We start from the raw sequence: 42,313 nt of genomic DNA, 5'->3' as shown, positions 1-42,313 counted from the left end.
CTTCAAGCAATCCAGCCTTGACCATATCGCGCGGGTCTCGCACCGCCACGCCGTGAGCGCCTGCGGGCGCGCGGTACTTTCCCGACATGCTACTTCCCCTTTCACTTTCATGTCCAGGTAGGTCGGGTGACCCAGGAATTTCCCTTCGAATTCCTCCCAACTGAATTGGGGATGCTACAGAGCGCCACGTGGCGCAACGCCGTCGAAGACGTAGCTGCAGACGGGGACGGGATACTCGGTCCCGGCCTGCTCGTGGACGACGGCGACCAGGCGCCGGCGGGCGACGACCTCGGGGTTCTCCTCGGCGAGGTCGAGGCCCAGTTCCTCCTCGGCCTCGATCAGCGCGGTGGCGAAGGGCGTGCTGCCGTGCTCGACGTTGCCGCCGGGGAAGTTCCACACGGCCGGGTTGATGGCCGAGCGCAGGCCGAGGATGCGGCCCTGCGGGTCGGTGACCAGGAGGCTGCCGTAGGCGCTGGGGCGGGCGATGGTGGTGAGGTAGCCGCCGACCGGCCGCCAGCCGGGGACGGCCAGGCGCAGGGCGAGCCATTCGACGACCTCCCGCTGTCCGTCGCCGGTCGCCGGCAGGGCGTCCGCGCCCGCCCATCGGTGGTCGTCGTGGTCGCGGGAGAGGGTGACCGGGGTGCCGTCCGGGACGACGGTGGTGAAGACGAACTGCCGCACCCGGTTGCCGTACTGGCTGGTGAAGTCGAGGTGGCGGACGTACTCCAGCGGCCACCCGGTGAGCCCGGTCTCCTCCGCCAGCTCGCGGGCCGCGCCGGCGGGCACGTCCTCACCGTCCTCCCGGCCGCCGCCCGGGTACTCCCACAGGCCCGGCAGGAGGTCGTGCGCAGCCCGGCGGATCATCAGGATCCGGCCCGAGGTGTCGCGGACCACGACGCCGACGCCGATCCGCTGGATGCCTTCGCGGGCGGCCAGGTCCGTGAGCGTTCCGAAGTCGATCACTGGCAGGGCTCCTCGGTGTCGTGGGCGGGCACGGTCGGCAGGCCGGGAGGCCGGAACCGGGTGCGGAAGGTTGGGCTGTTCACGGGCACCTCCGGGCGCGGCTGCGTTCGGTCGTGCGAAGCGGGCCAATAGCCCCCGGGTGCGGCAATTGCGTTCCCCGGTGGTCGAGTTGAGCTACTTCGTGGATCGGGAGGGGGTCGATGATGGTGCTGTTCGAGCGCGGCGTTCAAGTGGATTTCCTCCCGGCGAGCCCTGGTCGAACGGGGACATTTCGAGCACCTTCCCGGCGCGGTCCACGGCTTCCTCCAGCCGGTCCCGAAGGGCGCCGGGCAGGACCCCGCGGTCCAGTGCGCAGGCGGCGAGCGCCCGTTCGAGAGCCGCCCGACGGCCCGGCCGCAGGCGGCTGCGGGCGGCCTCATGGGTGAGGAGGTCGCGCAGGGCGTAGCCGTCGCCGGATTCACCCGTTCGGCTGGTCAGCTGTGCGAGGAGGTTTCGGGCGGCGGGGGTGTCGGGGCCGGCCGTGTCGATGGCGGTCAGAGCGAGGCGGGTGGTGAAGACGGTCAGGCCCTCGTCCGGTTCGAGGGCGAGGCAGTGTTCGACCGCGTGGTCGCCGGTTCGGCGGTCCCCGGGCCGGCACAGCGCGATCAGCACGGCGGTGACGGCGTCCTCCCACGGGTCGCCGGGTTCGGTGTCCTCCAGCAGGGCGAGGGCTGCGGGCAGGTCGCCGGTGGTGGCGTGGGCGAGGACGGCGACCTGGCGGCCGTCGAGGATGCGCAGCCCGATGCCCCGGTGCTCCTCGATGTGCCGGAGCGCCTCGCTCCAGCGGCCGGCGCTGGTGAGGGCGCGGGTGGCGTCGGCGAGGACGACCCGCCACAGCCATGCCCGGACCTCGGCGCGCTGCTGGTCGGTCTCGGTCAGTTCGGCCGGGACGGTGATGCCGTCGAGGACGGCTTCGGTGGCGGTGGTGACGGCGCGGTGGAGGTCGAGGAGGAGTCGGTGGCCGCGCTGGTGGCGGCCGGCGCGGATGTGGAGTCGGGCGAGGTTGACGACCGGCTCCAGACCGCGGACGGCGCTCATCGCCGGGAGCGGGCAGCGGGGCAGGTAGAGGTCGGCGTGGCGGCGGCAGAGGGTGCGGGCGTAGTCAGGCATGGCGAGGTCGGAGGCGAGAAGGGCCGCCTGGTTGAAGACGGTGGATGCCAGGCCCGGATCGGCCTGCCGGGAGGCCGTGTCGGCCAGCTCGCAGAGCCGGCCGACACGGGCGTCCAGGGGCAGGCACGCGGGCCGGATCCTGGCGACCAGCGGGAAGCGCCGGGCGACGGGTCCGGTCGGGTGCACGGCTACTCCCAGGTGACGGTGATCGGGTGGTTCGGGCGCGCCAGGACGAACCGGCCCGCCATGCGGTCCGCGACCGCGGGGGTGTCGGGGAGTTCGATGCGCAGGGTCCGGTCGCGGTAGCCGGCGTTCCAGATGCGGATCTCCTCGGCGACGAGGTCGGCGAGTGCGGCGCCGGAGGGGCCGTGGCCGATCACGCCGGTCTCGTAGGTCTTGCGGCCCTCGGGGGTGGGCTCGCCGGGGCGCAGGGTGAGGTAGGCGAGGGACCCGTCCTGGACGGTGGCCATCGCTCCCCAGCCGAACAGCGGCGTGACCCCGCGCTCGCGGGCGGTGCCGGTGACACTCATCCGCATGATCGAGTTCGGGAGGGTGAGGGCCAGCCACAGGTCCTGGTACTCGTAGGTGGTCCCGCCCGGGACGGTCACTCCGGTCCACGTCTCGTGGCGCCCGCTGTCCAGGACTCCGGCCAGCAGCTCGGCGTCGACCGCCGCGTCCTGGTCCTTGTGGACCTGGAGGGTGACGTCACCCTCGGCAGTGAGGTGGACGGTGCGGCGGGCGTCGTCCATGCTGCCGCGCAGCGGCATGAACACCGCGAGCCGGTCGTCGACCGACACCCAGCCGCCCTCCTCGCGTTCGAAGGCGACGGTGCGCGAGGCGGTGCCGCGCAGCCGCAGCGGCAGCACGATCCGCCCGGTCGGCCTGACCTGCCCCAGCCACGGGGTGGGCATCTCGCTGGTGCTCACGGTGGCGATGATCCGGTCGAACGGCGCCCCGGCCGGGTGGCCGAGCGCTCCGTCGCAGAGGACCGCCTCGACGTTGGTGATCCCGGCGGCGGCGAGGTGCTTGCGGGCGCCGTCGACGAGGTCCTCGTCCACGTCCACCGCCACGACGTGCCCGTCAGGGCCGACGATGTGGCCCATGTAAGCGGCGTTGACGCCGGTGCCGGCGCCGGCCTCGAAGATCCGCTCGCCGGGCTGCGCGGCGAGCTGCTCCAGCATCAGCGCGACGATTCCCGGCTGGGAGGCGGCGCTGATCTGCGTGCCGGACCCGTCGGCCTTGGTGTAGGTGGGGTTGTCCGCGTACGCGGTCTCCAGCGGGAAGCCGGGCAGGAAGTGCTCGCGGGCGACGGTGCGGAAGGCGCCCTCGACCGCGGCCGTGCGGATGTCGCCCTGGGCGAGGAGGCGGTCGGTGAGGTCGTCGCGAAGCTGGTCGGCGGTCGGGGTGGCGGAGGCACTGTCGCTGCTGAGCGTAGTCATATGGGTGACCTTGGTAGTCGTGGGGATGGTGGGTTTCGAGGACGCGGGGCCCTCGTCGACGTGGAAGACGGCGTCCAACGCCCGTGCGGCCATGGAGGCTTGGTGGTCGACCGGCAGGCCGGCGCGGTTGGCGTGGAAGAGGAGGTGGTGGGCGAGGACCGCCCGGGGCCCGCGGGTGAGGCGCCCGTCGCGGGCGAGGCGGGCGATGCCCTGGCCGGCCTGCTCGAAGGCGTGCACCCAGCCGCCGTGGTGGGCGAGCGGGGTGGTGTCGCGGGTGAGCGCCCAGGTGTCCAGGCGCATCAGCTGCTGCATGGCTGCGGTCAGGGTGACGGCCCGCTGGTGTTCGACGGGCGCGGGCGCGTCGCGGAGCGCGGCGAACTGGGCCCAGACCGCGCCCTGTTCGTACCAGTCGAGTCCGGCGGCCCGGAGCATGGCGGAGACGAGGACGACCACGGTCTCGCTGCGGCCGAGGGCGGGCGGGTCGGGTTCGGCGGTTCGGGCCAGCAGATGGCGGCTGTCGGCGTGGAAGAGTCGGTGGGCGATCTCCATGGCCTCGGGGCCGCCGAACGCCTCGGTCTCGGGCTCGTAGATCACGGTGGCCCAGCCCGAGAGGATGCCTTCCTCGGCGAGGTTGTCCAGGAGGTGGGTGAGGACGGGCACGGGGGCCCCGGCCCGGTAGCGCAGTCGCAGGCCCCGCTTGCGCATGTACCACCAGCCGTCCAGGTCGCCGTTGTCCTGGGCGAAGGCGAGGACGGGGGCGAGGTGGTGGGCGGCGGTCTGTTCGACGGCGGCGGTGTCGGTGAAGGTGAGGTCGTGCTGGATCCAGCCGGTGGTCATCGGGTCGGTCCTCGGTCAGGCGGTCAGGAAGCAGGTGTCCCAGCGGGTCGCGGGGGTGCTGCCGGTGGCGGGGGCGAGCAGGGCGAGTGCGGTGCCGGCGGCGCCTTCCAGGAAGGCCGGGCCCACGGTCGCGAGGAGGCGGTGGGCCTGCTCGCCGGGGTCGGCGTGCGGGGGGTGGGTGGTGTCCAGGAGCAGGGCGGCGGCCGAGCGCAGCCGGGCGGCGCCCGGCGCGGTGGCGTCGGCTGCGGCACGGTGGGCGATGTGGGCGAGCCCGGCGTAGCCGTGGCAGGCGGACAGGTCGGTGGTCGCGGCGAGGGCCTTCGGGTCCACGAGCGCGGTGGCGAGCGCGCTCTCGGCGTCGTGGCGGACGCGCTGGTCGCCGAGGGCGAGGGCGGCGAGCTGCTGGGCGCGGGCGATTCCGGCGGTGCCGTAGCACCAGCTCGGCCGCTGTGGCGGGTACGGCCTGCGGTCGGGGCCGCTCAGGTGCGCGGGGGTGGTCCAGTACGGCCAGGCGTGGTCGTCGCGCCAACGCTCCAGCCAGGCCAGGATCCTGCGGATCGCCTCGCGTTGGCCGTCGACCTCGACACCGCGCCGCAGCCCGAGGGCCATGAGGGCGAGAGGCCCGGCGATCCCGTGGGCGAGTCCGTTGTTGGCGTGCCCATCCGGGAACCGCTCGTCCCGTTCGCCGGACGGACCGTCCAGCGTCCACCAGCCCGGCAGAAGTTCCCCGTCGTGCTTGACCTCGTCGGTCAGACGGACGAGGCAGCCCAGGACCCGCCGGACAGCGGTTCCGCCGGGGGCACGGCGCAGCAGGACCGCGCCGAGGCCGGCCAGGCCGCGGATGGTGTCGAACTCGGCGAGCTTCGGCAGGTCGCCGCGTTCGAGCCGGGCCTCGGCCCGCTCGCAGCGGCGTACCGTGTCGGCCGCCACGACCCGGTCGAGGCGGTCCATGGCCCTCTGGTAGGAGCCGGGGTGCGCCTGGGCGGCGCAGTCGAGCACGAGCGCGAGAGCGGGTGCGCCGTAGTAGAGGTAGCTGTCCGCTCCGCTGGTGAGCGGGCCGTCGGCGGCCACCGACAGCCAGGCGCGCACCGGTTCCCACGGGCCGCGGCCGGCGGCGGCGCGTTCGATGTGGAGCAGTGCGATGCCCGGGGCGCCGTGGGCCAGGGACTGGCGCCACTGCGGGCGCGACGACCAGCCGGTCGGCGTCCTCTCGGGGTCGGAGAGGAGCTCGGCGATCCGATCGGACAGCAGCAGGGCGGGGTGCGCGGTGTTCACCGGTCACCGTCCCGGGCCAGGCGGGCGAGGGCTGTGGCGCGGGCCAGGTAGAGGACCTGGGCCTCGTCGTCGAAGTCGATGCGGTGCGCGCGGACGTAGCCGCAGTGCAGCAGGGAGCCGAGCACGTCGTCCGCGTCCACCCCTTCCGTGCGGGGCCCGGGGAAGAACCGGCGGTAGGCGTCCAGGGCCCGGTGGCGCGCGGCCCAGGCGTCGACGACCGCAGCGCCGCCGGGCTCGGCGCGCAGCGCGGCCCAGCCGCCGTGCGGGTCGGCGAGGCGGACGGCCTCGGCGAACACCGGCCGGGGAACGGGCACCGGGGGCTTGGCGGGGACGTTGGCGACAAGCCAGCGCAGCCCGGCCGAGGCCGAGCCGGTGAATCCGGCCGCGATGGCGACGGCGTGGGCGGCGAGCAGCGCGAGGCGGCCGGGCAGGACGGGCTGGGACAGCTGGGCCAGGACGGCGGCGGAGTCGGTGCGGAAGACCTCTTCGGCGCTCGCCCAGGCCGGGCCCTCGCCCCACCGGCCGGTCTCCGTGTAGGAGGTCGGGTACACGACCTCCGCGAGCAGACCGGCCCGGTGGAGCTCGGCGGCCCAGGTGCTGATCACGGTGGCGGCCGGGCCGAAGCCGCCCGGGTCGGCGAGCGCGAAGCGCAGCCGCAGGTGCCGGCGCGGGTCACGGAAACGGACGAACCACCACCGCGGGTTGCCGAGCCGCTCCAGCAGGCCGGGCAGATGCCGGGCCAGGACAGTGTCCTGGCGTTCCGGGTCGCCGTAGAGCGAGGCGAGGAGCACCGGGGAGGTGCCGGGGGCGTCGCCGTGGCCGCGGTGCAGGATCCGGGCCGGGGTGGGGCGGGGCAGGCGCGGCCAGGCGGGCGCCCGGGTGGCGGTGACCGGGACGGCGACCTCGTGGGCCCGGCCGCCGGCCCAGCCGAGGTCGGCCGGCTCGGGCGCCTCGACGAGGACGGCGTGCGGCGCGGATCGCAGGTGCTCGCGCAGCAGGACACGGTGACCCGGATCGTCGAGGTCCATCGGCAGGCCCTGGCTGTCGGCGGCCAGCGTGACGTACCGGGCGACCCGGCGGCGCACCAACCAGCCCGACAGCGCCTCGTCCCACTCGGCGGAACCGGCACTGCGCGCGGGGAGTTCGGCGGCGGCCAAGCGCCACGAGGCCGCGGAGACGATGACGCGGCCGTGCCGCAGCCGGGGCAGGAACGGCAGGTGGCCGAGGCCGCCCCAGGAGAAGCGGGTGACCTGGGCGCCCTGGGCGCGCGGCAGCTCAGTGATGAACCGGGCCAGCGGCGGGGTGTGGGTGCGCAGGTTCAGCGCGTGCGTGGCCGCGGCCTCGATCCGCACCCCGAGCGTCGGCGCGACCAGGTACATGCGGCGCCCGTCGCAGCCCACCGCCAGATCCCCGGGGCAGAGGACGCCGTCGGCGGCCGGGCGGTGCTCTCCCAGGCTGATCGTCAGTTGGCCGGTGGCGACGCTGCGGGCGACGTGTCCGCTCGCCCCGTCCAGCGGCGGGAAGGAGAGTTGCGCGGTGACGGCGCGCTCGTCCAGCGTCGGCAGGCAGGTGAGCAGGTCGGTGAACGCCTTCCGGTGCTCTGGCTCGAGGAGGTGCAGGAAGCGGCCGACCGAGACACCGGCCGCCCGGGAGGCGGAGACGACCTCCAACCGGAAGTCGCCCTGGTCGAGGTTCTCACGGGTGCGGGCGTGGATGCGGGCGAGGATCTCCAGGTGCGGGGGCAGGCGCGGCTCGTCGGGGCCGAGATCGAGCGAGGCCAGCACGGCGTCGTCGAGCACGACCTCGTGCTCGCCGTCGAGCGCCGCCCGCTGGGCCAGCGCGGCGAGCACCTCGTCGCGCTCGTTGAAGCGCGGCCGGTCGGCGGCCCAGGCACCGGGGTAGCCGTCCGGCCAGCCGATCCCGCTGTCCGCGACCACGTCGAGCAGCGGCACCAGCGCGCCGCGGCCGTACCGCTCGTAGAAGGCCATGTGGTACGCCCGCCAGGCGGCGGTGCCGTTGGGGTGGGCGCTGAGCCGGGTCAGCAGGCCGGCGGCGCGGGCGGCCTCGTCGGCCACCGACTGCGGGAGGACGAGGTCGGCGTCCAGCCGCAGGTCGACGGCGGCGTCCGAGAACGCCGGGGCCCGCAGGTCCGCCAGGACCTCGGCAACGGCCGGCAGCGAGTTCGCGCCCGCTCGGTCCAGGGCAACGAGCAGGTGCCGGAGGGGGTCGGGCTCGGTAGCCGGTGCGCGCAGGTTCGACACGAGTGCTCGGTGCGCGACGAGTTCGGACAGAGCACCCGTGACCTGCTCGGCGGACGCGGTGGGGAACTCGGCGCGGACCGTGTCGGCGAGCGTCTGGACGCGGATCGGGCGGTGGGCGGCGGCCAGGGCGAGGGCGACCGGCCGGGTGCAGCGCAGGGTGGTCTCGGCGGCAGCCGTGCCGCCGCCGGGCCGGGTGAGCGGGCAGTGGGGAACGGCAAGGCGCTCGCCCCGCCGGTGGGTGGTGTTGTTCGCCGTCACGTCCAGGCGGGCCAGCAGGTCCGGGAGAGCCTCCAGCCGGCCGATCGCCTCGGCCAGCCGGGCCGCCGAGACCCGGCTCACGGCACGGTGCTCGATACCCCACCGAAGGTCCGAGACCGGCGCGAAGGACGCTGCCTGCACCCCCGCGAAGGAACCGAACGGGGTGGGCCGTCCTGCGCGCAGGAGGTAGCGGGCGGAGGCGAGGGCGGCACGCCGAACCTCGCGGGGTACGGGGTCCGGGTCGGCGGCGAGGTGCCGGACGCGCTCGGCCAGCGCGGGGCTGGCCTGGGCGAGGGCCTCGGAAAGAGGGCCACCGGTCCACACTTCCCGCAGCCACAGCACCTGCCGCCCGGTCAGGCCCGACGCGTTGTCGAGGTCCGGCCAGTCCGGCACCGCGAGGGTGGGGTGGGCGACGGCGCGCACGAGGGCCACGCCAGCGGCGCGGTAGGGAGCGGGTGGGCGCATGGGCGGCAGACCTCGGAGTCGGAGTTGGAGCGGGACGGGTGGCGGGCCGGTGCCCCGGGGTGAGCCCCCGGGGCACCGGCCGGGCGGGTCAGTGCAGGCCGGTGGTGCACGCGCCGCAGGTGGCGCCGCAGCCGTCGTCGGTCAGGACCTGCAGGCTGGCCGCGTCGGTCTGCTCGACGGTGCGCACGTCGAGGTCGAACTCGTCGCCGACGGTGGCCGTGGTGGCCTTGGTCTCCGCCGTGATCTTCTGGACCATGTGTTCCTCCTGTTGGATTTCCCTTGCGGGACCTGGCGGCGGGGCACGGGGTGCGCCCTCGCGTCACCAGGAGTCGATGGGCGGCGTTGTCAGCCGGTCCCGGCGCGTGCGGTTCCGGCCGTGCCGGGCGTGGGCCACGGGGCGGGGAACCCCTCTGCCATGCCGAGGGCGGGGTGCGGCTGCCCGAGGGCTCGCAGCAGCAGCCGCTCCCCGGTGAATCGGGTGCGGCCGTGCAGGACGCGGTGGTTGTCCAGCACGAGGCCCTGCCCGCAGGCCAGGCGCAGGCGGGTGGTGTGGCGCTCGACGGCGCGGCGCAGGGCAGGGAGATGTGCCTCGGCCTCGGGCGAGAACCGGGCCAGCTCGTCCTGGCGCAGCCGCAGCCGCCATCGCCCGTCGGGCCGGTGCTCCAGGACGGGGGCGAAGTGGCCGTCCGACCCGCCGAAGTACGCGGCCCGCGGCGCCGAGAGGGCCTCCAGCGCGGTCGGGTGGGAGGCGGCCAGTTCGGTGAGGACACTTCGGCCGTCCACCAGCAGGCTCTCGCCGCCGTCCTCGGCCGCCCGCGCACAGGCCAGCAGCATCAGCCGCGGCGGTCGGGGCAACTGGGCGCACTCGGTGTGCAGCGCGAGGCCGCCGCGCCCCAGGCCGGCGAAGCCCGTCCGGCCCTCGTGCCGGCCGGTGTCGCGAATGACGGTCAACCCGTCCGGATCGGCATCCCGGTGTTGCCACCGCGCGGACATCAGCAGAGCCACCGTTTCGAGCACATCGCTGCGACCGCCGAGGCGGGAGAACCGCACCAGGCCACGCTCGCGCAGCACGGCCGCGGCCCGCTCCAACCCGTCACCACCAAGCGCGCCGAGGGTGAACTCTTCGTCCGTGACAGGCAGTGCGGTACCGGAAGACGGCATGGAGGATCCCCCTCGTGAGAACGGGCGGACGGGAGAGGACACACTGTGGCGGGCGCACCCGCCTCCAGTGAAGTGACAAACTGTCAAAGATCGATCACTGCACTGTGAGAGCGTTCGGCAGCGGTCGGCTGCTACGTTCGACGGGCCCGTGCCCGTCCGTGCGCCGTGGAAGTAGAGATGACCGGACCCTCTGAAGAGCCCTATGTGCCGCCGACGTTCCCGATCTCCATCAAGGGTGTCGTCCTCGACCCGAACCGGCGGGTACTGCTGCTGAAGAACGAACGGGCCGAGTGGGAGCTGCCCGGCGGCAAGCTCGAAGGCCCCGAGACACCCGAACAGCGGGTGGAGACCGAGATCCGGGAGGAGAGCGGCTGGACGGCGACCGCAGGCCCGCTGCTGGACGTGTGGATGTACGAACCTGTTCCCGGCCGCAAGGTCTTCATCGTCACGTACGGCTGCAGCGCCGCCGACGCCGACCGGCCTCCGGTCGTCAGCCACGAGCACAAGGAGGCCGGCCTCTTCCACCGCGACGAGGTGCCCCACCTGGTCATGCCGCAGGGCTACAAGGACTCCGTCGCCCGCTGGTACGAACTGCAGGGCCGGGCCTGACCGGTGGCACGCCGCGACCAGCACGGCGGCATCCGCTGGCACTGGACGACCCCACGGGCCCAGGACATCCTGCGCCGCCGCAGCCTGCCCGAGATCCTCACCTTCTACCGGCAGCTCAACCAGCTCCCGCAGGAGGAACTCGGCACCCTCCTGGGCTACTCCACCTCCTACATCTCCCGCATCGAGACCGGGAGCCGCACGGTCACCGACATCGGGGCCCTGCGGCACATCGCCCAGAGCCTCGGCCTGCCACCCCACGTCTTCGGCATCACCGACGACGCCGACGGAGACCACCACGCCATGATCCAGTTCGGTGAGAGCGTCCTTCGCCTGGCCGAGATCGCCCGCCAAGCCGGACAGGCCGCCGCCGCCGTCGACGAACTCTGGCCCCTCGTCGCCCGCCTCGAAGCACGCGCCGCAGACGGCCACACCGACACCGACGTCCTGCGCCTGCTCGCCCGCGCCCGCACCGGCCTCGGCGTCGCCCTCGGCCACGTCCTGCCCGAGGAACGCCTCGCGACCGCCGCCCGCTGGACCGGCAAAGGTGTCGCCATCGCCCGCCGCCTCGGCGACCGCCCGCTGTACGCCCATGCCCTGCGCCACCACGGCAACGAACTGCGCAAGGCCGGCCTGCACCACGCCGCGCTGGAACGGCTTGGCCGCGCCCGCGACCTGTCCCGCACGCCCGACGAGCGCGCCGCGGCCGTCATCCTCCTCGCTCGCGCCGCCGGAACCGCCGGCGCCACCACGGTCTTCGACGACGCCGTCGCGGAGAGCAGGCGCCTGCTCGACACCGCTAACGTCACACCGCTGTTCTCCGAGTTCACCCTCCACGAGGTCCGGCTGCGCGGCCTGGCCGCCACCGGCCGACTGCCGGGCGCCGTCGAACTCCTCGAACGCGCACCCGCCCCCGGTTTCCGGACCAGCCCGCAATGGCGCATCATCTCCGCGATCACCGCAGGCCAGATCCTGCTGCGACGCGGCGACCGGGACGCCGCCGGCGAACGGATGCGCGTCGCTCTCGACGGCGCGGAGCTGCACCGCCTGCCGCACCAGGTCCAGCGAGTCATCCGCGCTGGCGCCCTGCTCCCGGACGTCCGCGAGCAGGCGCACGGCAGCCTCGCCCGGCTGCGGGCGGACATAGCGGCCTGACACGCAGGGTGGGGCTGCGGCGGACACGGGTGGTGCTCCTCTCCTTCGGGTGAACAGGGCCGCGGGCGGGCGCCCGGACGCTCTCAGCGGGCGCCGGGCCGCCGGTAGTCGAAGCCGGCGTGCTCCTCAAGGCCGGCGATGAACGCGTCGGCGTCCCAGACCGAGATGGTGAGCGGGTGGTCGGACAGGCCGGGCAGCGGGACGACGTGGAAGCCCGTCAGGGCCGGGAGCAGCGCGCGGGAGGCGCGCTGGAAGTCGATCCGCTGGGCGGGCCCCTGGCGCTGGTTGGTGGCGGGGTCCTGGCTGGCGGTGGGGGCGAGCGCGTCCGCCTGGCCGAGGCGGGTGGCGGCGTGGAGGGCGACGTCGTCGATGCCGGCCGCGGTGAGGATGCGGTCCGGTTCGGTGTCGGTCACGGAGCCGGCGCGGGTGCGGTGTTCCTGGTGGGTGCGGTCGGGGATGTGCGGCCAGTCGGGGAAGGGCTGCTGCTCGATGCCGGAGCCGCTGTAGGAGTTGAAGTCGCCGCCGAGCAGGACGGCCAGGTTCGGGCGTTGCCAGGTGGTCATGTTGCCCGCCTCGATCTGGCGCCGGGCAGGTGAGCGGTAGCTGAGGTGCACGGAGGCGAGCTGGAGCGGGACGCCCGCCTCCGCGTACCTGACGGAGACGGCGCACGGCGGCAGCCACCAGTCCTTCTCCTGCGGCCACACGCCAGTGACCCGGAAGGTGTCCTCGCGCACGAACAGGCCGCACGGGTTGGGGGACTCCGCGGGCGCGGAGGGGCCGAGGAAGCCGCGCATGCCGAGCATGCGCTCCGCCTCGTGCAGGAGCCGGCCGCCGTCGGCGGCGGAGTGGGTCATCTCCTGCCGGAACAGCACGTCGAACGGATAGGCGCTCAGGGCCTCGTGGGCGTCGTACCAGCGGTCGAAGTGGCCGCCGCCGCGGGGAGTGCGGGTGTAGCCGTCGTGGCCAAGGTTGAGGGAACCGACGGTGATGGTGGGCAAGACGTTCTCCTGGAGCGGGCTACCGGACGGTGGAGGTGGACGGTGTGCCGGGCGGGGTGGTCAGAACACGGCGGCGACCGGGGTGGCCTGCCGGGGCAGGACTGCGGCGGCGGCCGGGTCGGCGGTGGCGAGGGCGCGGGCGGCGTTGAGGAGTGCGAGGTGGCTGAGCCCTTGCGGAGTGTTGCCGAGGTGCTCGCCGGTGGCCGGGTCGTACTCCTCGGCGAGGATGCCGAGGTCCGGGCGCAGGGCGAGCAGGGCGTCCATGCGTTCGCGGGCCTCCCCGGTGCGGCCGGCGAGGGCGAGGGCGGTGACGAGCCAGAACGAGCATGCGAGGAAGGCGCCTTCGTCCCCGGGCAGCCCGTCGACGTTGGCGTCGGCGTCGTGGTGGGTGCGGTAGCGCAGCACGAGGCCGTCGTAGGTGGCGAGGTCGCGCTGGACCGCCTCGATCGTGCCGATGACCCGCTTGTCGTCCGGCGGCAGGAAGCCCAGCTGGGGCAGGAGCAGGAGGGAGGCGTCCAGTGCCCGGCTGCCGTACGCCTGGACGAACGTGTTGCGGTCCGGGTCGTAGCCGTTGGCGAGGACGTCGGCGTGGATCGCGGTCGCCGTGTCGCGCAGCCACTGCAGGGCGGGCCGGTCCGCGTCCGGGCGGCGTTCCAGCAGCGCGACGGTGTGGTGGAGGGCGGCCCACGCCATGGCCTTGGAGTGGGTGAAGTGCTGTTCGGGGCCGCGGATCTCCCAGATACCCCGGTCGGGCTGGTGCCAGGTGGCGGCGACGACCCCGGCCAGGCCGAGCAGGAGCTTGTCGGTGGCGGGGTTGGGTTCGAGGCCGGCGTCCTCGGCGGCCAGCAGGGTCTGCGCGACGTAGCCGAACACGTCGAGCTGGAGCTGGTCGGCGGCGCCGTTGCCGGTGCGGACCGGCAGGGAGCCCCGGTAGCCGGGCAGGTGGTCCAGCACGGTCTCGGGCAGTTCGGTGCTGCCGTCGAGGCGGTACATGATCCGCACCTCGGCGGGGTCCGTGATTGTCTCCGTCAGCCAGCGGCGCCAGGCCCGTACCTCGGGCAGGTAGTCGCCGGCGCACAGCAGCTCCATAGCGGTGAGGGCGGAGTCCCGCAGCCAGCAGTACCGGTAGTCCCAGTTGCGTTCGCCGCCGACCTCCTCCGGCAGGGAGGTGGTGGGGGCGGCGATGATTGCGCCGGTCGGGGTGTGGACGAGCGAGGCGAGGACGGCCAGCGATCCGAGGACGGCGTCGCGGTCCGGCCCGGTGTAGGTGCTGCGCGCGCTCCAGGCTTCCCACTCTTGCAGGGTTGCGGTCAGCGCCTGTTCGGCGTTGGGGACCGGCGGAACCGGTTCGCCGGGCTGTTGCCAGGTCAGGGCGTACGCGGCGTGCTGCCCTGCGGTCAGTACGGTCTCGGCGGTGGCGGTTCCGCGCCGGTTGACCCGGTGGCCGGGGCCGTCGAGGAACAGTGTGGCGCCCTGGTGGTCGGCGGCGAGGCGCCGTACGCCGCCGGGGCCGGTGGTGGCACCCAGGTGGAGCGGGGCCTTGCCGTAGTCGGCGGCGAGCAGGATCCGGGAGGTCACGCTGACCCGGCCGCGCAGGCACGTCGCGAGGCGGATCACCTGGGCGGGCCGGTCGTCGCCGGCGGCGGGCATGAACTCGGTGACCCGCAGAGTTCCCTCGGGCATCTCCCAGACCTGGTCGAGCACGAGAGTGCCGGGCCGGTAGGCGCGGCCGGTCACCGCGGTCGGCCTGGGCGAGGCGGGGGCGACGGTCCAGGAGCCGTGCCGACGGCTGCCAAGGAGGCCGGCGAGCACGGCCGGGGAGTCGAACTCCGGCAGGCACAGCCACCCCATCGTTCCGGTGCGGTCGGCAAGGGCGGTGGAGCGGCCGTTGCCGACGGGTGCGAGATCCCTGATCGGCGGCTGGTCGAGTGCGGGCATACGGGTCGTCCTGACGTGGTCGGAGTGTTCGGTCAGCGGGTGCGCGCCCGGAGGCGGGCGAGGGCGTTCTCCACGGTGGTGCCGAGCGTGGAGTGCACCGGCAGGGACGGGATGTCGGCGGCGAGGCAACGGCGGGTTGCCTGCTGCCAGGCGGGGAGCGGCGGGCAGCCGACGACGATCGGTGCGCGGAGCCTGTCGGCGGTGTGGGCGCGGTGGGCCCTGACAACCGGCCACGGGCCGAGGGGGCGCCAGGCCAGCAGCACATCGGCACAGGACTCGGCCCGCTCCAGCCATCCGGTGCGCCAAGCAAGTTCGGTGTCGCCAGGTACGAAGGGGTCGAGGACGGTGCCGGTGCAGCGCATTCGGCGAGCAGCCGAACGGCCCCGGGCCTGCCAGTGGGGACGCCCGGTCGACGCCCCGGCCAGCAGCAGGACGGGTCCGCTACCGGGAGCGGGCAAGGCGGGCGCCCGCACATGCCGCGGAGCACCGGTGGCGCGGCTCACCGGCCGGCGGGGGCGTGCTCGCCCCCGGCCGCCGGGAGGCGGGGGCGTGCAGCGCTGGTCCGGGACGGTGCGCGAGGGCGTCTGCGGGGTGCGGCACGGGGCACTGCGGGCTCCGGGACTCTGATGGGCGGTGGGAGGGGCGGGGCGACGGCGCCGGTGACCAGGGCGACGGCGACGGCGTGAATACGGCTACGGCGAGGGGAGAGCGTCCGGACGGCGCGTGTCTCGGCGGCGCGGGCCTCCCTCCAGGTCAGGCCGGCCGCACGGGCGCCGTCCGGGGTCGGGCCACCCGCGCACATCAGGGCGAGGACGGCGCGTTCCGCTTGGTCGAGGTCAGGGGGGACCAGCGGCAGTTCGGCGCGCAGGTGCCGGGTGTCGATCAGCTCGGCGGTGATCAGTCGGGCGACCAGCTCGGTGTCGTCCCCGGCTGCGAACCGCTCGCGCATCGCGGCCAGTTCGCGGTGGACCAGGTGCTCGCCGACGGCCAACTGTTCGCCGATCCGGACGGCGGGGTAGCCGCGGGCGGTGAGCTCGGCGATCTGGCGGTCCCGGCCACCGACTGCGGGCAGCGGCCGGCGCCGGGCGACCGTCCGGGCGGTGGTTGCCGCGGTCAGGACCTGCAGGGGGTTCATCGACCCCGCAACGGGAGCCTGGTCGCCCGGGCACAGCACCACACACCGGTCCGGGGCGGCACCGAGCTGGTGGGCCGCCGCCGCGTAGGCCGCCGAAGGGTTGCCTTCGCTCTGACGGACCGCGCCGGACCACGCGCAGTCCAGACCCGCCGCCGACACGACTCTGACCGCGTTGCCGGCACCTGGCGGGATCACGAGCGCGCACGGCCTTCCCAGCGCCAGTGCCCGGTACAGGAGGCGAACGACGGCGGGGGTCCGGTCGCGGCCCGGAGCACCGAGAAGGATCTGCGTCAGCGACGGCGCTGGTGCCAGCCCGGCCAGCGCCCCGAGGTGCACGATCACCCCGGCCGCGGAGCGCAGGACCTCCTCGAAGGGATCCGCCGCGGACGGTGTGCCGGTTCCGGCGTCGGCCGGTTCCTTGTCGTGGAACAGAGAGGTGCGGCCCTGACCCGAATCGGCCGCCATGGGTTCGCCGCACAGCGCGGCAAGGCTTTCGTCGCCCGGATCGATCAGCCGGTGCTCAAGGGCGCTGCGGACGGCGACCGCGCGGTTGCGGGCACCGAGCGCCGCCAGGATGCCGTGTTCCCAGCGGCTCGCGGTCCGTTCGGACAGGTGCAGGGCGCGAGCGACGTGCGCCTGGCTGCCACCGGCCGCCCAGATCAGCAGCACCCGGATCTGGTCGTCACTCAGGGCGGGAGGGCTGCCCACCGGGAGGGTGTGCGGGACCTGGCCGGACTGCCAGGCCCGCACGAACGCCGACATCCGGTCCTCCGTGCCCAGCCTGACGAGGGACTGCGCGAGCAGCCGCCGGACGGCCTGCAGGCCGAGCGGAAGGGAGACGGCGATCTCGCCGTTGGTCATCCCCGCGCCGACGCGGTCGAGGACGGCGGCCTGGTCCACGGTCAACAAGGCCAGCCCACCGCGGGCGCTCACCGGACGCCCCCATCGGTGCGGCCGGCACCGGTGAGCCCGGCTCCGATCAGCAGGAGCACCCCGGCGGTGTAGGTGGTACCGGCCAGCACCACCGGCCCGTGCACGGCGTGCTCGTACCGGAGCGCCGCCGTCGTCGCCGCCCCGGCCGCGAGCGCCAGCAACAGACAGGCCGCCCCGGCCAGTACGACCGTCATCCGACGAACGCGCGGCATCAGCTCACCCCGGTGGGCTGCAGGCCGACCGGGCCGTGGACCTCGACGAGCACGGTGTCCGGCCAGCCGCTGCCCAGGGCGTCGAGCTGTACGACACCGGTGAGCAGGGCGAGCGCCGCGGCCTGCGGGCGCGAGCGCACGCCCAGCGCCCGCAGGATGTCCTGGATGTAGACCCGCACGGTGTTCTCGGACAGGCCGAGCCGCTCGGCGGCGGTCTCCGGGGCCTCCCCCGCGACCAGCGCTTCGAGGACCTTCCTGCGGCCCTCGGGCAGCTGCCGGCCGCTGGGACCGGACACGGGGACATCCTCGGCCCGGACCCATCCCCAGCCCGCTCCGAGGGCGGCGGCGTGGTGGCGGTTGGTGGTGCCGAGCTTGGACATCAGCTCGTTGACGGCGGCGGCGACCGACTTCTCGGAGATACCGGTGGCTCGGCTGACCACCGCGTTCAGGTGGCCGCCGGCCACCTGGCGAAACAGCAGCACCTCGGCGGCCGAGAGATCCGGCCGTTCGGGCAGGGCAGCAGGCATGGCGAAGCTCCTCGTGGCGAGTTCGGGCAGAGAAGAGAGAAATGGGTGGTGGCGCTGCTACTCAGCGGGCCGGGGCCGGTCGAGCGCGGCCAGCAGCCGGGGCCCGATCCGGTGGGCGGCGTCGGGGCCGACCGTGAGGATCAGGTCGCCCCGGTGCGCGAGGGAGACCGCCAGGGTGTCGGCACCCATCTGGCACGGCCCTGGCACGGGGACCACGAGCGCGTTGGCGGAGTCGGCGTGCAGGAGGGCCTCGATGCCGTCGCCGGGCCGCGCGGATCCGGCCCGGGTCGAACGCACAGGCAGCAGCACTGTGTGGTCGGCCGCGGCCAGGGCGCCGACGATCCGGTCGGCGAGCGCCGCGGTGCGCAGGTGGCCCACCGGCTCGTACACCACGACCAGCGCGCCCTCCGTCAGCATCCGGGCACCGCCCAGGTCGGCCGCGATCTCCTCCGGGTGCTGCGCGCGGGATTCCATCACGGTGACCCCGGCGACCGTCCCCAGCCGGGTCAGCGACCGTTCCACACCGGGGAAGGCGCCGAGGCCGTCTGCAAGGTCCGCGACCGAGAGCCCGAGGGCCCAGCCGGCAGCGAACGCCGCCGCGACGGCGAGGGCTGCCGTCTTGCCCACGACGGGCACGGCAACGGTCGACTGCTCGCCACCGGCCCGGATGGTGAGGTGGTGGTCCTCGCCGCTCCACAGCAGCCCGAGGACGGCCACGTCCGAGTCCTCGCCACGTCCGACCGTCACCACCCGCGGACCCGGTGCCCGGCGCAGGCGCTCCAGCAGCTCGGCGCAGCCGGGCTGGCCGGACCACACCACCACCGTCTGGCTGCGACGGGCGAGGGCCTCGACCTGGTCGAGTGCCTCCTGGCGGGTCAGGAAGGCCGGGGGTGCCTCCTCCACCGCGGTCACCAGCGTCACGGCGGGGTGCAGCCCGGCCCCCAGCGCGCGGTGCTGCCAGTTCGGCGGGCCCGCTTCGTGGAGCGCGCTGTCGGGGCACAGGTCCACCACGAGGACCTCGCCGCTGCCGTCGTAGCCGGGCGCGTCTGCGTGCGGGGATGCGTTGAGGATCCATCCCGGGTCGCGGACCGTCAGCGCGCAGGTCAGCGCGGCGGCGGCCGTCGTGGTGGAGTGGCTTCCCGCGACGGCCACGACGGTCGGCACCGTGGCGGCCAGCAGCTCGACGGCCCGGGAGTGGCTCACCGTCGGCAGGCCCCGGCCGGTCGCGAGATCCACGATCTCCTGCAGCGCCGCGTTGTCCCCGCCCCAGAGCAGTGATGTCGTGCTGTCCGGGCCCGGGGGGCGCTGGAGCGCCCCGGTGCGGTGGAGCCGCCGGAGCAGCTCCCGGTCGTGCTCGGCGTGCGAGGGCGCCACCGTCACCTGGGCGCCTCGCCGGGCGAGGTAGAACGCGAGCCCGGCCATACCGGGGCTGTGCGGATCCGGGAAGTGGACCGCGGCCAGAACGGCGGGCAGCGGCAGCGGGCGCTGCACAGCCGATGCGGGCCGACCCGCCGGAGCCGCACTCACGCCGCCACCGCCGGAGCGAGGCCGTGGTCCGCGAGGACGATCAGCCGCGCCGCGATCTCACCCAGGTCCGCTCCCTCGGCGCCGACCACCGCGAGCATGGAGTGATCGGCCGCACCCACCAACGTCATGGTCCTGCCGGCGCGGTCCTCGATCACGCTGTGTCCCCAGGGGCGCTCTCCGGAGGTGAGGTCACCGACGATGCCGACGCTCCTGGAACTCATCGCCCCCAGGCCGGAGATCAGGGCGGCCCAGGTGTCGGCCTCGTCGCGGCCGACACCCGGTGACGTGCCGAGGACGAGTCCCTCGGAGCTGACGTGGATGGCAGCCACGGCACCGACGGTGCCGGCCACCAGGTCGCCCAGGACCGGAAGTTGCGAGTGGGAATTCACGGTTGCTCCTTGGCCGGATGGTGAGGGGCAGCGACGACGGCACCGGTGACGACCGGGCGTGACTGCCTGGGTACTGTCTGCCCCTGCAGCAGCCGCAGGCTGCCCGAAGGCGCTTCTGCGACCGCACCGGTGCCGACGGCTCCACTCTGCGGCGTGGCAGACGGCAAACCAGTGCCATGGCAGTGCCAAGTTCGTGGAATCTCACCGCACTTCGTTCCACGGATGCGCCTCGTCCGGGGCGGTATGTCATGTTCTGCTGATCGCAGCCCAGTCCCCGGCGGCGCCGGATTGGCACTGGCTTGGCACTGGTTTGCCGCCCGGGCTGCCTGATGGTGGGAGGGCGGGCAGGACCACCTGCATCCGAGGGCCACGTTGCAGGGAGGCGCCGGTGGGCTTCACCACCTCCACCACGCTTGGACAGTTCCGACTCGGTGATGTCATCGGCGAGCGCCGGACCCCACTGACCACACGCGTATCGGCGTGCGCCCAGGCCAGGGCCGTGGTGAAGCAGGTCGTCTCCGGATGGGTTTCCGCTTCGCAGCTCGACGATGCCGCTCTGGTCGCCACCGAGGTCGTGGCCAACGCGATCAACCATGCAGGCGGCGCGGAGGAACTGACCGTCCGCTGGTACCCGGGCGGGGTCACCATCTCGGTGAGGGATGCAGGGAGGGGGGCGGACACCATCGCCCGCCGGGCATCCGCCCTTCACGACCCGACCCGCTCGGACTCCACCGACCAGCTGAGCGAGGGTGGGCGCGGGCTGGCCCTGGTGGACCACTGCACGACCGCGTGGTGCGTCGACCCGGTCCCTGCAGGCACGGTCGTCACCGCGCTGTTCGGCCCGGAGAAGGACGTGGCTCGGTGACCTTGTCCAGCCCCGTTGCCCGCCACCTGAGCAGGACGATCAACGCCCACCCGCTCGGCGTAGGATGCCGCTCGACCGGCAGCGGTGGCCTGTGGCAGGACCGCGAGACGCTCGGCGCGCTCCGCACCGCCGTAGAGGCCGGCGCGACGCTATTCGTCACAGGGGACACCTACGGCCAGGGCCACGCCGAGCGGATTCTCGGTCAGCTGATCGACGAACACCGAGGCGCCGGACTCCAGATCGTCACGAAGATCCAGAATGCCGGAACCGCGCCGCACCCGTACGCGTCGCCCCACGTGCGTCACCAGCTGGAGCAGACCCTGGACAACCTCCAGGACGACCACGTCGCGCTCTACGTCCTGCCGAGTCTCGACTTCGGGCCGGAGGACCGCTACCTCCACGAAGCGGCCGAAGCCTTGGCGGCGTTCCGACGCCTGGGGGTCATCGGTGCGGTGGGCCTGCGCGGCCCCCACCCGAGCCGGACCGCCGGGGCGGACCAGACGCAACGGTTCGCCCGCGTCTTCGAGGTCGTCCAACCGGACGTCGTCCTGACCCGCTTCAATCCCCTGCAGCAGCTCGTCCCCGTGCAGGGGCAGGACGTCTTCACCTTCGCCCGGCAGCGGAAGGTCGGGCTCCTTCTTTGTGCTCCCCTGGCCGGAGGCACTCTCGCGGACACCCGCGGACCCATCGCGCCGATGCCTGACCTGCCTGCCTCGGCGTGGGCCGCCCTCCGCCAAGGACTACGGCCGCTGCGCGAGCACGTCTCGCGCCTTCCGGGCGGGGAGGCGGCAATCGCCTTGAGATACTGCATCGAGCAGAGCCCGAACGCGGTCGTGGTCGCCGGCTTCGGCACCCGCCGGCACATCGTCCAGAACTTCGCCAACCTGTACGCGTTCGACGAGTCCGACGTCGAACTCGCCGGCAGCGTCTATGCCTCGGTACGCGCAGAACTGCACCACACCCTGGACCTTGCCCGGATCCAGTGACCGGTGGAACCTCGATCGGCGTGCGAAGCCGTGTCGATGCGCCGGTTACTGGAGTTCGAGGCGGTGGAGAACCTCCCACCGGTACTCACGGGTCTCCCGGCGCAGCTCCACGAGGTCCACCCCGGTGATCTCCAACGGGACGGGCGGGATCTCCCGGAGCCGGGAGACCTGGTCGATGACCGGTTGAGCCGGCCGGACCGACGGGTTGTAGGCGATGCTCAGGTGCGGCCGGAACGAAGAGGTCCGACGGCCGCCTGGCAGCCCGGCCTCTCGCCCGCAGACGGCCAGCGCAGCGTGAAGTTCCACCAGAGGCCGCCATGGCGCCAGAGTGAAACGGACCGCCCCCTGGGAGCCGGCCAGCGGATGCGCCGCGATCTCGAAGCGCTTCAACCCGTGCTGCCCGACCCGCCGAACCAGCTCCGCCAGCAGCTCCGGGGAGGTGTCTGCGGATTCGCCAATCCGTGCCAGGGTCACGTGCAGACCGTCCGCCGGGACCAGGTCCAGGCCGAGCCCGTCGAGCCCGTCCTGGCACGCGCGGGCCGCTCCGATCAGAGCCGAGTCGTCCGGGAAGGTCAGGAACCAGTACAGCGCGCGCCGCTCCGAGCTCCAGCCCGCCCGGTCCCAGTGATTCTTCATGGTCTCGGTCGCGTCGAACACCGACTGGTCGTGGGCGGTGATCGCTTCCGGGCTGTCCAGGTCGGCGGGAGGCTCGGCCGGGAACGCCCGGCTGTCGGTCAAAAGCACGTGCCAGAACTCCTTGCTAGGTCGTCGCGCTCGCCACGAGCGGGGCCGCGAGAGGACTCGCCTCCCAGGAACGCAGCCGCTCCGCATACTCCCGTACCCCGGCTTCGCCGCGCCAGGCACCAGCCTGCCGCAGCAGTTCGCCGCCCCGCTGGTGGACCGAACGAATCGGGGGCATCCCGCCGGCTTCGATCGCGGTGGTGCCCAGCGCCATGGCCTGCTCGACGTCGGGGCGGTTGCCCTGGAGGTGCGCGGTCGCGAGGTCGAGGCCCACCAGGGCCCGCGTCCAGACCGACTCGGAGGAGGAGACCATCGGCTCGATCTCCTTGGCGAGGGTGAACACCTTCGACGTGTCGCCGAGGGACAGGTGTGCCGTGATCGCGTTCGCGAGCGTGCGGGCCGGGGAGTACGCGCCCAGTGAGATGCAGGAACTCACACCTTCCGGCAGGTCGTCCGCGCGTCCCGTGAGGGCGAGGGCGGCGCCGATCACGTACTCGGCCTCGCGCTTCACCCCGAGGCGGGCAAGTGCGCGGGCCCGCCCGTTGACGAGCGGGCGAATCGCCAGCGGGCTGGTCGGGTCCAGCTCGACCGCCATCCGCGCCGCCTCGTCCGCCTTCCTGTAGTCCTGCTGGTAGTAGAGGCTGAACGACTGCGTGCCGAGCACCCACATCTGCAGCGCGGTGTCCTCGATCTCCACCGCCACGGACATGGCTTCGGCGAGGTAGCCCTCGGCGGATCGCGGCTGACCGCAGTTGACCGACATGTACCCGAGCAGGGCCGAGACCTGCCCGCGCAGCTGCATCGTGCGCTCTCGCTGGCGCAGCGTCTGGCGTCCGCCGAGGAGCAACTGGAGCATGGACCGTAGAAGCAGCGCCTCACGCGTCAACTGCTGGGGCCCGAGCATCTCGTAGTGTTCGACGATCTCGGTGATCTGGCCCGCGGCGAGGGCCAGAAGTGCCGGATCCACGGGTGCAGGCGCCGCTCCGGTGCCCAGCAGGGCACTCGCATCGAAGGGGCTCGCAGCCGAGCCAAGCGCAACGGGCTCCACCTCTTCGAACAGGGCCATCGGCGGCTCATCGAGCATGTCGAACATGTACATCAGGACGCGCACGGTCTCCGGCCTCGGCTCATGCCGGTCGCCTTCACCCATCCACCGGTAGAAGGTCCGACGCGACACCGTCACGAACAGCAGGTCCCGGTTGTCGTCCTTCTGCGCAGCGAGCTTCCGGGCTCTACTCAGTTCGATGTCGAACGTCAGGTACCTTGTCCAACCGTGTTGCTGGCAGAGCTGGGCGATACGCAGCACTTGGACACCTCCCCGCTGAACGGCCGGCCCGCAGGCGGCGAGCAGCGGTCCAGCCTGTACGCGTTGTTACTGCTGGGAACCAGTCCGAGGCCCGTTGAGCGACCGGACTTGGGAAGAGCACGCTCGGACGCATAGCCGCAGGCTGGAGCACTGACATGCTCGCCGCCCCGGCGCTGGGTGATGCAGCCTGCGCCGTGGTCAGGGACGATCGAACCGTCCTGCCTTGGCGCCTGCCAGGAAGTCGTCCCACTCGCCTGCTGCGAAGAGAAGGGGATCTTGGTCAGGGTTCAGCGAGTCACCGGTGCTGACGAGCCCGCGGTCAAGAAACGCGACCCGGAGGCAGTTACTCCCGCCGGTACTTGCCGTCAGCCACGTCGCGCGTTCGAGTTGGTCCTTGACCCAAGCCGGATCAAGGGAGTTCTTCTCTTCTGCTGTGACGATGTCGTCGGAAGCAGGAACAGGGCGGTGGCGCGCGAGATCGTGGGTCACGAGAAGTCCTTGGCGATTTGAGCGAGGAGTTCGAGCGATTCCTTCGGCGGCAATGCGTCCGTCTTCAGGTGATCGCTGGTGGTGTGGTAGTCGGTGACGGTGTCAGGGTCGTTGAGGTGGAGGGCGGTCTTCATGCCTTCGATGGTGACGGAGTCGTGTCCGGTCGGGAACGTCCACGCCATGAACGGGCCGTCGCAGCCGGCATGCGCGCCGCGCGAGAGCGGGATCACCTGGATGGCGACGTTCCTGTACGTCTGGGCCAGCTCGATGAGGTGCAGTGCCTGGGCGCCGGCTGTGGCCCGGCCGCCGACCTCCTGGCGAAGTTGGGCTTCGGTGAGGACCGCCCGGATCCGAAGCGGGGTCCTGCGGGAGAGAGCGGCGTGCCGACTGTTGCGCCGTACCGTGATGAAGCGCTCGATATCCTCGTCGCCCTTCCAAGCACGGCCGGCGACGATCACAGCCAACTCGTAGGCGTCGCACTGGAGCAGGCCGTGGACGGCCACGGGGGACCAGATGAACAGGCTGGATGCGATCTCCAGATTGGCGAGGTAGTCGCCGAGTGGATCGTCGGCGACACCGGGGTAGCGCTGGTGCCAGTCCTGATCGCGGGCGTTCCGGACCATGTCGCGCCAAGCTTCCTGCACCGCAGGATCGGTGATCCCAAGAACCGCGAAGAAGTGCGGGAGTTGTTGCGGCTTGATCCCCTGAGTGCCGTTCTCGATCTTCGAGATGGTGGACGCGGATCCGTATCCGAGTTCGACGGCGGCTTGTTCAACACTCCAGCCGAGGCGCTTGCGGGCAAGCCGGACCTCGCTGGCGAGACGGCGTCGCCTGGGTGTCGGCTCGACGGGCACTGCAGCACCTCCCCTTCTTTAGGAAAGGCTAGCGCTTGGACAGCTGCTCGCATATGCCGGTTCGGCGAAAAGGACAGGGTTTCCTTTCCGACCCTCTTGCCCTTGGTCTGACGTAGCGTCATCATCGGTTCACGGTCGGAAACGGGGCCGCGCGCCAGCCTACGCGGAGAGGCGCCCCCCTTCGGCCCATCGAACCTCGTTACACCACAGCCTGGTTGTTGCTCGCGGGCTCGACCCTGGTGCTACGACGTCGGTTCAACGACGCGGCCGGGGCGGCTCTTCGCGGACTTCCGGGCGGACGGGAGTACACATGGATCAGACAACCGTCTTGGCGGCACTTACTGCTGGTCCGGAGCGGGAGGCCGCGCTCGCGGCGCTGGGCGACGGCCCTCGGGCCATCGACTGTCCGGAGCTCGGCAGCGGACGGCTCGTCTTCACCCGCTACCGGGAGGTGCGCCACCTACTCAGGCATCCGGAGTTCGTCTGCGCGCCGACCGCTGCCGGCCTGCTGGACGAGATCAACCCGGACCTGCGTCCGGCGCTGGAGCCGGTGATGTCCTGGGTGCTCTACGCGGATGCGCCGCAGCACTCGCGGTTGAGGGGCCTGTTGGCGCGCGCGTTCGCTCCGCGCCGCATCGCCGCCTTGGAACCGCAGATTGCGGTGATGGCAGATGCGTTGGTCTCGCGGTTCGTGATGGCCGGCGGAGGTGACGTGGTGCGCAGCGTCGCGGAGCCCCTGCCGGTCCACACGATCTGCGCATTGCTCGGCATTCCGGAAGGCGATCGGGAGCTCGTCAAGGGCTGGTCCGACGACGTCATCCTGCTGACTGAGCCGACCCTCACCGACGGCCAGGAGAAGCGGCTCGCCGGCGCATGGGCGGGCCTGTGGGACTACTTCAGTGGGCTCGTCGAGCGACGCCGCAGCCATGCGTCCGCCGACATCGTCTCGGCCTTGGTGGAGGTGGAGGAGCAGGGTGAACGCCTCACGCTCGAAGAAGCCGTCTCCAACCTGATCGCTCTGCTGATCGGCGGCCACGAGACAACGACCGGTCTGATCGGCGCGGTCCTCCGGGCGATCGCCGGTCACCCGGGGGAGGCCCGGGCGGCAGCCGGGTCGGCGGAGTCCGTCGGAGGCTTCGTCGAGGAGGTCCTGCGCCTGGACGGCCCGGCGCTCATTACCGCCCGTACGGCTGCGGAGGACTGCGAGGTTCTCGGCATCCCGGTGGCGGCGGGCCGTCGCCTGGTCCTGCTCCAGGCGTCCGCGAACCGTGACCCGGAGGTGTTCGAGGACCCGCGGGAGTTCCGTCCCGGTCGGCGGAACCCGCACGTCGCCTTCGGCTACGGCCCGCACGCCTGTTTCGGTGCCGCGCTGGCCCGCATGGAGGCCGCCGCAGTGCTGCGTGCCGTCGCTCGGTGGGGTTGCCGGCTCCATGCGGAGGACGGAGCGGTCTGGAAACCCTCGCAGGTGATCCGCTCCGCCACCTTCCTGCCGATGCGCGTCGAGCGGGAGGCGGACCGGTGATCCTTACCGGCGAGGCGATCCGGCGGTTCATCGGCCGGGGTGAGATCGTCTTCTCCCCGTACGACCGGGCCGGCGTCAACCCGAACAGCATCAACTACCACCTGGGCCGGGAGCTCAAGATCTACGACGATGCTGCCGGCACCTGGACGGGCGTCGAGCTGCCGGAGGACGGGTTCGAGCTGGAGCCGCATCGCATGTACCTCGGGCACACCGAGGAGGTGATCGGCAGCAGCCTGTTCGCGATGCGGCTGATCGGATGCAGCAGCAACGGCCGCCGCGGACTGTTTCTCCAGCTGTCGGCCGACCTGGGCCACACCACGTCCTGTCACCGCTGGACGCTGGAGATCGTCGCGGCCCTACCAATGCGGATCTACCCGGGCATGGTCGCGGGCCAGGTCTCCTTCTGGCACAACACCGGGATCATCCAACCCACTCCGGCGACCTACGCCCTCTTCAACCACGCCTGCGAGTCCCAGCCGCCGATGATCGGAGCGCCGTCGTGATCCTCACCGGACCCCAGATCGCCCGGGAAGTCGAACAGGGCCGCATCAGGATCGACCCGTTCGACCCGGCCCGGTGCACCACCAACAGCTACGACCTGACGATGGGCAGCCTGGTCGGCGTCTACCTCGACGAGGTCCTGGACCCGAGGCACGAGCCCGAGGTCGAGTACCGCGAGATCCCGTCGACCGGGTACCGCCTGGAGCGCGGCGACTTCGTCCTGGGCCACACCGTCGAACGCTTCGGCAGCGACGCGCTCGTGCCCATCGTGCACGCCAAGTCCGGGTTCGCCCGCCGCGGGACGTTCGCCCACTGCACCGCCGACCTCATCGACCTCGGCTTCTACGGCCGCTCCACCCTCCAGCTGTACGCCACGCTCCCGACGCTCCTGTACCCCGGCATGCCCGTGGCGCAGGTCAGCTTCTGGCAAACGTTCGGGGAGATCGACCAGCTGTACGCCGGGAAGTACCAGGGCGCGGACGGCCCGGTGCCCTCGCGGAGCCACCTCGACGCCTGGGCGGTGGCCGCCCGTGGCTGACAACGGCTTCGAGCCCATCCGCCGCGGATCCGCCTGCCCGTTCGCCGCCCGGGCCCGCACCGAGGCCGCTCCCGCCTACCCGGGGACCGAGCCGTTCGAGGCCGGCCTGGCCGCCGGGCCCGTCCTGGTCGACTTCGCGCGCCGTGTCGAGGACGAGGAACTCGACGGCCTGGTCCTCCAACTCACCGACCCCGGCCTCGGCGCCACCCTCGACGCCGTCGCCACCACCGTCCGGAAGACCGTCACCGGCCTGCTGGCCGCGACCGGCGCCGACCCGGCCGCCGAACTCGCGCTCGCGGGTGCCGACGGCTGGTGGCTGCGGCTGGCCGGCATCCGCTGGTTCCTCGTCGTCTTCGCCCCCTGCTATCCCGACACCTCCCCACGCTCCACTCGAGGCTCGGCCTCCACCTTCCTCCTCCTCCAGCCCGTCCACACCTTCGACCGGCACGCCACCCCCAAGGGCACAGTCATCGCGCCCGCCGTCCGGGAGCGCATCCGCGACGCCCACCACGCCGCCGGCACCCCCTACGACTCCGAGCTCGCCCAAGGGACGACCGAGGCAGCCAAGTTCGTCGCCGCACTCGGCCCCGGTGAACCGCCCGTCACCTGGTGGCGCCCCCGCCCGACCGAACCGGAGAGGACATGACCACCACCAGCCTCGCCACCCTGGCCGACGCCATCGCCGCCACGCACGGCTCCACCGCACCCACGACGTGGGACGCGCCCACCGAACTGCTCAGCGCCGCCGCCGTGCTGTTCACCACCCACCCCGCCGACGGCACCGACGAACTCCTGGCCGGCATCGCCCGCCTTCTCGCTCACGGCCCCCACCCCGCCGTCACCCTCCACGCCGACCCGCCCGCCCGGGGCCCACGCGAACGGGACATCCTCCACCACACCCTCGCCACCGCCGCCGGGCCCGGCCGACCGCCCTGGCCCCACGGCCCCGCCGACCCCGCCCGCCTGGCCGCCACCGCCCACGCGCTCACCGCCACCATCCCCTGCCGCCTGACCGCCCTGCGCGCCGCCGCGGTCCTCCACCTCCTGCACCTGCTCCCCGACACCGACGAACACCTCCACCGCGACCTGATCCGCCGCACCGCCTGGCTCCTCGACCCCCGAACCGACGACCCGGTCACCCTGCTGCTGACCCTCACCGCCCCCGACGACCCGCTCGCCCCGACCCCCCATAGCCGAACCCGAACCCGTGAACACCCCCCGGAGCCGCTCCCGCTCGCCGACTGGGACCTCTGGCCGGCTCCCGACCAAGTCCTCACCCTGTCCGGGCGCATCACCGCGGTCCGCGCGCACAGCCACGTCGTCTTCGCCGACCTCACCTGGGACCGCCACAGCGCCCAGCTCGCCTTCGACCCCGCCGCCGCCCTGCACGCCGGCGACCTCGTCGCCGCCAGAGGCACCTGCTCCACCAGCCGCACAGGCCGCCCGACCCTGTTCGTCCGCCACCTAGAGCGCCACGAGCCCGGTGCCCCACCACCGTTACCGGGCGCCGCCCCCCTCACTGCGCTCCTCGGCCCGCTCCGCGCGCACCTCGCCGCAGCCGACTTCCGCGAAACCATGAGCCCCGTCCTCACCGACGGATTCTTCGGCGGTGCAGCACGGCCGTTCACCACCTGGGCGCACGCCGCCGGACGCCGCCAGTACCTGCGCGTCACCACCGAACTCGACCTGCTCGCCGTCATCGCGGCCGGCACCACCCGCTGCTACGAGATCGGCCCGAGCTTCCGCAACGAGGGACAACGCGGCCGGTCCGCAGCCGAGTTCGTGATGCTGGAGGCGTACGCCGCCGACCTCACCCTCAACCAGGCCACCGTCTACCTCGCCGACCTCGTCACCGCCACCACGGGCATCACCGCGCCGCTGGCCCGCCGCACCTTCGACGACGCCTTCGCCGAGATCACCGGAATCCACCCCGCCGACACCACCGCCGTCCGGGCCCTCGCCGCAGAGCGCACCCCGTACACCGCCGAGCACACCGACGACCCCGACCGCCTCGCCCGGCGCCTGTGGCGCCACAGCGTCCGGCAGCACCTGCGCGGCCTGACCGCGATCACCCACATCCCCGGCCCCGCCTCCCCCCTGATCGCCGGCGCCGGCCGCCAGGCCCACCGCACCTGGCTCTACGCCGACGGCCTCGAACTCGCCGAGATCGCCGCCAACGAACGTGACCCCCACCGGATGGCCGCCGCCTTCGCCACCCAGTTCACGGCCGACCGCCACCTCGCCCACCGCACCTACCAGCAGGTCATCGACCTGTACGACAGCGCACTACCCCCGTGCGTCGGCTTCGGCATGAGCGTCACCCGCCTGGCCGGCCTGCACCCCGCCCCCGTACCGGCCCAGCGCCGCACCCCCGCCCGTACCACCGAAAGGACCCCATGACCATCACGACCACATGGCCCCTGCCTACGGCGCCCCGGTCCGCCGACGCCGTCCGGGCCGCCAGCTACCCCGACTTCGTCGCCATGACCAACCAGACCAACGTTATGCCCGGCGCCCACGCCACGCTGAACACCTGGGCCCTGCACTCCCGCCTCGGCCCCCAGCACCACCTCCTCGACGCCGCGTGCACCACCGGCTTCACGAGCCGCGAACTCGCCCGCCTCACCGGCTGCACCGCCACCGGGTTCGACCTCAGCCACGACTCGGTCGCCCTCGCCCGCTACAACCACCGCCTCCTCGACCCCACCCTCCGCCTCACCTACCACCAGGCCGACGGCACCACCTACCGGCCCGAACACACCTTCAGCCACATCGCCGTCGGAGCCGCCCTCGGCTTCTTCCCCGACCCGCCCGCCATGGCGACGCGACTGCTCGGCTTCCTCGACGACGGCGGATACGTCCTCGCCGCCCCGTTCTGGTCCCCCGAGCCCCTCCCCGACCACGCCGCAGCCGTCCGCCGCGAGGTCTTCGGCATCACCAGCCCCATGGAGACCCGCGACCAGGCCCTCGCCCTGTTCGCCGGACTCGACGTCCTCCACCAGGCCGACCACACCCTCACCCCCGAACCCGCCGACGCCATCGAGCACTACTGCCGCTCCACCATCGACCGCGCGTGCGAGCAGAGCGGCAACACCGACCCCGCCGTCCGCGCCGCCATGACCGAACGCCTCCGCGAGATCAAGCACGCCACCAACACCCTGCGCGCCCACCAGCGCTACACCGTGCTGGTCCTGCGCTACGACGCCCGCGCCTACCCGAACCGCTACGTCGAACTCTTCTGACCGCCCGCCGGAGAAAGGCCCCGACCGTGTTCGTCTTCGTCAACGGCCCCTTCGGTGTCGGCAAGAGCACCACTACCGCCCTGCTCGCTGAACAGCTGCCCCAGGCCCTGGTCATCAACCCCGAAGCCATCGGCCACATGCTCTGGGCCCAGCTCCCCGAGGCCCTGCGCACCGAGGAGTTCGAGCTGGAACCGCTCTGGCCACCCCTCACCCACTGCATGCTCGACCAGGCCGCCCGGGCCTACGACCGCCCGGTCATCGTCCCGATGACCATCGCCCGCCACACCGTCTTCGACAAGATCGTCCGCCCCCTGCACGAGGCAGGCCACCACGTGCACCACTTCACCCTGCTCGCCCCGCCCACCGTCATCCGCGCCCGCCTGCGCGAGCGCGGCGAAGGCCCGGACAAGTGGGGCCCGCTCAGCTGGGAGGGCAACCAGGTCGAACGCTGCCTCGAAGCCCTGCGACAACCGGCCTTCGCCGAGCACATCGACACCGCACACCGCCCGGCCGCCGAGGTCGCCGACGAGATCCTCACCCGCACCGGACTCCGACCCGCAGCCTGACCCGACGCCGACGGCCGGGCCGGAGCAACACGCTCCGGCCCGGCCGACGGCCGCCTGTGCGAGAAGACCGGCGACCACGGCCCCGGCCTCCCGCACTACGCGACGGTCAGCAGCGACCGGATCCGCTCCGCCCCGAGCGCCAGCAGCAGGGTGGGCAGCCGCGGACCGGTGTCCCGCCCCACCAGCAGCTCGTACAGCAGCACGAAAAGCTCCCGCTGCGCCACCTTCAGCTCCGGCGACGCCGGAGCATCCAGCGGAAGACCAGCCTGGACCTTCGGCACCCCGTACACCAGCGACGTCAGCCCATCGAGCGACCAGTGCCCGTCCAAGCCGTCCAGCAGCAGTTTCAGCGCTTCCCGCTTCGCCGCCGGCAGCTGCTCCAGCCGCTCCCGGTCCGGCTCCGTGCGCACCTGGGTCCGGTCCTCGGCCGGGACGTAGGTACTGACCCACGCCTGCGCGCGGTCCAGCCGGGGCCGGGCCTCGTCCAGGCCCGCCAGCGGCTCCTCGACGGTGAAGTCCCGCAGGATACGAAGAGTCTGCTCCGGGTCGCCGGCCGCGACGTCCGCCACCGAGGCCAGCGTACGGAAAGGCAGCGGGCGGGGCGTGGTCGGAAGCGGACCGGACGCCGGGCCCACCGAACGGGCCCGCACCGCCGCCTCAAGGTCCGTTGCCGTACCCGAGGCCACCTTGCGGCCGAGCGCGTCCCACTCGTCGTAGACCCGCAGGATCTCCGCGTCCAGCGCGATCTGGAACGACTGCCGCGGCTGACGCCGGTTGTAGAGCCAGCGAAGCACCGCAGGCTCCAGCACCTCCAAGATGTCGATCGGGGTGGGCACGCCACCCTTCGAACTGCTCATCTTGGCCATGCCACTGATCCCGACGAAGCTGTACCCGAGGTAGGACGGGGGAAGCCCGTCGAAGACCTCGCGCACCACCTGCGACCCGACCGTGAAGGACGACCCGGGAGAGGAGTGGTCGACACCGCCGGCCTCGAAGGTCACACCCTCGAAGGCCCAGCGCATCGGCCAGTCCACCTTCCAGACCAGCTTTCCGCCATCGGTCTCGGCCAGCGCGAATCCGCCTCCGTGGCCGCACTCGCACCGATATTCCATGGCCGTACTGGCGTCGTCGAAGCTGGTGACCGTTGTGGAGTCCCGGCCGCAGATCTCGCAGTACGGCCGGTACGGGTAGTAGCCCCCGGTGCCGCCGGCAGCCACGTCCTCCTCGTCCTGCTCCACCTCCACGTCGGTCTTCTTCGTCCGGTACCGCCCGAGGACGTCGTCGATCTGCTGCCGGTGACGCATCGCGTGCACGACCTGCTCGCGGTAGGCCCCGGATTTGTACATCTGCGTCTGGCTGATCTCGTCGACCTCGACGCCGAGTTGGGCGAGGGCCGAACGGAGTGGGGCCTTGAAGTGTTCCGCCCAGCTGTCGTGTTCGCCGCAGGGGTCGGGTACCACGGTCAGGGGTCGTCCGATGTGCTCGGCGAAGCTGGCCGGGACGCCGGCCGGCACCTTTCGGAGCCGGTCGTAGTCGTCCCAGGACAGCAGGTGCCTACACTCCAGCCCCCGTCGCCGAATCTCGTCCGCCACGAAGTGCGGAACCATGATCTCGCGAAGATTTCCCAAGTGCACCGGCCCGGACGGACTAATTCCGGATGCGCACACCAGTGGAGCTCCGCCACGGCGTTTGCCCTCGGCGATCACTTGGTCCGCAGCGGCGACCACCCAATCGCTCTGTTGCTTCACGCCCATGTCAAGTCCTCCGGCTGATGGGAATTCAGGTGGTCATAGATTAGAGCCGAAATCAGCTGATCCGAACCACAACGCGACAGTGCGTTACTGCCAGCAGGTCTCCCCACGACCGCAGCCACACGACACCGGCGGACATGCCCTGGGCAACAGCCAGAGGGAGGGTGAAGCGCTACCATCCGCGCAGTGTGATCAAGGTCGCTCGGAGTTAGCTTCACTTGCGGACGGTTCGCGGCTATGGTCCGTCGTCCCTCCGGTCGGGGCAGGCCTGGCCGAGGAACGAGGAGGTCCCCCTGCGCGTCCACCGCAGCCCGCACCCGTCCCGCTTCGTGATCATCCCGAACGCTCTGGCGCAGAACCGCGCGATCTCGTACACGGCGAAGGGTCTGTTCGTCGACCTGATCTCGCGGCCGGAGGAGTGGCGGGAGACCTGTCGGCAGATGGCGGACTCCAGCCCGCAGGGCCGGAAGTCGGTTGAGGACGCGCTCGACGAGCTTCGGGCGTGGGGGTACTACCGGGTGGACGTGGTGAGGCTGTCGAACGGTCGACTCCGCTCGGAGGCCCATCTTTTCGACGTGCCGCAGCGGCCGATGCTGCCGGGTGCCGACATGCCGGCGTCCGGTGAGCCGGAGTGCGGTGATCCTGACGCCCTTCTTGGAAAGAACCTGGTGAAAGACCCCTCCCTCCCAGTCGCCAAGGAGCTGCAGGCGGAGGAGCCGCGCGGATCGCTGGCTGAGGAGGAGCAGGGAGGGCGGGAGGACGAACCCGACTCCCGCACAACCGCCAACGGCGGGGAGGAGGCCGACGAGCACACCCGGGCGGCGGCTGTGGTCCTCCTGCGGGCGGTCCGGCCCGAGCGCAGACTGCCGCTCGGGGAGGCCGAGGCGGTGGCGCTCGCTCCGCTGGTGCGGGCGTGGCTGGACCGTGGTGGCTCGGAGGAGGGGCTGCGTGAGGCGCTGCTGGCTGGTCTGCCCGGCGTGATCTACTCGCCGGCCAGGGTGGTGCAGAGCCGTCTGGAGCGCAAGATGCCGCCGTCGCAGCGCCTGGACGGGCCGCCGTCTCCGCGCCGACGACCTGCGGAGTGCGCGGAGTGCCGGGATCCGCTGCCGGAGCCGGGCCTGTGCCCGGCGTGCGCGGGGACTCGCCGCCAGGGCGGTCCGGACGAGGCGCGGGCACGGGTGACGGCCAGGGGGCTGGCCAAGGTCCGGGCCGCGATGGCCACCGGGACGGCCGAGGCCGCGTAGGCCCCGCCGTCGGGCGCGTGAGCGGACCGGTGGACCGTGCTGACCTGGGCGAACGCTTGCGGCCCCGTGTGGGCCCGGTGTGGCCTGTGTGCGGGGGCGAGGGGGATTCCCTGCCCCCGCACATGCGGGCACCCTAGACGTGCACCGGCAGGGTGACGAGGCCCCGGACCAGCCGGGACTGCCGCCAGACGAGCTGGTCGGCCGGGACGGCCAGCCGAAGGCCGGGGGAGTGTGCCAAGAGGACGGAGAGCACGATCTCGACCTCCGCGCTGGCCAGCGGGGCGCCGAGGCAGCGGTGGATGCCGTGGCCGAAGGCGAGGTGGCTGGCGGCGTTCGCGCGGCCGAGGTCGAGCCGGTCGGGGTCGGGGAACTTCGCCGGATCGCGGTTGGCCGCGCCTGGGCAGATGAAGACCGGGCTGCCGCCGGGCACGGTGGTCCCGGCGAGTTCCACTTCCTCGGGTGCCCATCGCCACGTGGCGATGCTGACTGGGGAGTCGTACCGCAGCAGCTCGTCGACGGCGCCGGCGACGCAGTGCGGGCTCGTGCGTAGATGTGCCAGCTCGGCGGGGTGCTGGAGCAGGGCCAGCACGGAGGTGCCGATCGCCGCGGTGGTGGTCTCGTGGCCGGCGACCAGCAGCAGCACGGCGAGCGAGAGCAGCTCGTCCTCGCTCAGCCGGTCTTCGTCCTGGTCGTGGACCGTGATCAGGTCGGAGAGCAGTGAGTGGTCCGGGTGGGTGCGCTTGGCCTCGATCAGCTCGGCCATGTAGCCGGCCAGGGCGTGGGAGGCCCCGTCGATGCGGGCGTGGTCACCGGTGGCGAACAGGTCGGTCGACCAGGAGCGGATCGAGTCCCGGTCGGTCTTCGGCACGCCGAGGAGCTGGCAGATCACGGTGACCGGCAGCGGGCCGGCCAGCTCCTCGACGAGGTCGACCTCGCTTCCCGACTCCCACATCCCGACCAACTGCTCGGCGAGGGAACGGATGTAGGGGCGTAGTCCGTCGATCCGCGCCGGAGTGAGCGCCTTCGTCACCAGCCGCCGGAGCCGGGTGTGCTCTGGCGGATCGGCTGCGAGCATCGTGCGTGCCACGGCTGGGTGCAGAGACCGGCCGGATGGCTTGTCGGCGAAGTACGCGCCGGTGTCCTTCGACAGCGGGGCAGTGAATGCCTGACGAGCCTCGTCGTAGCCGGTGACGACGGTCGCGGTGGTGGCACCGTCCAACGACACTTGCAGGACGGGAGAAGCCGTGCGCAGGGCGGCGTAGGCGGGGTAGCGGTCGGCGTAGAACGCCGGGTCGGCGAAGGGGGAGGAAGCCATTGTCGATCCCTATGCCGTTTCAAGCGCCGTCTGCCGCTGGGCAGCTACGGCGGTGCGGACGATGTCATTGGTCGCGTACTGCTGGGAGACCGAGCGTAGCCACAGCGCCTCGGCTCGAAGGTCTCCCGCGCGAGCGGACTCGCCGGTCGCTTGCGGCGCCGGGTCGTCATGGGGCCGAGCGGCGGCGCGGGCTGCCTCGATCGCTGCGGCGACGATGGCCGCCTCGACGATTGCGGCGCCGGTTTCGGTGCCGCTCTGCCCGCGGCGTGCGACGGCCTCGGCGGCCAGCCGCTCGATCGCGCGGGACCGGTAGGCGTCCAGGTCGAGGATGCCGTCGCAGACCTCGACGACCCTGCGGTGCAGGAGAAGGTCGGATTCAGCGGACCCACCGATCGTCTTCAGGACCACGCTGGGGGAGACCTCGGTCAGATCGCGCCACAGAGGGAGCAGGTCGTCCGCCGTCTTCCGCTCCCAACGGCGACGGAGAAGCTGCGTCACTGGCCACAGCACGGCCGGGAGGGTAAGGCCGATCGTGATGAGCAGGACGCTGACAGCCGGCGCGGTGACACTGAAGGCGCACGACACCGGGGTGAACATGCCCGTGCACCGGGGGCCGCCAGGAATGACGTTCCAGCCGAAAAGGGCACCAGCGGTGTTGACGGTCTTGTAGGCGGCGTAGACGAGGGCGAAGAGGCAGCCCAAGGCCGTAATGCGCAGGCCGAGACGCTGGCTGGTTCGGGTCGCAGCCCTGGAGCGAGTCCACGTCTGGGTGAGGCAGTCGTAGACGGCGTATCCGAGGTAGGCGATGTACGCCGCGGAATAGACGTGCAGGGAAGTGGGCACGGCGTTGAGCCCGCCTCGAATTTCGACGGAGCTCCACACCATGGTGCGAGGGGTGAGCACGAAGGCGATGGCCATGGTGACGACGGCCAGGGCCAGTAGCCGGAGCCGCTGGTGGACCCGGCGCCGAGCGTCGGCTGGATCATGGTTGAGGTAGATGAGTACGGCGGAGACGCTGGCGGCCGCGGAGAGGGTCGCGGAGTTGCTCACCAATCGGGAGAAGTCCAGTGCCAACGCATCTTCCACTGCCCGGATCGTCGGTTGGTACGCACTGAAGGCCACGGCGAAGCACCCGAGGAGCGAGGACAGGCACAGGGTGCCGGCGGGGCGCTGGCCCGGACGGCGCCTGAACGCCCAGTAGAGCGAGGCTGCGAGCAGCAGCACAGGCATGCCGCCGAAAATGACGCTGATCATGGGTGTAATTCCTTGAGGTCAAGCAAAGAGCGCGTCCCAACGCTCGTTGGCGCCGCTGGGACTCGAAGCGGGGAGGACAGTCCCGCGGTACATGCGCTGGATGATGAGGGTGGCGGTCAGCTCGGCCTCTTCCTCCTCCGCCGTCTCGTAGGACGTTCGGGCGGAGATGCCGAGAACTGACCAGTCGATCATTTCAGCCAATTCCTCGTCGGGTGGAATATCGGCAAGCCGAACCGACCCTTCGTGGCCGCAGAGGATATGGCCGAGTTCATGGGCGATGATTTGGCTTCGGTGGAGCGGTGATGCATTTCTCTCGAAGGAGATGACCTCGCGGTCCGAATAGCGTTCCCGGAGGCCGCAGAAGTTGCCCTTCATGTCTCTCGGCTCGACGTGGATGGGTCGGCCGATCAACGTGGAGACCGCCTGGATGAGCTCCTCTTCGCCGAAGCGGTGAGGCAGCAGTGACAGCAGCTCACCGAGCCGGTCCTGGCAGGCTGCATACACAATCCCCCTCCTGAAATGATCAAGGAAGCAGTCCGTGATCATGGCTCGCGGACTGGATCGCCGTTGTGACGAGGAGGATCGTATGCGTAACCGCGAAGATCGTTGTCGCCCGCCGCGAGGTGCGGATGCCGGATTTCGTTTCATGTCGCTACGGAACGTGTGCGATGTGCATCAAGCAACCTCTGGGAAAGCTGCTGATTCCGGGGGTTGGAAAGGTGACTGAGTGTTAGTTCATCACCGAAAGTGAGTCGCCGTACTCGCGGCAGGCGATCTCGTGATCTGCGTCTCAGTTGTCGAATCTGCGCCCTGCTGACCGCATTTCGGGATCTGGGCTGCGAGCGGGTTGTTCGGGGCAGCAAAATGCGCACAGACTCGAGCCCGAGTCTATGCGCATAGATATTGTTCAAAAATAAAGTGCCTCGATGGCGGCCGGAGGCTCAGTTTGACTCGGACTCCGCGTCTAGCCCCTGGGACCTTCGCGCCACCGTGATCATGTCGGCGACGAGCTTACGGTTCGCCGGGTTGAGATCCTTGCTGCGCAGCGCAATCGACTCGATGCCGGCGTCCCGCATCGCGTTGTGGAGGTCGCGGTCGGCCAGCACCTCGTCGAGCGGCTTCGAGCTCACCCAGATGTCCGGCGGCGCGTCGAAGAACTTTGCGACGGCGACGAGAGTGTTGATCTTGGGGTTGTCGTTCCCGCCGGCCTTCATCCCCTTGAGCGTGCTCTCGCTGACGCCCGTGCCGGTCGCGATCTCGGGGATCGAATAGGGCCCCCGCCCCTGGGGGTGGCGGTGGTCCAGCAGATAGTTGAAGGTCGCGGCGATCCGCGCCACGCCCTCTCTCGCGGCCTCGGTCATCGGTGCTCCCTCGTGTCAGATCGTCCCACGCGGACACTTTAGTGCCCGATGGTGCCCGGATGCACATTTCGATCGACAGTTAACTGTCCTCAAGGGCGACTTTTTGGTGTACGTTGATCGCACCCGACGGACAGTTAACTGTCGATTGCCTGGTCAGGGGGTGTGTTCGGCCCCTGCGGCACGGTGAACGGCGGAGACGGGAACGGGCAGCAGATCGCTGCGCGGGCCGCGTCCACGGGCCGTCCTCGGCGGGCGTTCAGGAGATTGCAGCTCCCGGATGCCCACCCGCCGAGGGCGCGGATCACGTCCGAAGCAGCCGGCCAGCCTGTTCCACCACGCGGCCGATCTGCTCCACCTGCCCAGGAGTCTCCCATGTCCACCTACACGGGTACAGCCGGGTCGCCGTTGCGACCGGCCAGCACCGAGATCGCCACCGCCTCGGCCTCCTTCGTCGAGATCCTCGCCGGCCTCCTTAACCCGGGCGCCGCCGTCGTGCGCCTGGACCCCGGATCGGGCGGCTACCCCCGCACTGCGGGCGTGTTCGACGCCCAGGGCCAGGCCGTGCCCCAGCCGCTCGCCTACCGGCAGGCCGCTGCCCGCTGGATCGTCCAGTGCTTCCCCGGCCTCGACACCCGCAACGCCCACGAGCTGGACCTCACCACCGGACGCCTGACCGCCGTGGCCGCTGTCGCCACCCCGATCGCGGCCTGACCCGGGAACACCCCGAAGGCCCGATCACCCCGACCAAGAGGCAGAGCCTCTACGACGTCGGGTGACCAGCCCTGCCCCGATCGACGGGGCGAGGCCGTGCTGCCGCGCCCCGAGCGAGGCACTGCTCTCCCGACCGGTGACGCGCCGTCGAAGCTCTTCCGCCGCGCACCGTGTTCACCGCACCCGCCGCCGCACCCCGACAGCCCCCAGGGTGCTGGCCGCCGTGCCCAGCGAATCCAGGACTCCCGTGCCCAGTTCCCCCCTGCCCGCCTGCGCCGCCGAAGCGCAGAACCAGGGGACGGCGACAGGCGGCCCCGGCCTGCTCGTCCCCGACCCCGCCCAGTGGATATCCACCACCACCGGCCGGATCGCGCCGGACACCTACACCTGGTTGCAGGCCGTCCACTGGGTGTCCGACTCCCAGGCCCACACCCCGGCCCGCTCCCACGGTCCGCAGTTCGGCCGAACCACGCTCCGTATCGCCCAGCTCCTCGCCCAGCTCACCCCGTGCAGACCCGGCGTCGGCTACCTCGTGCGGATGCTCAAGCTCTCTGAGCGCACCGTGCAGTACCACCTGTCCATCCTCCGCGAGTGCGGCCTGCTCAGCTACACCGCCAAGGGCAGCCGTGTGCGCCAGGTGGGTGGCAGGGCCAGCGAGTTCGTCCGCACCATCCCCGTGCGGTTCGACGAGGCCCTCGGCCTGCGGACCGCCGAGTCTGAGAGCTACATCCGCAAGGTCGTGGGCGTCGGCACCGACGAGGGCCGTCGCGCCCTTGCCCAGCTGGGCAAGAAGGCCAGCCGCACGGTCCGCAGGGTCAAGCGGCGCAGCGCCAAGAAGGCCGGCAGCCGTCCCTCGTCGGCTTCCTCCCGTTGCACCCCAATGGGGGTCGGTGCTGTCACTTCTTCTCCTGCAGCACCTACCAACAATCCCTCTGAGGACGACTTCGGGAACGGGAACGACCAGCAGCACCAGGGGGAACGGAAGGGCCGTCGGCGGCTGAATCAGGTCGGTCGCCGCTACCAGCTCGGCCTCGAACTCGTCCAGCAGGTCACCTGGCTCAGCGGCAGCCCGGTGCCCCGGGTCGCCTGGGCCGTGCGCCACCTCGCCGACGCCGGGTGGACCGCCCACCAGGTCATCGCCGTGCTCGCCCAGCGGACCCCGGCCACCCGGATCCACCGGCCGGTGGGTTTCCTCACCGCCCGCCTGGCCGGAGCCGAGCTGCTCTACGACACCGAGGCCAAGCGCGACGCGATCGTGGCCTGGTGGCGCGACTCGCCGCAGGCGACTCGGGACCGGCACGCCGAGTGGGCCGGCACCTGGCAGGCGCCGCGCAGCACCGCGGTCCGGAGCCTCTTCCGGCACGCCTGGGCGAGAGCAGGGGAGACCGGCCGCCCGCCGCTGGCCGTCTTCGACGAGCAGCCCACCAGCGAGGAACACCGAGAGGCCCGCACCGCGGCGTGGCGCCAGTACCTCAGCGGCAGACCCGCCCTGGTCACCTCCGCCCTGGCCATCGCCGGCCGGGAGCAGGCGGAGCAGATCTACGGGCACGACCTCGTCTCGCGCGTTCTCCGCCTCCGCGCCACCTCCAGCCACCTCCGAACAGGAGCAGCACGATGAACGACCACCAGCCCGCCACCGGGATCGACCTCGCCCGGCTCGCCCTCCGCCGAGCCCGCGCCGACGCCGCCAAGCGCTCCGACAGCATGGTGAAGACCCGGACCACCGGGTGGACGGCCGGGCCCCGGCGCGGCCGGGTCGACCCGGTGGGCCTCGGCGCGGCCCTGTCCGACCTGATGGTCCAGCACGCCTGGCATGAGCCGCTGGCCGGCGGCGGGCTGCTCGACCTGTGGCCGGCCGCCGTCGGTGAACTCGCCAACCACGTCACCGCGGTGAGCTTCGACCACCAGGCAGGCCGCCTCGACGTCCGTGCCGAGTCCCCGGCGTACGCGACGCACGTCCGCACCCTCGCGCCGGCGCTCGTCGCAACGCTCAACCAGGCCAACGGAGAAACGATCCTGCGCAGCATCCGAGTGCTGGGTGCCCACCGAGCCCAGGCCGCTGCGGAAGCCCGACCGGCCGCCCGGAACCAGGCACCCGCGCCGGAACCCAAGATCAAGACCCGGGCGGACGCCTCGCCCGGCTACCTGCGGGCCCTGGCCCAGCTCCAGGCCAGCCGCCCGAGCGCACCCACGGACTCCAGGACGAGCCCGGCGGTCGACCGGCGGATCAGAACGCTGGCCAGAGAGACGGCGCCCCGTCTCTCCGGCACCCGCCCGCGCTAGCCACCGACAGGCCGGCGCGACCGACCCCGGTCGCGCCGACCCGCCCCCGAACCGCCGCGCCCCCGCAGCGGACCCACCCGGAGAACCAACCCCGTGTCCACCATCACCTCGATCGCCACCCGCCGCGACCACACCTGGGTGCAGCGCGCCGCCTGCGCCGGCACCGGCGCCCCTGACTCCTTCTACCCCCTGCCCGACCAGGCCGAGGAGACCCGGGCCGCCAAGGCCCTGTGCGGCAGCTGCCCCGTCAGCGATGAGTGCCTCACCGAAGCACTGGAGAGCAACGACCGCTACGGGATCCGCGGCGGACTCGTCGAGAGCGAGCGGATCGTGCTGCACCGCCTGAGCACCGTCGGCCGCTGGGAGGAGGACCGCGTCGTCGCCGCTCTCAACGGCCGACCGGTCCACCTCTCCCGGCAGGAGAAGCACTCCGTCTGCGCGGTCGCCGCCATCCTCGACCTCGACCTGCGGATCTGGGCCCCGGTTCTCGGCATCGGCCGCAAGCGCGCCCTCACCCGAGTACGCGAGGCCCGCACCCAGCTCGACGCGCAGCCCTTCCTGCTCCGGCGCGAGCAGCGCATCGCCGCCGCGTTCAGCCCGGAGGCCACGGCGGTGGCGGCATGACCAACACCGGCAACATACCGAGCAGCATGTCCCGATGGGACAAGGCCGCGATCGGCGTGATGGGCGCGGTCGGCGGAACCCTGAGCTACGACGCCTTGCAACAGATGGCTATGGCCATGCACGTGCGCCCCGAATTGAGCTACCTCTTCCCCGTCGCGATCGACGGGTTCATCGCGTACGGCGTGCGGGCGCTGGTCGTGCTGAAGGAGGCGCCGCTGCGGGCCCGCGCCTACACCTGGTCGGTGTTCGGCGGAGCCACGGCCACCAGCGTCTGGGCCAACTGGACCCACGCCGTGCGCCTGAACGAGACGGCGGCTGGCCAGGGATTCCACCTGACCAACACCGCTGTCGGCGCGCTCAGCACCATCGCCCCGCTGGTGCTCGGCGGCGCCACCCACCTGTACATCGTCATGTCGCGGCACACCTCTTCTGCCGCGCAGGTCAGCGAGGCGGCCGATGGGGAGACCGAGAAGAACCGGACGGCTCGAACTGACCGGAGCGAGCCGTCCACGGTCCGGTCCTGGTGGTCTACCCGTTTCCGCCGCACCCGCGCCGAAACTCAGGAACTCGATCACTCGGCGGCCCTCGCCGAACAACCGCGTCTCCGACTGATCAGCGGTCCGTCCGGTCCGGTGCCGTCCGGTCCGGTGCCGGGGTCGGGTCCGTCTGGTCCGGTCGGTGGTTCGGGTTTGTCCGGTCCGGTGCTCGCGTCGGGTCCGTCCGGTCCGGTGCCGGAGTCGGGTCCGTCTGGTCCGGTCGGTGGTCCGGGCTCGTCCGGTCCGGTGCCGTCCGGTCCGGGTCCGTCCGGTCCGGTGTCGGGGTCGGGTCCGTCCGGTCCGGGTCCGTCCGGTCCGGTGCCGGAGTCGGGTCCGTCTGGTCCGGTCGGTGGTCCGGGCTCGTCCGGTCCGGTGCCGTCCGGTCCGGGTCCGTCC

At 72.2% G+C, this 42,313-nt stretch carries 41 protein-coding genes; 17 read left to right on the top strand and 24 right to left on the bottom strand.

The features are described 5' to 3' along the window. Positions 1 to 174 precede the first annotated feature (174 nt). The 7 genes from ACFXHB_RS28470 to ACFXHB_RS28440 form a co-directional block, all read right to left on the bottom strand. Positions 175 to 963, bottom strand: a complete 789-nt coding sequence (locus ACFXHB_RS28470) for an NUDIX domain-containing protein (protein WP_380577522.1) — start codon at positions 961 to 963, stop codon at positions 175 to 177. Positions 964 to 1,137: 174 nt separating this feature from the next. After that, positions 1,138 to 2,298 (bottom strand): hypothetical protein, encoded by a 1,161-nt coding sequence (locus tag ACFXHB_RS28465; protein WP_380577521.1) that lies wholly within the window; start codon positions 2,296 to 2,298, stop codon positions 1,138 to 1,140. A gap of 2 nt (positions 2,299 to 2,300) precedes the next feature. Then, entirely contained in the window at positions 2,301 to 4,388 is a 2,088-nt protein-coding gene (gene fxlM, locus ACFXHB_RS28460; protein ID WP_380577520.1) for a methyltransferase, FxLD system, read from the bottom strand. A 15-nt stretch (positions 4,389 to 4,403) separates the two neighbouring features. Continuing rightward, positions 4,404 to 5,663 (bottom strand): lanthionine synthetase C family protein, encoded by a 1,260-nt coding sequence (locus ACFXHB_RS28455; protein ID WP_380577519.1) that lies wholly within the window; start codon positions 5,661 to 5,663, stop codon positions 4,404 to 4,406. Then, positions 5,660 to 8,647, bottom strand: coding sequence for a lantibiotic dehydratase (locus tag ACFXHB_RS28450; protein WP_380577518.1), 2,988 nt, complete (start codon positions 8,645 to 8,647; stop codon positions 5,660 to 5,662). The genes ACFXHB_RS28455 and ACFXHB_RS28450 overlap by 4 nt, the downstream gene beginning before the upstream one ends. A gap of 88 nt (positions 8,648 to 8,735) precedes the next feature. Then, on the bottom strand, positions 8,736 to 8,903 hold the full coding sequence (locus ACFXHB_RS28445; RefSeq protein ID WP_380577517.1) for an FxLD family lanthipeptide: 168 nt from the start codon (positions 8,901 to 8,903) through the stop codon (positions 8,736 to 8,738). 89 nt (positions 8,904 to 8,992) lie between these two features. Beyond that, on the bottom strand, positions 8,993 to 9,808 hold the full coding sequence (locus ACFXHB_RS28440) for a TauD/TfdA family dioxygenase (RefSeq protein WP_380577516.1): 816 nt from the start codon (positions 9,806 to 9,808) through the stop codon (positions 8,993 to 8,995). 177 nt (positions 9,809 to 9,985) lie between these two features. Between ACFXHB_RS28440 and ACFXHB_RS28435 the strand changes: the two genes are divergently transcribed. Both ACFXHB_RS28435 and ACFXHB_RS28430 read left to right on the top strand, forming a co-directional pair. Next, the gene (locus tag ACFXHB_RS28435; RefSeq protein WP_380577515.1) at positions 9,986 to 10,417 is read left to right on the top strand and encodes an NUDIX domain-containing protein; all 432 of its coding nucleotides are present in this window, start codon (positions 9,986 to 9,988) and stop codon (positions 10,415 to 10,417) included. Between the two features lie 3 nt (positions 10,418 to 10,420). Continuing rightward, positions 10,421 to 11,569, top strand: coding sequence for a helix-turn-helix domain-containing protein (locus ACFXHB_RS28430; RefSeq protein ID WP_380577514.1), 1,149 nt, complete (start codon positions 10,421 to 10,423; stop codon positions 11,567 to 11,569). A gap of 83 nt (positions 11,570 to 11,652) precedes the next feature. On the opposite strand, the gene ACFXHB_RS28425 is transcribed toward ACFXHB_RS28430, so the two are convergent. The 8 genes from ACFXHB_RS28425 to ACFXHB_RS28390 form a co-directional block, all read right to left on the bottom strand. After that, the gene (locus ACFXHB_RS28425; protein WP_380577513.1) at positions 11,653 to 12,567 is read right to left on the bottom strand and encodes an endonuclease/exonuclease/phosphatase family protein; all 915 of its coding nucleotides are present in this window, start codon (positions 12,565 to 12,567) and stop codon (positions 11,653 to 11,655) included. Positions 12,568 to 12,627: 60 nt separating this feature from the next. Further along, positions 12,628 to 14,505 (bottom strand): glycoside hydrolase family 15 protein, encoded by a 1,878-nt coding sequence (locus tag ACFXHB_RS28420; RefSeq protein ID WP_380577512.1) that lies wholly within the window; start codon positions 14,503 to 14,505, stop codon positions 12,628 to 12,630. 32 nt (positions 14,506 to 14,537) lie between these two features. Then, positions 14,538 to 14,867 (bottom strand): hypothetical protein, encoded by a 330-nt coding sequence (locus ACFXHB_RS28415; RefSeq protein WP_380577511.1) that lies wholly within the window; start codon positions 14,865 to 14,867, stop codon positions 14,538 to 14,540. A gap of 137 nt (positions 14,868 to 15,004) precedes the next feature. After that, positions 15,005 to 16,573 carry a LuxR C-terminal-related transcriptional regulator gene (locus ACFXHB_RS28410; protein WP_380577509.1) on the bottom strand — a complete coding sequence of 523 codons (1,569 nt, stop codon included), beginning with the start codon at positions 16,571 to 16,573 and terminating at the stop codon, positions 15,005 to 15,007. Further along, positions 16,570 to 16,785, bottom strand: coding sequence for a hypothetical protein (locus ACFXHB_RS28405; RefSeq protein WP_380577508.1), 216 nt, complete (start codon positions 16,783 to 16,785; stop codon positions 16,570 to 16,572). The genes ACFXHB_RS28410 and ACFXHB_RS28405 overlap by 4 nt, the downstream gene beginning before the upstream one ends. Continuing rightward, positions 16,785 to 17,312 (bottom strand): LuxR C-terminal-related transcriptional regulator, encoded by a 528-nt coding sequence (locus ACFXHB_RS28400; protein ID WP_380577507.1) that lies wholly within the window; start codon positions 17,310 to 17,312, stop codon positions 16,785 to 16,787. The genes ACFXHB_RS28405 and ACFXHB_RS28400 overlap by 1 nt, the downstream gene beginning before the upstream one ends. Before the next feature lie 57 nt (positions 17,313 to 17,369). Further along, entirely contained in the window at positions 17,370 to 18,803 is a 1,434-nt protein-coding gene (locus ACFXHB_RS28395; RefSeq protein ID WP_380577506.1) for a hypothetical protein, read from the bottom strand. Positions 18,804 to 18,835: 32 nt separating this feature from the next. Next, entirely contained in the window at positions 18,836 to 19,228 is a 393-nt protein-coding gene (locus ACFXHB_RS28390) for a hypothetical protein (RefSeq protein WP_380577505.1), read from the bottom strand. A 388-nt stretch (positions 19,229 to 19,616) separates the two neighbouring features. Here ACFXHB_RS28390 and ACFXHB_RS28385 point away from each other — a divergent pair, with 388 nt between their 5' ends. After that, positions 19,617 to 20,093 (top strand): ATP-binding protein, encoded by a 477-nt coding sequence (locus ACFXHB_RS28385; RefSeq protein ID WP_380577504.1) that lies wholly within the window; start codon positions 19,617 to 19,619, stop codon positions 20,091 to 20,093. Then, a complete protein-coding gene (locus tag ACFXHB_RS28380; protein WP_380577503.1) occupies positions 20,090 to 21,079 on the top strand; it encodes an aldo/keto reductase in 990 nt (329 codons plus the stop codon). The genes ACFXHB_RS28385 and ACFXHB_RS28380 overlap by 4 nt, the downstream gene beginning before the upstream one ends. Before the next feature lie 45 nt (positions 21,080 to 21,124). Here ACFXHB_RS28380 and ACFXHB_RS28375 read toward each other — a convergent pair whose 3' ends face one another. The 4 genes from ACFXHB_RS28375 to ACFXHB_RS28360 all read right to left on the bottom strand — a co-directional run bounded on the left by ACFXHB_RS28375 (position 21,125) and on the right by ACFXHB_RS28360 (position 24,469). Next, positions 21,125 to 21,823 carry a 2'-5' RNA ligase family protein gene (locus tag ACFXHB_RS28375; protein ID WP_380577502.1) on the bottom strand — a complete coding sequence of 233 codons (699 nt, stop codon included), beginning with the start codon at positions 21,821 to 21,823 and terminating at the stop codon, positions 21,125 to 21,127. 16 nt (positions 21,824 to 21,839) lie between these two features. Next, on the bottom strand, positions 21,840 to 23,126 hold the full coding sequence (locus tag ACFXHB_RS28370) for a hypothetical protein (protein WP_380577501.1): 1,287 nt from the start codon (positions 23,124 to 23,126) through the stop codon (positions 21,840 to 21,842). Positions 23,127 to 23,324: 198 nt separating this feature from the next. Continuing rightward, a complete protein-coding gene (locus tag ACFXHB_RS28365; RefSeq protein WP_380577500.1) occupies positions 23,325 to 23,615 on the bottom strand; it encodes a DUF397 domain-containing protein in 291 nt (96 codons plus the stop codon). Further along, positions 23,612 to 24,469: a Scr1 family TA system antitoxin-like transcriptional regulator gene (locus tag ACFXHB_RS28360; RefSeq protein WP_380577499.1), complete on the bottom strand. Its 858-nt coding sequence runs from the start codon at positions 24,467 to 24,469 to the stop codon at positions 23,612 to 23,614. The genes ACFXHB_RS28365 and ACFXHB_RS28360 overlap by 4 nt, the downstream gene beginning before the upstream one ends. 310 nt (positions 24,470 to 24,779) lie before the next feature. On the opposite strand from ACFXHB_RS28360, the gene ACFXHB_RS28355 reads away from it, so the two are divergent. From ACFXHB_RS28355 to ACFXHB_RS28325, 7 genes are read left to right on the top strand one after another with little or no spacing between them, the layout of a single operon-like run. Next, complete coding sequence (locus tag ACFXHB_RS28355; RefSeq protein ID WP_380577498.1) at positions 24,780 to 25,991, top strand: cytochrome P450; 1,212 nt, start codon at positions 24,780 to 24,782, stop codon at positions 25,989 to 25,991. Beyond that, positions 25,988 to 26,494, top strand: a complete 507-nt coding sequence (locus ACFXHB_RS28350) for a deoxycytidine deaminase (RefSeq protein WP_380577497.1) — start codon at positions 25,988 to 25,990, stop codon at positions 26,492 to 26,494. Before ACFXHB_RS28355 ends, ACFXHB_RS28350 begins: the two co-directional genes overlap by 4 nt. Then, entirely contained in the window at positions 26,491 to 27,030 is a 540-nt protein-coding gene (dcd, locus tag ACFXHB_RS28345; protein ID WP_380577496.1) for a dCTP deaminase, read from the top strand. The genes ACFXHB_RS28350 and dcd overlap by 4 nt, the downstream gene beginning before the upstream one ends. Beyond that, positions 27,023 to 27,676 carry a hypothetical protein gene (locus tag ACFXHB_RS28340; protein ID WP_380577495.1) on the top strand — a complete coding sequence of 218 codons (654 nt, stop codon included), beginning with the start codon at positions 27,023 to 27,025 and terminating at the stop codon, positions 27,674 to 27,676. Before dcd ends, ACFXHB_RS28340 begins: the two co-directional genes overlap by 8 nt. Continuing rightward, positions 27,673 to 29,430, top strand: a complete 1,758-nt coding sequence (locus ACFXHB_RS28335) for an amino acid--tRNA ligase-related protein (RefSeq protein WP_380577494.1) — start codon at positions 27,673 to 27,675, stop codon at positions 29,428 to 29,430. Before ACFXHB_RS28340 ends, ACFXHB_RS28335 begins: the two co-directional genes overlap by 4 nt. Next, a complete protein-coding gene (locus ACFXHB_RS28330) occupies positions 29,427 to 30,272 on the top strand; it encodes a class I SAM-dependent methyltransferase (protein WP_380577492.1) in 846 nt (281 codons plus the stop codon). Before ACFXHB_RS28335 ends, ACFXHB_RS28330 begins: the two co-directional genes overlap by 4 nt. A 26-nt stretch (positions 30,273 to 30,298) precedes the next feature. Continuing rightward, on the top strand, positions 30,299 to 30,838 hold the full coding sequence (locus ACFXHB_RS28325) for an AAA family ATPase (protein WP_380577491.1): 540 nt from the start codon (positions 30,299 to 30,301) through the stop codon (positions 30,836 to 30,838). Between the two features lie 95 nt (positions 30,839 to 30,933). On the opposite strand, the gene lysS is transcribed toward ACFXHB_RS28325, so the two are convergent. Beyond that, positions 30,934 to 32,592, bottom strand: coding sequence for a lysine--tRNA ligase (gene lysS, locus ACFXHB_RS28320; protein WP_380577490.1), 1,659 nt, complete (start codon positions 32,590 to 32,592; stop codon positions 30,934 to 30,936). 326 nt (positions 32,593 to 32,918) lie between these two features. Here lysS and ACFXHB_RS28315 point away from each other — a divergent pair, with 326 nt between their 5' ends. Beyond that, a complete protein-coding gene (locus ACFXHB_RS28315; protein ID WP_380577489.1) occupies positions 32,919 to 33,833 on the top strand; it encodes a hypothetical protein in 915 nt (304 codons plus the stop codon). Positions 33,834 to 33,966: 133 nt separating this feature from the next. Here ACFXHB_RS28315 and ACFXHB_RS28310 read toward each other — a convergent pair whose 3' ends face one another. The 4 genes from ACFXHB_RS28310 to ACFXHB_RS28295 form a co-directional block, all read right to left on the bottom strand. Further along, positions 33,967 to 35,148, bottom strand: a complete 1,182-nt coding sequence (locus ACFXHB_RS28310; RefSeq protein ID WP_380577488.1) for a cytochrome P450 — start codon at positions 35,146 to 35,148, stop codon at positions 33,967 to 33,969. A gap of 9 nt (positions 35,149 to 35,157) precedes the next feature. Beyond that, a complete protein-coding gene (locus ACFXHB_RS28305; RefSeq protein ID WP_380577487.1) occupies positions 35,158 to 36,402 on the bottom strand; it encodes an MAB_1171c family putative transporter in 1,245 nt (414 codons plus the stop codon). An 18-nt stretch (positions 36,403 to 36,420) separates the two neighbouring features. Next, positions 36,421 to 36,948: an ImmA/IrrE family metallo-endopeptidase gene (locus tag ACFXHB_RS28300; protein WP_380577486.1), complete on the bottom strand. Its 528-nt coding sequence runs from the start codon at positions 36,946 to 36,948 to the stop codon at positions 36,421 to 36,423. 395 nt (positions 36,949 to 37,343) lie between these two features. Further along, positions 37,344 to 37,763, bottom strand: a complete 420-nt coding sequence (locus tag ACFXHB_RS28295; protein ID WP_380577485.1) for a hypothetical protein — start codon at positions 37,761 to 37,763, stop codon at positions 37,344 to 37,346. Positions 37,764 to 38,135: 372 nt separating this feature from the next. On the opposite strand from ACFXHB_RS28295, the gene ACFXHB_RS28290 reads away from it, so the two are divergent. From ACFXHB_RS28290 to ACFXHB_RS28270, 5 genes are all read left to right on the top strand, one after another. Beyond that, positions 38,136 to 38,474 (top strand): hypothetical protein, encoded by a 339-nt coding sequence (locus ACFXHB_RS28290; protein ID WP_380577484.1) that lies wholly within the window; start codon positions 38,136 to 38,138, stop codon positions 38,472 to 38,474. A gap of 247 nt (positions 38,475 to 38,721) precedes the next feature. After that, positions 38,722 to 40,092: a winged helix-turn-helix domain-containing protein gene (locus ACFXHB_RS28285; protein ID WP_380577483.1), complete on the top strand. Its 1,371-nt coding sequence runs from the start codon at positions 38,722 to 38,724 to the stop codon at positions 40,090 to 40,092. After that, positions 40,089 to 40,757: a DciA family protein gene (locus ACFXHB_RS28280; RefSeq protein ID WP_380577482.1), complete on the top strand. Its 669-nt coding sequence runs from the start codon at positions 40,089 to 40,091 to the stop codon at positions 40,755 to 40,757. Before ACFXHB_RS28285 ends, ACFXHB_RS28280 begins: the two co-directional genes overlap by 4 nt. 93 nt (positions 40,758 to 40,850) lie before the next feature. Further along, positions 40,851 to 41,381, top strand: coding sequence for a WhiB family transcriptional regulator (locus ACFXHB_RS28275; RefSeq protein WP_380577481.1), 531 nt, complete (start codon positions 40,851 to 40,853; stop codon positions 41,379 to 41,381). Further along, positions 41,378 to 42,313, top strand: a 936-nt coding sequence (locus ACFXHB_RS28270; RefSeq protein ID WP_380577480.1) for a DUF2637 domain-containing protein, incomplete at its 3' end; no start/stop codon positions are given. The genes ACFXHB_RS28275 and ACFXHB_RS28270, both read left to right, overlap by 4 nt.

Origin of the sequence: Kitasatospora sp. NPDC059327 (genome assembly GCF_042752535.1) — a bacterium.
Classification (GTDB): domain Bacteria; phylum Actinomycetota; class Actinomycetes; order Streptomycetales; family Streptomycetaceae; genus Kitasatospora.
This window is presented reverse-complemented; position numbering and strand designations above follow the sequence as displayed.

What these genes read in the sequence shown, in the direction of transcription:
- ACFXHB_RS28405 (WP_380577508.1), bottom strand. Translation starts at nt 16,785, where the DNA reads ATGCCGCGCGTTCGTCGGATGACGGTCGTACTGGCCGGGGCGGCCTGT.
- ACFXHB_RS28310 (WP_380577488.1), bottom strand. Translation starts at nt 35,148, where the DNA reads ATGGCTTCCTCCCCCTTCGCCGACCCGGCGTTCTACGCCGACCGCTAC.
- ACFXHB_RS28295 (WP_380577485.1), bottom strand. Translation starts at nt 37,763, where the DNA reads ATGACCGAGGCCGCGAGAGAGGGCGTGGCGCGGATCGCCGCGACCTTC.
- ACFXHB_RS28280 (WP_380577482.1), top strand. Translation starts at nt 40,089, where the DNA reads ATGAACGACCACCAGCCCGCCACCGGGATCGACCTCGCCCGGCTCGCC.
- ACFXHB_RS28440 (WP_380577516.1), bottom strand. Translation starts at nt 9,808, where the DNA reads ATGCCGTCTTCCGGTACCGCACTGCCTGTCACGGACGAAGAGTTCACC.
- ACFXHB_RS28305 (WP_380577487.1), bottom strand. Translation starts at nt 36,402, where the DNA reads ATGATCAGCGTCATTTTCGGCGGCATGCCTGTGCTGCTGCTCGCAGCC.
- ACFXHB_RS28450 (WP_380577518.1), bottom strand. Translation starts at nt 8,647, where the DNA reads ATGCGCCCACCCGCTCCCTACCGCGCCGCTGGCGTGGCCCTCGTGCGC.
- ACFXHB_RS28400 (WP_380577507.1), bottom strand. Translation starts at nt 17,312, where the DNA reads ATGCCTGCTGCCCTGCCCGAACGGCCGGATCTCTCGGCCGCCGAGGTG.
- ACFXHB_RS28335 (WP_380577494.1), top strand. Translation starts at nt 27,673, where the DNA reads ATGACCACCACCAGCCTCGCCACCCTGGCCGACGCCATCGCCGCCACG.
- ACFXHB_RS28330 (WP_380577492.1), top strand. Translation starts at nt 29,427, where the DNA reads ATGACCATCACGACCACATGGCCCCTGCCTACGGCGCCCCGGTCCGCC.
- ACFXHB_RS28445 (WP_380577517.1), bottom strand. Translation starts at nt 8,903, where the DNA reads ATGGTCCAGAAGATCACGGCGGAGACCAAGGCCACCACGGCCACCGTC.
- ACFXHB_RS28415 (WP_380577511.1), bottom strand. Translation starts at nt 14,867, where the DNA reads ATGCGCTGCACCGGCACCGTCCTCGACCCCTTCGTACCTGGCGACACC.
- ACFXHB_RS28355 (WP_380577498.1), top strand. Translation starts at nt 24,780, where the DNA reads ATGGATCAGACAACCGTCTTGGCGGCACTTACTGCTGGTCCGGAGCGG.
- ACFXHB_RS28300 (WP_380577486.1), bottom strand. Translation starts at nt 36,948, where the DNA reads ATGATCACGGACTGCTTCCTTGATCATTTCAGGAGGGGGATTGTGTAT.
- ACFXHB_RS28290 (WP_380577484.1), top strand. Translation starts at nt 38,136, where the DNA reads ATGTCCACCTACACGGGTACAGCCGGGTCGCCGTTGCGACCGGCCAGC.
- lysS (WP_380577490.1), bottom strand. Translation starts at nt 32,592, where the DNA reads ATGGGCGTGAAGCAACAGAGCGATTGGGTGGTCGCCGCTGCGGACCAA.
- ACFXHB_RS28420 (WP_380577512.1), bottom strand. Translation starts at nt 14,505, where the DNA reads ATGCCCGCACTCGACCAGCCGCCGATCAGGGATCTCGCACCCGTCGGC.
- ACFXHB_RS28435 (WP_380577515.1), top strand. Translation starts at nt 9,986, where the DNA reads ATGACCGGACCCTCTGAAGAGCCCTATGTGCCGCCGACGTTCCCGATC.
- fxlM (WP_380577520.1), bottom strand. Translation starts at nt 4,388, where the DNA reads ATGACCACCGGCTGGATCCAGCACGACCTCACCTTCACCGACACCGCC.